At 71.6% G+C, this 55,108-nt stretch carries 57 protein-coding genes and 2 pseudogenes (1 of these 59 cut by a window edge); 35 read left to right on the top strand and 24 right to left on the bottom strand.

The genetic code is table 11. From position 1 onward, the window contains the following. The 4 genes from J2X60_RS16565 to J2X60_RS16550 all read left to right on the top strand — a co-directional run. A protein-coding gene (locus J2X60_RS16565; RefSeq protein WP_309889042.1) for a sensor histidine kinase crosses the window boundary here: on the top strand, positions 1–999 show its 3' portion. 267 nt of this gene lie to the left of the window's left edge; the window shows 999 of its 1,266 coding nt (coding positions 268–1,266); its start codon lies off the left edge, out of view; it ends in the stop codon at positions 997–999. Continuing rightward, positions 981–1,661, top strand: coding sequence for a response regulator transcription factor (locus J2X60_RS16560; protein WP_309776784.1), 681 nt, complete (start codon positions 981–983; stop codon positions 1,659–1,661). Before J2X60_RS16565 ends, J2X60_RS16560 begins: the two co-directional genes overlap by 19 nt. A gap of 137 nt (positions 1,662–1,798) precedes the next feature. Then, a complete protein-coding gene (locus J2X60_RS16555; RefSeq protein ID WP_309889040.1) occupies positions 1,799–2,680 on the top strand; it encodes an ATP-binding cassette domain-containing protein in 882 nt (293 codons plus the stop codon). Further along, positions 2,677–3,753 (top strand): ABC transporter permease, encoded by a 1,077-nt coding sequence (locus tag J2X60_RS16550; RefSeq protein WP_309776788.1) that lies wholly within the window; start codon positions 2,677–2,679, stop codon positions 3,751–3,753. The genes J2X60_RS16555 and J2X60_RS16550 overlap by 4 nt, the downstream gene beginning before the upstream one ends. Before the next feature lie 75 nt (positions 3,754–3,828). On the opposite strand, the gene J2X60_RS16545 is transcribed toward J2X60_RS16550, so the two are convergent. Beyond that, the gene (locus tag J2X60_RS16545) at positions 3,829–4,419 is read right to left on the bottom strand and encodes a TetR/AcrR family transcriptional regulator (protein WP_309889037.1); all 591 of its coding nucleotides are present in this window, start codon (positions 4,417–4,419) and stop codon (positions 3,829–3,831) included. Between the two features lie 160 nt (positions 4,420–4,579). Here J2X60_RS16545 and J2X60_RS16540 point away from each other — a divergent pair, with 160 nt between their 5' ends. Next, positions 4,580–5,329, top strand: coding sequence for an SDR family oxidoreductase (locus J2X60_RS16540; RefSeq protein WP_309889035.1), 750 nt, complete (start codon positions 4,580–4,582; stop codon positions 5,327–5,329). Positions 5,330–5,369: 40 nt separating this feature from the next. On the opposite strand, the gene J2X60_RS16535 is transcribed toward J2X60_RS16540, so the two are convergent. Next, a complete protein-coding gene (locus tag J2X60_RS16535) occupies positions 5,370–5,873 on the bottom strand; it encodes a flavin reductase family protein (protein ID WP_070418022.1) in 504 nt (167 codons plus the stop codon). Further along, positions 5,870–6,385 carry an NADPH-dependent FMN reductase gene (locus J2X60_RS16530; protein WP_070418021.1) on the bottom strand — a complete coding sequence of 172 codons (516 nt, stop codon included), beginning with the start codon at positions 6,383–6,385 and terminating at the stop codon, positions 5,870–5,872. The genes J2X60_RS16535 and J2X60_RS16530 overlap by 4 nt, the downstream gene beginning before the upstream one ends. Before the next feature lie 641 nt (positions 6,386–7,026). Between J2X60_RS16530 and J2X60_RS16525 the strand changes: the two genes are divergently transcribed. From J2X60_RS16525 to J2X60_RS16480, 10 genes are all read left to right on the top strand, one after another. Then, positions 7,027–8,208 (top strand): sugar ABC transporter substrate-binding protein, encoded by a 1,182-nt coding sequence (locus tag J2X60_RS16525; RefSeq protein WP_070418020.1) that lies wholly within the window; start codon positions 7,027–7,029, stop codon positions 8,206–8,208. Then, positions 8,205–9,836 carry a sugar ABC transporter ATP-binding protein gene (locus J2X60_RS16520; RefSeq protein ID WP_071295728.1) on the top strand — a complete coding sequence of 544 codons (1,632 nt, stop codon included), beginning with the start codon at positions 8,205–8,207 and terminating at the stop codon, positions 9,834–9,836. Before J2X60_RS16525 ends, J2X60_RS16520 begins: the two co-directional genes overlap by 4 nt. After that, positions 9,836–10,873, top strand: coding sequence for an ABC transporter permease (locus J2X60_RS16515; RefSeq protein WP_070418018.1), 1,038 nt, complete (start codon positions 9,836–9,838; stop codon positions 10,871–10,873). Before J2X60_RS16520 ends, J2X60_RS16515 begins: the two co-directional genes overlap by 1 nt. 31 nt (positions 10,874–10,904) lie before the next feature. Continuing rightward, on the top strand, positions 10,905–12,017 hold the full coding sequence (gene rutA, locus J2X60_RS16510) for a pyrimidine utilization protein A (protein ID WP_071295727.1): 1,113 nt from the start codon (positions 10,905–10,907) through the stop codon (positions 12,015–12,017). Beyond that, positions 12,014–12,922, top strand: a complete 909-nt coding sequence (locus J2X60_RS16505; protein WP_309889029.1) for a carbon-nitrogen hydrolase family protein — start codon at positions 12,014–12,016, stop codon at positions 12,920–12,922. The genes rutA and J2X60_RS16505 overlap by 4 nt, the downstream gene beginning before the upstream one ends. Further along, positions 12,919–14,571: an amidase gene (locus tag J2X60_RS16500; protein WP_309889027.1), complete on the top strand. Its 1,653-nt coding sequence runs from the start codon at positions 12,919–12,921 to the stop codon at positions 14,569–14,571. Before J2X60_RS16505 ends, J2X60_RS16500 begins: the two co-directional genes overlap by 4 nt. A 43-nt stretch (positions 14,572–14,614) precedes the next feature. Then, positions 14,615–16,072: an MFS transporter gene (locus J2X60_RS16495; RefSeq protein ID WP_309889025.1), complete on the top strand. Its 1,458-nt coding sequence runs from the start codon at positions 14,615–14,617 to the stop codon at positions 16,070–16,072. A gap of 112 nt (positions 16,073–16,184) precedes the next feature. Then, the gene (locus J2X60_RS16490) at positions 16,185–16,808 is read left to right on the top strand and encodes an isochorismatase family protein (protein WP_309889023.1); all 624 of its coding nucleotides are present in this window, start codon (positions 16,185–16,187) and stop codon (positions 16,806–16,808) included. Then, positions 16,805–17,425 (top strand): TetR-like C-terminal domain-containing protein, encoded by a 621-nt coding sequence (locus J2X60_RS16485; RefSeq protein WP_070418012.1) that lies wholly within the window; start codon positions 16,805–16,807, stop codon positions 17,423–17,425. The genes J2X60_RS16490 and J2X60_RS16485 overlap by 4 nt, the downstream gene beginning before the upstream one ends. A gap of 68 nt (positions 17,426–17,493) precedes the next feature. Beyond that, the gene (locus tag J2X60_RS16480; protein WP_309889019.1) at positions 17,494–18,255 is read left to right on the top strand and encodes a GntR family transcriptional regulator; all 762 of its coding nucleotides are present in this window, start codon (positions 17,494–17,496) and stop codon (positions 18,253–18,255) included. Between the two features lie 12 nt (positions 18,256–18,267). Here J2X60_RS16480 and J2X60_RS16475 read toward each other — a convergent pair whose 3' ends face one another. Both J2X60_RS16475 and J2X60_RS16470 read right to left on the bottom strand, forming a co-directional pair. Then, positions 18,268–19,341 (bottom strand): putative sulfate exporter family transporter, encoded by a 1,074-nt coding sequence (locus J2X60_RS16475; RefSeq protein ID WP_309889015.1) that lies wholly within the window; start codon positions 19,339–19,341, stop codon positions 18,268–18,270. A gap of 49 nt (positions 19,342–19,390) precedes the next feature. Further along, entirely contained in the window at positions 19,391–19,975 is a 585-nt protein-coding gene (locus tag J2X60_RS16470; RefSeq protein ID WP_309889013.1) for an LppP/LprE family lipoprotein, read from the bottom strand. A gap of 143 nt (positions 19,976–20,118) precedes the next feature. Between J2X60_RS16470 and J2X60_RS16465 the strand changes: the two genes are divergently transcribed. Both J2X60_RS16465 and J2X60_RS16460 read left to right on the top strand, forming a co-directional pair. Further along, on the top strand, positions 20,119–20,469 hold the full coding sequence (locus J2X60_RS16465) for a hypothetical protein (RefSeq protein WP_309889011.1): 351 nt from the start codon (positions 20,119–20,121) through the stop codon (positions 20,467–20,469). A 33-nt stretch (positions 20,470–20,502) separates the two neighbouring features. Next, the gene (locus J2X60_RS16460; RefSeq protein ID WP_309889008.1) at positions 20,503–21,147 is read left to right on the top strand and encodes a hypothetical protein; all 645 of its coding nucleotides are present in this window, start codon (positions 20,503–20,505) and stop codon (positions 21,145–21,147) included. Positions 21,148–21,207: 60 nt separating this feature from the next. Here the strand turns inward: J2X60_RS16460 and J2X60_RS16455 are convergent, their stop codons facing one another. Further along, positions 21,208–22,923, bottom strand: coding sequence for an APC family permease (locus J2X60_RS16455; RefSeq protein WP_309889006.1), 1,716 nt, complete (start codon positions 22,921–22,923; stop codon positions 21,208–21,210). 147 nt (positions 22,924–23,070) lie between these two features. Between J2X60_RS16455 and J2X60_RS16450 the strand changes: the two genes are divergently transcribed. From J2X60_RS16450 to J2X60_RS16440, 3 genes and pseudogenes are all read left to right on the top strand, one after another. Beyond that, on the top strand, positions 23,071–24,408 hold the full coding sequence (locus J2X60_RS16450; protein ID WP_309889004.1) for an NAD(P)/FAD-dependent oxidoreductase: 1,338 nt from the start codon (positions 23,071–23,073) through the stop codon (positions 24,406–24,408). Positions 24,409–24,465: 57 nt separating this feature from the next. Further along, positions 24,466–24,561, top strand: a pseudogene (locus J2X60_RS16445) (DivIVA domain-containing protein); the annotation flags it as partial. 45 nt (positions 24,562–24,606) lie between these two features. Then, a pseudogene (locus J2X60_RS16440) lies at positions 24,607–24,718 on the top strand (DivIVA domain-containing protein); the annotation flags it as partial. Positions 24,719–24,747: 29 nt separating this feature from the next. Here the strand turns inward: J2X60_RS16440 and J2X60_RS16435 are convergent. Next, entirely contained in the window at positions 24,748–25,614 is an 867-nt protein-coding gene (locus J2X60_RS16435) for a LysR family transcriptional regulator (protein WP_070418005.1), read from the bottom strand. Between the two features lie 94 nt (positions 25,615–25,708). Here J2X60_RS16435 and J2X60_RS16430 point away from each other — a divergent pair, with 94 nt between their 5' ends. Continuing rightward, positions 25,709–26,434, top strand: coding sequence for an SDR family NAD(P)-dependent oxidoreductase (locus tag J2X60_RS16430; protein WP_309889002.1), 726 nt, complete (start codon positions 25,709–25,711; stop codon positions 26,432–26,434). Positions 26,435–26,514: 80 nt separating this feature from the next. On the opposite strand, the gene J2X60_RS16425 is transcribed toward J2X60_RS16430, so the two are convergent. From J2X60_RS16425 to J2X60_RS16415, 3 genes are all read right to left on the bottom strand, one after another. Beyond that, the gene (locus J2X60_RS16425) at positions 26,515–27,672 is read right to left on the bottom strand and encodes a Gfo/Idh/MocA family oxidoreductase (RefSeq protein WP_309776820.1); all 1,158 of its coding nucleotides are present in this window, start codon (positions 27,670–27,672) and stop codon (positions 26,515–26,517) included. Then, positions 27,669–28,490 carry a sugar phosphate isomerase/epimerase gene (locus tag J2X60_RS16420; protein ID WP_229085459.1) on the bottom strand — a complete coding sequence of 274 codons (822 nt, stop codon included), beginning with the start codon at positions 28,488–28,490 and terminating at the stop codon, positions 27,669–27,671. Before J2X60_RS16420 ends, J2X60_RS16425 begins: the two co-directional genes overlap by 4 nt. A 107-nt stretch (positions 28,491–28,597) precedes the next feature. After that, complete coding sequence (locus J2X60_RS16415) at positions 28,598–29,962, bottom strand: MFS transporter (RefSeq protein WP_309888999.1); 1,365 nt, start codon at positions 29,960–29,962, stop codon at positions 28,598–28,600. Positions 29,963–30,121: 159 nt separating this feature from the next. On the opposite strand from J2X60_RS16415, the gene J2X60_RS16410 reads away from it, so the two are divergent. Further along, positions 30,122–30,706: a TetR/AcrR family transcriptional regulator gene (locus J2X60_RS16410; protein ID WP_309888997.1), complete on the top strand. Its 585-nt coding sequence runs from the start codon at positions 30,122–30,124 to the stop codon at positions 30,704–30,706. A gap of 41 nt (positions 30,707–30,747) precedes the next feature. Here J2X60_RS16410 and J2X60_RS16405 read toward each other — a convergent pair whose 3' ends face one another. Continuing rightward, positions 30,748–31,134, bottom strand: coding sequence for a hypothetical protein (locus J2X60_RS16405; protein WP_309888995.1), 387 nt, complete (start codon positions 31,132–31,134; stop codon positions 30,748–30,750). Positions 31,135–31,136: 2 nt separating this feature from the next. Then, on the bottom strand, positions 31,137–31,304 hold the full coding sequence (locus J2X60_RS16400) for a hypothetical protein (protein ID WP_309888993.1): 168 nt from the start codon (positions 31,302–31,304) through the stop codon (positions 31,137–31,139). A 209-nt stretch (positions 31,305–31,513) separates the two neighbouring features. Here J2X60_RS16400 and J2X60_RS16395 point away from each other — a divergent pair, with 209 nt between their 5' ends. The 3 genes from J2X60_RS16395 to J2X60_RS16385 all read left to right on the top strand — a co-directional run bounded on the left by J2X60_RS16395 (position 31,514) and on the right by J2X60_RS16385 (position 34,322). Continuing rightward, complete coding sequence (locus tag J2X60_RS16395) at positions 31,514–32,152, top strand: CoA pyrophosphatase (protein WP_309889061.1); 639 nt, start codon at positions 31,514–31,516, stop codon at positions 32,150–32,152. Between the two features lie 26 nt (positions 32,153–32,178). Next, the gene (locus J2X60_RS16390; RefSeq protein ID WP_309888991.1) at positions 32,179–33,807 is read left to right on the top strand and encodes a phospholipase D-like domain-containing protein; all 1,629 of its coding nucleotides are present in this window, start codon (positions 32,179–32,181) and stop codon (positions 33,805–33,807) included. An 80-nt stretch (positions 33,808–33,887) separates the two neighbouring features. After that, positions 33,888–34,322 (top strand): hypothetical protein, encoded by a 435-nt coding sequence (locus J2X60_RS16385; protein ID WP_309888989.1) that lies wholly within the window; start codon positions 33,888–33,890, stop codon positions 34,320–34,322. A gap of 81 nt (positions 34,323–34,403) precedes the next feature. Here the strand turns inward: J2X60_RS16385 and J2X60_RS16380 are convergent, their stop codons facing one another. Beyond that, entirely contained in the window at positions 34,404–36,182 is a 1,779-nt protein-coding gene (locus J2X60_RS16380; protein ID WP_309888987.1) for a hypothetical protein, read from the bottom strand. A gap of 123 nt (positions 36,183–36,305) precedes the next feature. After that, positions 36,306–37,406, bottom strand: a complete 1,101-nt coding sequence (locus tag J2X60_RS16375; protein ID WP_309888985.1) for a Gfo/Idh/MocA family oxidoreductase — start codon at positions 37,404–37,406, stop codon at positions 36,306–36,308. An 82-nt stretch (positions 37,407–37,488) separates the two neighbouring features. Between J2X60_RS16375 and J2X60_RS16370 the strand changes: the two genes are divergently transcribed. The 3 genes from J2X60_RS16370 to J2X60_RS16360 all read left to right on the top strand — a co-directional run bounded on the left by J2X60_RS16370 (position 37,489) and on the right by J2X60_RS16360 (position 38,867). Then, a complete protein-coding gene (locus J2X60_RS16370) occupies positions 37,489–38,076 on the top strand; it encodes a TetR/AcrR family transcriptional regulator (protein WP_309888983.1) in 588 nt (195 codons plus the stop codon). A gap of 98 nt (positions 38,077–38,174) precedes the next feature. Then, positions 38,175–38,408, top strand: coding sequence for a PLDc N-terminal domain-containing protein (locus J2X60_RS16365; protein ID WP_022907408.1), 234 nt, complete (start codon positions 38,175–38,177; stop codon positions 38,406–38,408). A 42-nt stretch (positions 38,409–38,450) separates the two neighbouring features. After that, entirely contained in the window at positions 38,451–38,867 is a 417-nt protein-coding gene (locus tag J2X60_RS16360) for a hypothetical protein (RefSeq protein WP_309776839.1), read from the top strand. Positions 38,868–38,975: 108 nt separating this feature from the next. Here J2X60_RS16360 and J2X60_RS16355 read toward each other — a convergent pair whose 3' ends face one another. Further along, positions 38,976–39,485: a GNAT family N-acetyltransferase gene (locus tag J2X60_RS16355; RefSeq protein WP_309888981.1), complete on the bottom strand. Its 510-nt coding sequence runs from the start codon at positions 39,483–39,485 to the stop codon at positions 38,976–38,978. A 218-nt stretch (positions 39,486–39,703) separates the two neighbouring features. Between J2X60_RS16355 and J2X60_RS16350 the strand changes: the two genes are divergently transcribed. The 3 genes from J2X60_RS16350 to J2X60_RS16340 are packed head-to-tail and all read left to right on the top strand — an operon-like array spanning position 39,704 to position 42,910. Continuing rightward, positions 39,704–41,152, top strand: coding sequence for a DUF6421 family protein (locus J2X60_RS16350; protein WP_309889059.1), 1,449 nt, complete (start codon positions 39,704–39,706; stop codon positions 41,150–41,152). Beyond that, positions 41,149–41,832, top strand: a complete 684-nt coding sequence (locus tag J2X60_RS16345) for an SDR family NAD(P)-dependent oxidoreductase (protein WP_309888979.1) — start codon at positions 41,149–41,151, stop codon at positions 41,830–41,832. Before J2X60_RS16350 ends, J2X60_RS16345 begins: the two co-directional genes overlap by 4 nt. Before the next feature lie 4 nt (positions 41,833–41,836). Continuing rightward, the gene (locus tag J2X60_RS16340; RefSeq protein WP_309888977.1) at positions 41,837–42,910 is read left to right on the top strand and encodes a low specificity L-threonine aldolase; all 1,074 of its coding nucleotides are present in this window, start codon (positions 41,837–41,839) and stop codon (positions 42,908–42,910) included. Positions 42,911–42,973: 63 nt separating this feature from the next. Here the strand turns inward: J2X60_RS16340 and J2X60_RS16335 are convergent, their stop codons facing one another. Further along, on the bottom strand, positions 42,974–43,504 hold the full coding sequence (locus J2X60_RS16335; RefSeq protein WP_309776845.1) for a GNAT family N-acetyltransferase: 531 nt from the start codon (positions 43,502–43,504) through the stop codon (positions 42,974–42,976). A 27-nt stretch (positions 43,505–43,531) separates the two neighbouring features. Beyond that, positions 43,532–44,518, bottom strand: a complete 987-nt coding sequence (locus J2X60_RS16330; protein ID WP_309888975.1) for an amidohydrolase family protein — start codon at positions 44,516–44,518, stop codon at positions 43,532–43,534. 103 nt (positions 44,519–44,621) lie between these two features. Here J2X60_RS16330 and J2X60_RS16325 point away from each other — a divergent pair, with 103 nt between their 5' ends. After that, positions 44,622–45,296 (top strand): hypothetical protein, encoded by a 675-nt coding sequence (locus tag J2X60_RS16325; protein ID WP_309888973.1) that lies wholly within the window; start codon positions 44,622–44,624, stop codon positions 45,294–45,296. A 129-nt stretch (positions 45,297–45,425) separates the two neighbouring features. After that, positions 45,426–45,896 (top strand): sigma-70 family RNA polymerase sigma factor, encoded by a 471-nt coding sequence (locus J2X60_RS16320; RefSeq protein WP_309888971.1) that lies wholly within the window; start codon positions 45,426–45,428, stop codon positions 45,894–45,896. 82 nt (positions 45,897–45,978) lie between these two features. Here J2X60_RS16320 and J2X60_RS16315 read toward each other — a convergent pair whose 3' ends face one another. The 7 genes from J2X60_RS16315 to J2X60_RS16285 form a co-directional block, all read right to left on the bottom strand. Next, positions 45,979–46,281, bottom strand: a complete 303-nt coding sequence (locus J2X60_RS16315; protein WP_309888969.1) for a Sec-independent protein translocase TatB — start codon at positions 46,279–46,281, stop codon at positions 45,979–45,981. 31 nt (positions 46,282–46,312) lie between these two features. Then, positions 46,313–46,525 carry a twin-arginine translocase TatA/TatE family subunit gene (locus J2X60_RS16310; RefSeq protein WP_309888967.1) on the bottom strand — a complete coding sequence of 71 codons (213 nt, stop codon included), beginning with the start codon at positions 46,523–46,525 and terminating at the stop codon, positions 46,313–46,315. 63 nt (positions 46,526–46,588) lie between these two features. After that, entirely contained in the window at positions 46,589–47,518 is a 930-nt protein-coding gene (locus J2X60_RS16305) for a carbohydrate kinase (protein ID WP_309888965.1), read from the bottom strand. A gap of 52 nt (positions 47,519–47,570) precedes the next feature. Next, positions 47,571–49,046, bottom strand: a complete 1,476-nt coding sequence (locus J2X60_RS16300; RefSeq protein ID WP_309888963.1) for a glycoside hydrolase family 32 protein — start codon at positions 49,044–49,046, stop codon at positions 47,571–47,573. Beyond that, positions 49,043–49,951 (bottom strand): carbohydrate ABC transporter permease, encoded by a 909-nt coding sequence (locus tag J2X60_RS16295; RefSeq protein ID WP_083295207.1) that lies wholly within the window; start codon positions 49,949–49,951, stop codon positions 49,043–49,045. The genes J2X60_RS16300 and J2X60_RS16295 overlap by 4 nt, the downstream gene beginning before the upstream one ends. Next, the gene (locus J2X60_RS16290; protein ID WP_070417979.1) at positions 49,948–50,895 is read right to left on the bottom strand and encodes a carbohydrate ABC transporter permease; all 948 of its coding nucleotides are present in this window, start codon (positions 50,893–50,895) and stop codon (positions 49,948–49,950) included. Before J2X60_RS16290 ends, J2X60_RS16295 begins: the two co-directional genes overlap by 4 nt. After that, positions 50,895–52,301 (bottom strand): sugar ABC transporter substrate-binding protein, encoded by a 1,407-nt coding sequence (locus J2X60_RS16285; RefSeq protein WP_070417978.1) that lies wholly within the window; start codon positions 52,299–52,301, stop codon positions 50,895–50,897. The genes J2X60_RS16290 and J2X60_RS16285 overlap by 1 nt, the downstream gene beginning before the upstream one ends. A gap of 137 nt (positions 52,302–52,438) precedes the next feature. Here J2X60_RS16285 and J2X60_RS16280 point away from each other — a divergent pair, with 137 nt between their 5' ends. Both J2X60_RS16280 and J2X60_RS16275 read left to right on the top strand, forming a co-directional pair. Further along, positions 52,439–53,521, top strand: a complete 1,083-nt coding sequence (locus J2X60_RS16280; RefSeq protein ID WP_309888959.1) for a LacI family DNA-binding transcriptional regulator — start codon at positions 52,439–52,441, stop codon at positions 53,519–53,521. Further along, positions 53,518–54,990 carry a glycoside hydrolase family 32 protein gene (locus J2X60_RS16275; RefSeq protein ID WP_309888957.1) on the top strand — a complete coding sequence of 491 codons (1,473 nt, stop codon included), beginning with the start codon at positions 53,518–53,520 and terminating at the stop codon, positions 54,988–54,990. Before J2X60_RS16280 ends, J2X60_RS16275 begins: the two co-directional genes overlap by 4 nt. Positions 54,991–55,108: the final 118 nt, after the last annotated feature.

The raw sequence follows: 55,108 nt of genomic DNA, 5'->3' as shown, positions 1-55,108 counted from the left end.
CACGTGCCCGAGGTCTTCCTCGTGAACTTCACGCTGTTCATCGCCCTGTACACGGTCGGTGCGTGGTGCTCGGACCGTGTGCGCGCCGAGGTCGTGCGCTGGGTGGTCATCGGCGGCATGTTCGCCTGGCTGTTCGTCGCGATCGCCTTCGGCTGGGCGGTGCCGAACGCGCTGCCGAACGACGACGGCGGCCTCATCCCGCCGTACATCGCGCTCTCGCTGCTCAACATCGTGATCAACGTCATCTACTTCGGCGCCGCCTGGTACGCCGGCAACCGGGCCTGGGCGTCGGCGGTGGCGAAACACGAGCTCGACCTCCGCACCGCCGAGCTCGCCGCCGAACGCGAGCGGAGCGCTGCCCAGGCGGTGACGATCGAGCGCGTGCGCATCGCCCGCGAACTCCACGACGTCGTGGCGCACCACGTGTCGCTCATGGGGGTGCAGGCCGGCGCGGCTCGACGCGTGATCGGCCACGACCCCGAGCAGGCGACGGCGTCGCTCGGCGTGGTCGAGCAGAGCGCCCGGACCGCCGTCGAGGAGCTCCGCCGGATGCTCGGCACCCTGCGCGCCGACGAGGACGGCGGCGACGACGTCCGCGCCGCTCCGAGCACCGAGGGGCTCGGCCGGATCGGCGAGCTCGCCGACTCGGCCCGGACCGCTGGGCACCCGACCGAGTACGTCGTGGTGGGCAGCGTCCGCGACGTCCCACCCACGGTCTCGGCGGTCGCGTACCGGATCGCGCAAGAGGCCGTGACGAACGTCCTCAAGCACGCCGGCCCGACGGCCCGGGCGGACGTCCGGGTGCGGTACCTCGACGACGGCCTCGAGGTCGAGGTCACCGACGACGGACACGGCGACCGGGCACCGCGGAACACCGCGGGCAGCGGACTCGGCCACGTGGGGATGCGCGAACGCGTCGCCGCGGTGGGCGGACGGATCGAGATCGGGCCGCGCGCCCGGGGAGGCTGGCTGGTGCGGGCATGGCTGCCGACGACCTGACCATCGTGCTCGCGGACGACCAGGACCTCGTCCGGGCCGGCTTCCGCGTCATCCTCGAGTCCGAGCCGGGGTTCCGGGTCGTCGGCGAGGCCGCTGACGGCGCCGAGGCGGTCGAGGCCGTGCGGGCGCTCCGACCGGACGTGGTGTGCCTCGACGTCCAGATGCCGAACGTCGACGGGCTCGAGGCGGCGCGCCGGATCGCCGCGCTCCCGGAGCCCCCGGCCGTGCTCGTCCTGACGACCTTCGACCACGACGACGCCCTCTTCCAGGCGCTCGAGGCCGGGGCGAGCGGGTTCCTGCTGAAGAACGCCTCCCCCGAGCGGCTGATCGACGCCGTCCGCACCGTGGCGGCCGGCGACGCGCTGCTCGCCCCGGACGTGACCCGCCGGGTGATCAGCCGCGCGACCGCCGGGTCCGGGGCGCCCGCGGCACCGGACGGCCACGACGCGGTCGTCACGGCGGGGCTGACCGAGCGTGAGACCGAAGTCCTCCGGCTGCTCGCCCGCGGGCTGAGCAACGCCGAGATCGCGACGGAGCTGTGGGTCGGTGAGGCCACCGTGAAGACCCACGTGTCGAACGTCCTCCAGAAGCTCGGTCTACGCGACCGCATCCAGGCGGTCGTCTGGGCCTTCGAGCACGGCGTGGCCGGAACCCCCGCCTAGACCGCCGTCCGACCTGCGCTCCCCCACGCGGCGGAGCCCGCGGCGCCCCGATCCCCGTCGCCAGCCGGAGGCGCCCGTCGCACCCCGCGCAATAGCGTCGACGCAGGCGGAGCGAACCGCCGCGAGAGGGGAACGACATGCTCACCATCGACGGGGTGACCAAGCAGTACGGCGACCGCCGCGTGCTCGACGACGTGACGTTCACGGTCGGCGACGGACGCCTGACCGGGTTCGTCGGCGGCAACGGCGCCGGCAAGACCACCACGATGCGGATCCTGCTCGGCGTGCTCCAGGCCGACGCCGGCACCGTGTCCATCGACGGCACCACGATCGGCCCGGCCGACCGTGGTCGCTTCGGTTACATGCCGGAGGAGCGCGGGCTCTACCCGAAGATGCCGGTCGCCGAGCAGATCACGTACTTCGCCCGGCTGCACGGCGTCGACAAGCGCACCGCGGCGAGCCGCACCACCGACCTGCTCGACCGGCTCGGCCTGGCGCCGCACGCCACCGACGCCGTCGAGAAGCTGTCCCTCGGCAACCAGCAGCGCGTGCAGGTCGCCGCCGCGCTCGCCCACGACCCCGAGGTCCTCGTGCTCGACGAGCCGTTCTCCGGCCTCGACCCGATGGCCGTCGACGTCGTGCTCGCCGTCCTGCGCGAGGCAGCGGCGGGTGGCGTGCCCGTGCTGTTCTCGAGCCACCAGCTGGACGTCGTCGAGCGGCTCTGCGACGACGTCGTGGTGATCGCCGGGGGCACGATCCGCGCCGCCGGCCCGCAGGACGAACTGCGGAAGCAGGCCGGCCCCGCCGCGTGGGAGCTCCTCGTCGACGGGGACGTCGCCTGGCTCCGCGACGAACCGGGCGTCACCGTCCGCGAGTTCGACGGCGGGTACGCCGTGTTCGAGGCCGACGACGCCACCGCGCAGCGCGTCCTGCAGCGGGCCGTCCAGCACGGCACCGTCGGGTCGTTCTCGCCGCGTGTCCCGCGGCTCAGCGAGGTCTTCCGGGAGGTCGTCCGATGAACGGCTCGTTCGTCCAGTCCGTGCGGCTCGTCGCCGCGCGCGAGATCCAGGCCCGCGTCCGCAGCAAGGCGTTCGTCGTGTCCGCCGGCATCCTCATCCTCATGGTCGTCGCGTCGATCGTCGTCGGCGGCATCGTCGGCAAGGCCACGGCGGGCGACACCACCCCGGTCGCGGTCGTCGACGGGGTCAGCCTGCCGACCAGCAAGGGGCTCGACGTCACCGAGGCGCCGACCGCTGCAGCCGCCGAACGACTCGTCGAGAACGGTGACGTCGACGCGGCGGTCCTGCCGTCCGACGACCCGCTCGGCTACAAGGTCGTGGGGCTCGACGACGCCCCGACCGACGTCGTCCAGGCGCTGAGCGTCTCCCCCCGCATCGAGCTGCTCGACCCGAACGCGATCCCCGGTGGCCTGATCTACATCGTGGCGCTGGCCTTCGGCGTCGTGTACTTCGCGTCCGCCGTGACCTTCGGTCAGTCGATCGCGCAGAGCGTCGTCGAGGAGAAGTCCACCCGCGTCGTCGAGATCCTGATGGCGGCGATCCCGGCCCGGGCACTCCTGGCCGGCAAGGTCCTCGGCAACAGCGTGATGGCCTTCGCGCAGATCGTCGCGGTGGCGATCGCGGCGGCGGTGACGCTCGCGGTCACCGGGCAGGACAACATGTTCACGGTGCTCGGCCCGAGCATGCTCTGGTTCGTCGGGTTCTTCGCGATCGGCTTCGTGCTCATCGCCTCGCTGTTCGCGGCGGCCGCGGTGCTCGTCTCCCGTCAGGAGGACGTCGGCAGCGTCACCACCCCCGTGATGATGCTCGTGATGATCCCGTACATCCTCATCATCGTCGCGTACAACAACCCGACGATCCTCGGCGTGATGTCCTACGTGCCGTTCAGCGCGCCGATCGGGATGCCGATGCGGATCTTCCTCGGGACCGCCGAGTGGTGGGAGCCGATCCTGTCCCTCGTCATCGTGGCGGTCTCGGTCGTGCTCGTCGTGGTCGTCGGCGCCCGGATCTACGAGAACGCGCTGCTGCGCACCGGCAGCCGGGTGAAGCTGACGGAGGCACTGCGCGGCTGACGCCGCAGGACCGGACGGGAGGCGCGGTGCGGGTGAGCGGATCTGCTCACCCGCTCCGCGCCTGGCGTCCCTGCGTCACGCCGGGAACGCGCGCAGCGCACGTTCCACGACGGCCGCGAGCTCGCGTCGGCTCGCGCCGCCGCTCGCCTGCACGGCGAGCCCGGCCGACACCGTGACGACGTACTTCGCGAGTTCGTCCGGGTCCTCGTCGACTGCCAGGTCCCCGGCGTCCCGTGCGGCGCGGAACCGGTCGGCGATCCGCCGCTCACCGCCGGCGCGGCTCTCCTCGAGGAACTCGACGATCCGGCGGTCCTCGTCACCGGATGCGAGCCCACCCTGGATGGACAGGCACCCGGCCGGCCGCCCCGGAGCCGTGACCGCGGCGACGTTGCTGCGGAGGTAGTGCTCGGCGACCGCGCGCGCCGTCGGTTCGGCGAGCGCGTCCCCGACGTACGCCATCTCGACCTCGGCGTAGCGTCCCAGAGCCTTGCGGAACGTGGCCTCCTTGTTGCCGAACGCTGCGTAGAGACTCGGCCGGTTGATGCCCATGGCGGTGGTGAGGTCCTCGAGGCTCGTGCCGGCGTACCCCTGCCGCCAGAACACCTCGACAGCGCGCTCGAGCGCCTCGTCGATGTCGAACGCACGTGGTCGTCCTCGTGTCGCCATGCCGAACCCCTCGATCTGTACCGCTGGGACCAGAATACCGCCATGGCCGGTTCTGTACCAGTCGGTACAGATTTGACAACTGGTGAGATCGGGTCTAGGTTCCATATCTGTACCGACCGGTACGCAAATGCTCCCGCGGGAGCTGGAGAGAGGAACGACCATGGGTGAGTTCACCGGGACCACAGCACTCGTCACGGGCGGGACGTCGGGCATCGGCCTGGCCGTCGTCCGTCGACTCGTCGCCGAGGGCGCGCACGTCGTCGTGACGGGACGTCGTCAGCACGCGCTCGACGCGGTGTCCGACGAACTCGGCGACGCGGTCACGACCGTGCAGGGCGACGTGGCGGTCGCCGCCGACGTCGAGCGGGTGTCCGCGGCGATCGCCGCCCGCGGGGAACAGCTCGGCCTCGTCTTCGCGAACGCCGGCGGCGGCGAGTTCGCGCCGCTCGGCCAGATCAGCTGGGACCACTACACGACGACGTTCAACGCGAACGTCGGTGGCGTCGTCAACACCGTGCAGGGAGCGCTGCCGCACCTGGCACGGGGCTCGGCCATCGTGCTGACCGGCTCGAACATCGACGTCAAGGGCAACCCGGCGTTCAGCATCTACGCCGCGACGAAGGCGGCGGTCCGATCACTCGCGCGGAGCTGGGCCGCCGAGCTCGTCGAGGGTGGCGTGCGGGTCAACGTCGTCGCTCCCGGGCCGATCGGCACGCCCGGCCTGTCCGGTCTGGCCGGCAGCCCCGAGGACGCCGAGGCGCTGCTCGGCGGGCTCGCGTCCGGGGTGCCGATGCAGCGACTGGGCACCGAGGACGAGGTCGCGGACGCCGTGCTCTTCCTCGGTTCACCGCGCAGCAGCTACGTCACGGGTGCGGAGCTGTACGTCGACGGGGGCGCGAGCCAGATCTGACCCGCCGCGGGCGCGCGCAGGCGCTCAGGCGCTCAGGCGCTCAGGCGCTGAGCGTCGCGAAGGCGGACCGGTGCCAGACCAGCGGGCTGTGCGCGAAGTCCGACATGAGTCCGAGGACCCGCAGCACGACGATGTCGTGGTCACCCGCGGGGTAGGTGTGCTCGACGGCGCACTCGAGCCAGATCGGAGCCCCCTCGAGGAAGACCGACCCCGACTCGGACACCGTCGTGTCGACGCCGACGAACCGGACCGACTTGTCCTTCGACGCGAGCTGCCGGGTGACCTGCGCGTGCCCCTCGCCGAGGATCGAGACCCCGATCGTGCCGGCCGCACGCAGCACCGGCCACGTCGACGACGTGTGCTGCACCGCGAACATCACGAGCGGCGGGTCCTGCGACACCCCCACGGTGAAGGACGAGGCGACGAGCACCGTGGGCTCGTCGTCGACGACGGCGGCGAGCGCCGCGACCCCGCAGGGGAAGCCGGAGAACGCCTGACGGAGGGCACCGAGGTCGGGGGCCTCGGGCGAGTAGGGGCTGATCATGAGCGGGTTCCTTCCTGGAGGCTCGCGGTCGCGCCGAGGACGACGTCGCGCCACCGGGCGAGCCAGACCTCGGTCGATGCGGGCTCGGAGTACTGCTTGTCGTTGAGGTACAGGGCCGGAGCCGGGACGGTCGCACCGAGCTCGACGAGCACGGGCTTGAGGAAGACCTCGGGGGCGAGGGCGTGCGCGGGGCCGGCGCCGAGCATCAGCGGGACGGCGACGACACCGGCGAGGCCGTCCCCGGTGGCGAACTGGTCGAGGAAGAGCTTGAGGACGCCGGTGTAGGTCGCCTTGAACGTGGGCGAGGCGACGACGACGAGGTCGGACGCGGCGACGGTGCGCACCGCTTCCGACACCGCGTCGTCGCCCCAGCCGAGCAGGCCCGGGCCGAGGTCGATCACGTCGACGACGTGGTCGGGTGCCCGACCGGTGAGGCGTTCGAGCACGACCGTGGCCGCGTCGAGCGTCCGCGATGCCGGCTTGGGGTTGCCGGCGACGACGGTGGTGATCATCGATCTGCTCCTGCGGTCGGGGACGGTGTGCGACTGCAGTCCATCCGCCGTTCGTTTCGCCTCCGTGGCGCGCCCGTATCGGGTGGGTTACGCCAGGGGGCGCCGGATGCCACGGCGGGGAATGCCCTGGTCAGCGGGTGCCGCTCCGGGCGGGTCCGTCGCATTCCGCCAGCGGGGTCCGCTCGGCCGACCGCCGACTTGTGAGAGACGCGTTACCGGAAGTCGGCGCGATTGCTTCCGGGGTGTTTCGCCCGGGCGGCGCCGCCGCACGGACGCGCGGATCCGCACCGCTCCGGGGTGGGGCGGCGGGATCGCCCGCCCCGGAACGGCGCGGCACGGCGGCTCGTCGACGCTGTGGCGCCGGTGGCCTAACACCGGCGAAACAAACGCCTAACAGGACCGTTACCGCCGGGCACCCGCTGGCGGCCCGCAGCCCGTTACATTCGCATCAGCCCCACCGGAGCGGCCCCGTCATCCCCGACGCATCGCCCCCGGCGGAGCGCTCTCCCACACCCCGAAGTGACCGACGCCCCTCGTCGTCACGCCCACCCCGCGCCGCGGGGTGTTCGGCGTACCCGCAGCACCGGCAGCACCCGCACCCGTCACCCGTCCCCGCACCACGTCCTGGAGGTCCTCGACCGATGTCGTCCCCCGCACCCACCCGAACGCGGCTCGCACGTCCCGCGCTCCTGGCCGCCGCACTCAGCGGTGTGCTGTTCCTGTCCGCCTGCTCCGCCACCTCGACGGCCTCGACCGACTCGTCCGACGACTCCGCCGGGGTCGAGCACGCCACCAGCCAGATCACGGCGGCGAGCGTCGACCCGGAGTTCACCTTCGAGGGCAAGCCGTTCGACATGTCGAAGATCGCGGGCAAGACGATCTTCAACATCCCGAACTCGTCCGCCGTGCCGTTCATCGTGTCCGTCGACGAGGCGGGGCAGCAGCTCGCCGAGGAGTACGGCGCGAAGTGGATCGAGTACACGAACCAGGGCACGCCGACCGAGCAGTCCGCCGGCATCGACCAGGCGATCAGCCGGAAGGCCGACATCATCGTCCTCGCGCAGGGCGTCAACGGCGAGCTCATCGTCCCGGCGCTCAAGCGTGCGAAGGCCGCCGGCATCCCGGTGCTCATCAGCCACACGTACCAGACGGGTGAGGCGCTCCCCGACCAGCTGCAGGACCTCGTCGCCGCCCAGGTGACCGCGCCCTTCCACGAGGCCGCGAAGCTCAACGCCGACTGGGCCATCAAGGAGACGAAGGGCGCGGGCGACGTGCTCATCATCACCTCGTCGGAGGTCCCGCCGTCGGACGGCATCGTCAAGGCCATGCAGGAGGAGTTCGACGAGTACTGCTCGGGCTGCAAGGTGAAGGTCACGAACGTGCCGGTCGCCGACTGGGCGACGAAGATCTCGTCGACCGTCCAGTCCGCGATCCAGTCCGACCCGAACCTCGACTACGTCCTGCCCGTGTACGACTCGATGGCCCTCTTCGTCGAGGCCGGGGTGACGGCGGCCGGCAAGACCGGCCAGGTCTTCACGTCCTCGTACAACGGCACGCCCGCAGTGATGAAGATCCTGCAGGAGGGCAACGTCATGACGATGGACATCGGCGAGAACATGGAGTGGCTCGCCTACGCCACGCTCGACCAGGCCGGTCGCGTCCTGACCGACACCCCGATCATCGAGGACGGCGACGAGCAGACCCCGCTCAAGGTGTTCACGAAGGACAACGTCGACGAGGCCGGCACGCCGCCCGCGCCGAGCAAGGGCTACGGCGACGCGTACAAGACCGGGTACGAGGAGATCTGGGGTCCGGCGAAGTGAGCGCCACCCGGGAGGCACGGCGCAGCCCCGCAGCGTCCGCTGCGGTCGTCGAGGCCGGTGCGACCACCGCGCCGGTCCTGCGGATCAGCGGGCTCACCAAACGGTTCGGCGGACTGACCGCGCTCGACGACGTCGAACTCGAGGTCCGTCCGGGCCAGGTGCACGCGCTGCTCGGCGAGAACGGTTCCGGCAAGTCGACCCTCATCAAGATCCTGTCCGGCACCTACGCGCCGGACCCGGGAGCGACGATCGAGGTCCGCGGCTCCCGGCTCCCGCTGCCGGTGCCTCCCGGGTACTTCCGCCGCGTCGGCATCAGCTTCGTGCACCAGGACCTGGCCCTCGTGCCGTCGCTCGGGGTGACCGAGAACCTCCGGCTCGCCACCGTCGTCGCCGGCCGCGGTCCGTTCGTCCGCTGGGGCGCCGAGCACCGGGCGGCTGCCGAGCTCTTCGCCCGCTACGGCGTGGACATCGACCCGCGGGCCCGGATCGAGGAACTGACCGACACGCAGAAGGCGCTCGTCGCGATCCTGCGGGCCGTCGCCGAACTGGGTGACGACCGGGCGCTCATCGTCCTCGACGAACCGACGGTGTTCCTGCCGAAGGAGGACGCGGACCTGCTCTTCCGCGTCGTCAAGGACCTCGTGTCCGACGGCCGCACGTCGGCCCTCCTCGTGTCGCACGACATGTCCGAGGTCCTCGAGCACGCCGACCGCGTCACGGTCCTCCGGGCCGGTCGGGTCCAGGCGCACCGGGACACCGCGACCACGACCGCGGACGAGCTCGTCTCGCTCATCGTCGGACGCGGGCTCGACGGCGCGGCCGCACGCAGTGCCCGCCCCGCCACCACGGGCGACGCGGTCGTGACGGTCCGGGACCTCCGGGCCGGTGTCGTCGACGGGCTCTCGTTCGACGTCGCGGACGGCGAGGTCGTCGGCATCACCGGGCTCGCCGGCTCGGGCGTCGAGGACGTGCTTCCAGGCCTGTACGGCGCCCGGGCGGCGACCGGGACCCTCACGGTCCGGGACGCCACGGTCGACCTCGGCGCCACCAGCCCGGCGACCTCGATCGCCCGCGGGGTCGTCTACGTCCCCGCCGACCGCAAGCGCGAGGGCGGTGCCCTGACCCTGTCCGTCGAGCAGAACGTGACCCTGCCCGTCCTCGGGAAGCTCCGCGGACTGCTCGGGCTCTCGCCGGCACGGGAGCGGTCGCACGTCGAGGGCCTCGTCCGCGACTGGGACGTCCGTCCCGCCGACCCCTCCGCGCTCTTCGGCACGCTCTCCGGCGGCAACCAGCAGAAGGCCGTCCTCGCGAAGTGGATGCAGGACGACCCGCGGCTCGTGCTGCTCCAGGAGCCGACGCAGGGCATCGACGTCGGCGCCCGTGCGGCGATCTTCTCGATGCTCCGCCGGACCGCCGACCAGGGCGTCTCGATCGTCTGCGCCTCGACCGACTACGACCAGCTCGCCCAGATGTGCGACCGGGTCGTGGTCCTCGCCCACGGCCGCGTCCACGACGTGCTCACCGGCGACCGGATCGACCGCGACGTCATCGCGGCGGCCGTCGTCGCCAGCCTCGTCGATCCCGCTCCCTCCTCCCCCGACTCCTCCCCCGTCAAGGAGACCGCCTGATGTCCACCACCGCCGAACCCGCCCTCGAGACGTCGATCGTCCGCCCCACCCGCCCGCGCTTCTCGTGGGGGCACACCGAGCGCTACGCCCTGCTCGGCGCCTGGCTCGTCATCGTGATCGCGTTCAGCATCGCGCTCCCCGACACCTACCCGACCCTCGGGAACCTGCAGAACATCCTCGGGTCCCAGTCGGTGCTGCTCATCCTGGCGCTCGGCTTCCTGTTCCCCCTGACCGCGGGTGAGTTCGACCTGTCCGGCGCCTCGACGATGTCGCTCTCCGCCATGACGATCGCCGTCCTCAACGCCAAGATGGACATCCCGCTGCTGCCGGCGATCCTGGTCGGCCTGGCGATCGGCGTGGTCGTCGGCCTGGTGAACGGCCTGCTCACGGTCGCGTTCCGGATCGATTCGTTCATCGTGACGCTCGGCACCTCGACGTTCATGATCGGGATCATCCAGTGGATGAGCGCGTCCTCGTCGGTGACCGGCATCGACCCGGCGCTCGTCCAGGCGACCGTCGGGTGGCGCGGGCTCGCCGGGCTGCCCCTGGCGTTCGTCTACGGCCTGATCGCCACCGTGGTCGTCCTCATCGTCCTGAGTGCCACGCCGGTCGGTCGACGGCTGCTGTTCGTGGGCACCGGTCGCACGGTCGCCGAGCTCTCCGGCCTGAACGTCCGCCGGCTCCGCGTCGGCGCGTTCGTCGGCGCGGGCCTCACCGCGGCGGTGGCCGGGGTCGTCTACGCCGGCACGCTCGGCGGGGCGGACCCCTCGAGCGGGCAGTCGTTCCTGCTCCCCGCGTTCGCCGCCTGCTACCTCGGGGCCACCGCGATCATCCCCGGGCGCTTCAACGCCATCGGCACCTTCATCGCCGTCTACTTCCTGTTCTCCGGCGTCGTCGGGCTCCAGATGCTCGGCGCCGACAACTTCGTCCAGCAGCTCTTCTACGGCGGTGCGCTCATCGTCGCCGTCGCGGTCTCCCAGACGATCCGACGGCACTCCGTCGCGAGCGCCGCCAAGGCCGCCGCCAAGCAGTCCTGACCCTCCTCCACACACAGAAAGCGAGTCCCCCATGGACATCGGAGTCTTCATCCCGATCGGCAGCAACGGCTGGCTCATCTCCACCACCTCGCCGCAGTACAAGCCCTCGTTCGACCTCAACCTCGAGATCGTGCAGAAGGCCGAGTCGTACGGCTTCGACTTCGCCCTGTCGATGATCAAGCTGCGCGGCTTCGGCGGCCCGAGCGGGTTCTGGGACGAGAACCTCGAGTCCTTCACCCTGATGGCCGGCCTCGCTGCCCGGACGGAGCGCATCCGCCTGTTCGCCACCACGGCCGTCCTCACGATCCCGCCGGCGATCGCCGCACGGATGGCCGCCACGATCGACTCGATCTCGCACGGGCGCTTCGGGCTGAACCTCGTCGCCGGGTGGCAGAAGGCGGAGTACGACCAGATGGGGCTCTGGCCGGGCGACGAGGTGCACTTCAAGCGTCGGTACGCCTACCAGACCGAGTACATGCAGGTCATGAAGGAGCTGTGGGAGGACGGCGTCAGCAACTTCCAGGGCGAGTACTTCCAGATGGACGACTGCCGGATGCTGCCGAAGCCGACGTCGCACATCCCGATCGTGTCGGCCGGGCAGTCCTCGCAGGGCATGGCGTTCGCGGCGGAGTACTCGGACTACAACTTCTCGATGGGCGTCGGCGTGAACACCCCGACCGCGTACGCCGAGCAGAACGAGGCGCTCCTCGCCGCGCGGGAGAAGACCGGACGGGACGTCGGCTCCTACGTGCTGTTCATGGTCATCGCCGACGAGACCGACGAGGCCGCGCAGGAGAAGTGGCAGCGGTACAGCGACGGCGTGGACGTCGAGGCCATCGCCTGGATGACCGGGCAGGCGCTCACCGACACGAACGGCGAGGACGGCAACACCGCGAAGCGGATCTCGCTGCCGGAGGGTGCCGTGAACATGAACATGGGCACGCTCGTCGGCTCCTACGAGCACGTCGCGGCGATGCTCGACGAGGCCGCCGACGTCGCGGGCACCAAGGGCATCATGCTCGTGTTCGACGACTTCCTGCAGGGCATGGACGACTTCGGCACCCGCATCCAGCCGCTCATGCGCACCCGCGAGGGCGTCGTGTCGTCGGCGCCCGCCGTCACCCCGAGCGCGGTCACCGCATGACGGCCGGCAGCACGGCGCCGACCCTCGAGGTCGCGGTCGTCCAGGCCGGGCAGATCCCCGCCGACGGCGACGCCGCGCTCGACGGCCTCATCGCGCTGTTCGAGCAGGCCGCCGAGGGCGCCGACCTCGTCGTCTTCCCCGAGCTCACCACCACGCCCTACTTCTGCGGCGTCCGGAACGACAGCCGCAAGGCCTGGGCGCAGCCCGTGCCCGGTCCGGCGACGGCACGGTTCGCCGCGGCCGCGCGGCGACTCGGCACGGCGGTCGTCTTCGGCCTCTACGAAGACGCCGGCGACGCGCAGTACAACAGTGCGGTGCTCATCGACGCCGACGGCACCCTCGTCCACGGCACCGACGTGCACGGCGACCGCGTGCCGGCGTACCGGAAGACGTCGATCCCGACGAACGCGATCTCCGACGTCGACGAGAAGCACTACTTCGCGCCGGGGTCGGGGCCGGTCGTGTTCGACGCGCTCGGCACCCGCTTCGGCATGCTCATCTGCTACGACCGGAGCTTCCCCGAGTACTGGCTCGCGTCACGGGCCGCGGGTGCCGAGGTGATGCTCGTGCTCGTCTCATCGATGGGGTTCCGCGAGACGCTCTTCACGCAGGAGCTGCAGGTGCGCGCCCTCGAGACGCAGACCTGGGTCGTCGCCCCGAACCGCGGCGGCGAGGAGACCGTGGACGGCAAGACCGTGAGCTACTTCGGCCGCTCGTCGGTCGTGTCGCCCCGCGGCGAGCTCGTGGTCTCCGCCCCGGCGCACGAGGCCGGACCCATCGTCCGGGCGACGCTCGACGTCGCCGAGGTGGCCGCGGCGCGAGAGGACTTCCCGCTCGGCCGGGACCGGCAGCCCGGGGTGTTCCGGTACCTCGCGGACGCCCACGCCACGGCGGTGCCGGCGTGACGGACGTGTTCGCGGTCGTGCGCGGGACGATCGCGCCCCAGCTGGAGCAGGCGCTGCACGTCAGCCGAGCGAACCCGCTCCCGGCCGCCCCGTCGTCCCTGCCGGCGGAGCCCGGGCACAGCCAGGCGCTGTTCACCCGGCTCCTCGCGGCGTCGATCGACGCGGCACCGGCCCCCGCGGCACCGGCGGTCGCCCTCACTCCGGGGGCGGCCTCCACGGCCGCGACGGCGTCCGACCCCGCCGCGGCGAGCGTCACCGAGCTGCTCGCGGCCTACCGCGACGGCTCCACCACCCCCAGCGCCGTCGTCGGAGCCCTCGCCCCGCACTGGACGAGCGACGACGTGTGGTCCGACGCCGTCCTCCGCCTGGTCGACGGCGCCGAGCGGGCAGCGGTCGAGTCGACCCGGCGCTGGGCCGCGGGCGAGGCCCGTGCGCTCGAGGGCGTGCCGTTCGCGGTGAAGGACATCATCGACGTCGCGGGGACCGTCGTCACGAGCGGCTCGCTGCAGACCGGTGACCGCGTGGCTCCCGCCGATGCCACCGTGGTCGCCCGGCTCCGTGCGGCCGGGGCGATCCCGGTGTTCACGGCAGCGACGACCGAGTTCGCCTGCGGCGGCCCGCACAACGCCCGGTACGGCGCCGTGCGGAACCCGTGGGACCCCGAGCGCTGGACGGGCGGGTCGTCGACGGGCTCCGGTTCCGCCCTCGCAGCACGCATCGTCCCGCTCGCGCTCGGGTCGGACACCGGCGGATCGATCCGGGTGCCGTCGGCGCTGTGCGGGACGACCGGCATCAAGCCGACGTACGGCCTCGTCCCGCGCACGGGCGTCGCGAGCCTGTCGTGGACGCTCGACCACGTCGGACCGATGGCCCGCACCGCCGAGGACCTCGCGCTCGTGCTCGCCGTGATCGCCGGTGGCGACGGGCAGGACCCCACGACGCACACCGCGGTCCCGCTCGTCGAGGCGGCACCGGGACGGATCGCGGGGATGCGCATCGGCGTGCCCCGGGTCTGGTTCACCGAGCGGGTGGACGGTGCGGTGCTCGACGCGCACGCGGCCGCGGTCGACCGGTTCGCGGCACTCGGGGCCCGGATCGTGCCGATCGAGTTCGACGACCTCGAGGCGATCGACGCCGAGTGCTGGACCGTCTTCTACGGCGAACTCGCGGCCAACCAGGAGGCCAACGCCGCCACCGCCGACCTGTTCGACGCCGGCACCCGTGCGCGGTTCGACGTCGCGTTCACGCCGACGGCCGCGGACTACCTCCGGTCCCTCCGACGCCGTCCGCTCGTGCAGGCCGCGATGGTCGCACGGATGGACGAGGCCGGGGTCGACGTCGTCCTCACGCCGGGGATCGGTGCCACGGCGCCCCGACTCGACGACCTCACCATGACGGTCGACGGCGTGCCGTACAACCTGCACGACGTGATCCCCCGGAACACCCGGGTCTTCGACTACGTCGGCTTCCCGGCGCTCATGATGCCCGCCGGGACCGCGCCGGACGGTCTGCCGGTCGGCGTGCAGCTCGTCGCACGCCCGTGGGACGACCGACTCGTCCTGTCCGCCGCCGCCGCGTTCCAGGAGGTCACCGACCACCACCACCGGGTGCCGCCGGCATCCGCCACGAGAGGGTCGACCGATCAGTAACCGCACCACGGACGAGGACGGCGCCCGCCGACGCGCGTGGCAGGTGCTCTGCGCGTCGAGTCTGAGCGTCGTCCTCGTCTTCATCTCCTCGAGCGCCCTGCTCGTCGCGCTCCCCGACGTCAGCCGTGACCTCGACGCCTCCGCCCTGCAGTCCAGCTGGGTCCTGCTCAGCTACATGCTCACCACGACGACGCTCATCCTCGTCTTCGGGCGGATCGCGGACCTCGTCGGGCGTCGCCGTCTGTACATCGCCGGCATCCTCGTCTTCCTCCTCGCCTCACTCGCGTGCGGTGCAGCACCGGACGCCGCCGTCCTGCTCGCCGCCCGACTCGTGCAGGGCGTCGGTGCCGCGGCCATCGTCACGAACACCACGGCGCTCCTCACCGACGTGTTCCCGGAGTCGATCCTGTCGCTCGGCCTCGGGCTGAACGCCACCGTCGCCGCCGTCGGACAGGTCATCGGTCCGGTCGTCGGCGGCCTCGTCGCGGAGTCGTTCGGCTGGCGGTGGATCTTCCTCGCCGGGGTCCCGATCTCGCTCGCGGGGCTCGTCTGGTCGCTGCGACTCATCCCCCGCACCGCCCGGCCACGCTCCGGCGAACGCCTCGACGTCCCGGGCTCGGTGCTCTCCGTGGCCGCGGTCGGGTTGCTGGTCGGCGCCGTCTCGGTCGGCGGTTCCGCCGGCTGGGCCGCCGTCCCGGTCGTCGCGATGGCCTCCGGCGCGGTGCTGCTCGGAGCGGTGTTCGTGTGGACCCAGCGCCGGGTGCCGCACCCGCTCGTCGACCCGGCGATCTTCCGCGACCGGGCGACCATCACGCTCTTCTCGGCCGCCGGCCTCTGCGCGCTGTCGAGCTACGCCCTCGTGCTCCTGGCGTCGCTGTCGTTCCAGGCCGTCTCGGGCAAGGACGCCGTCGAGGCCGCGCTCTGGGTGCTCCCCACCCCGCTCGGCACGACCGTGGCCGCGGCGAGCGCCGGGGTCCTCGCCCGCCGGGTGCCCGCGCGCACGCTCTCCACCATCGGCATGCTGCTCATCGCGGTCGGGGCAGCGGTGCTCGCGGGGTCGCTCGCCGACGACGGCGCATACGCCGTGACGGCCGTCGGACTCGGTGCCGTCGGCGTCGGCACCGGGGTGTTCATGACGCCGAGCACCTCGGCCCTGATGACCCGTGTCCCGGAGCACCGCCGGGGCATCGCGAACGCCATCCGGTCGGCGCTGCAGAACGCGGGCTTCCTGTTCTCCACGGCGCTCGGTCTGGCGATCGCCACGAGCGGGCTCTCCGCCGCGCAGCAGGCCGCGGCGTACGACGGCAGCCTGCTCGGTCTGCCGGCGACCGACGTCCAGGCCTTCGTCGACGGCGTGCGCACCGCCGCGCTCACGTTCGCCGGGTGCGCGGTCGTCGGCGCCCTCATCGTCGCGTTCGGCCCGTTCGGTCCCCCGGACCGACAGGCACCGCTCCGACCGGACACGTCCGGCCCGGTGCCCGAGCCGGGGACGAGCGCATGACCGCCACGACGGGCACCGACCGCGCGCACGGGCCGACCGCCGGCCGACGTGCCGGGGTCGCGCCGCGCCTCCAGGCCCCCACCAGCCAGCCCCACGACGGAAGCAGGACCGCATGACCGACGACCACGACGACTACGCCTCGGCCGGCTACACCGGTGCGCTCGAACCGGGCCGACGGGCGGCGCTCGTCGTCGTCGACCCGGTGAACGCCTACGTCGACCCGACGTGCGGGCTGTACGCCGGCGTCGAGGAACCCGTCGAGCGGATGCGCGAGCTCACGGCCGCGGCCCGGGCGGCCGGCGTGCACGTCGCCGTGACGACCATGGCGCTGTCGGCCGACGGCTCCAACGCGGGGGTGTTCTTCCGGAAGGTGCCGGCCCTCGCGGCGTACCTGCCCGGCACGTCCACCGGCGCGTTCATCGAGGGGCTCGCGCCGGTTGACGGGGACACCCTCGTGCCGAAGCAGTACCCGAGCGCGTTCTTCGGGACCTCGCTGGCCGCCGACCTCGTCGCACGAGGGGTCGACACGCTCTTCATCGCCGGACTCTCGACGAGCGGGTGCATCCGGGCCACCGCGACGGACGCGATGCAGCACGGCTTCGTGCCGATCGTCGTGCGCGAGGCCGTCGGCGACCGGCTGCCGAGCGTGCACGAGGCGAACCTGTTCGACATCCAGGCGAAGATCGGCGAGGTGTGGGGCATCGACCGGGTACTCGCGCTCTGGAGCGCCGCGTGAGCACCGAGGCCCCGGTCCGCGGACGGCCCCGCAACGCCGCGGTCGACGAGGCCGTGTACACGGCGTGCATCGCGATCCTCGCCGAGGGCGACCCCCGCGCGTTCACGATCAGGGCGGTCGCCGACGCCGCCGGGGTGGGCGCGGCGACGATCTACCGGCGCTGGTCCAGTCGCGACGTGCTCCTCACCGAGACCGTCATCCGCCTGATGGAGGAGTCGATCCCGACGATCCTCGACGCCCCGATCGACGAGGGCGTCCTCGGGCTCACCCGCGGCTGGGTGCACGCGCTCGTCGCGACCCCGGTCGGCCGGGCGCTGCCGCTCATCGTGGAGCTCGCCTCGCACGAGCCCCGGGTGGCCGAGGCGGTCGCCGCGTGGCACCTCGACCGACGGGTCCGGGTGAACGCGATGCTCCAGCGGGCGATGGACGCCGGCGACCTGCGGCCCGACGTCGACCTCGGGATCGCCGTCGACCTGCTCGGCGGTCCGACCTTCTACCGCCGGGTGTTCGTGTCCATCGACATCCAGGCACCCGACTACCCGGTGCGCCTCGCCCGGGAGTTCCTCCGGTGGGCCGGGTGGACCGGCGACACCACGACCGTGGGGGTGGTCTCGTGACCGACGTCGCACCAGACGACCGACTGGACGGCACCGCGGGACGTCGTCCGGTCCCACCGTGGACGGACATGGCCATCGGCGATGTCACGCCCGGGCACTGGATCGGCTTCAACCGTCGCTCGGACGCCGCCCGGCAGGTGTCCGACCTCATCCGCGCGGACATCGTCGCCGGTCGGTTCACCGGACCGCTGCCGTACGAGTGGGAGCTCCTCGACCTGTACGGCACGACGCGGAACGTCCTGCGGGCGGCGCTGACGCTCCTCAAGGAACAGCGGCTGCTCACCCGGGCACCGCGGTCGGGCACGTTCGGCGTGCGTCCGGTGGCCTCGGTGAGCCTCGCCCGGACCACCGAGGAGGTCACGATCTACGGCGAGAACACCGGCGGCAGCGTGTTCGACTCCCCGCGGCTGAGCATCGTGCACCTGTGCGTCCAGCTCGTGCCGGCGCCCGAGACCGTCCGGCGGAACCTCGAGATGGAGGGCAGCGCCGCGTACTTCGTCGAGAGCCTCATCTCGTTCGACGGGGAGCCGAGCCGGGTGCGGACGAGCTGGGTGCCGCAGGAGCGGTTCCCGGACCTCGTGTCGGAGCCGCTCACCGAGTACGTGCCGGACGTGCTCGTGCGGCGGGTCGGGCAGCGGCCGGTCGCTCGTCGACTGCTGCTCAGCACGGTGAACGCCGACCAGTGGAGCGCGGACCTGCTCGACATCGATCCGGGGCAGGCGATCTTCCACATCGAGCGGCTGATGTGCCTGGCCGACGGGACCCCGGTGGAGTACGGGTTCTCGCGGTACCGGGGCGACCGGGCGGTGATCGACTCGCGCATCGTGTGAGCCCCGACGCCGTCAGAGGAGCCCGAACACCGCCTGCGCGCCGAGGCTCGTCCCCGCCACGAGCACCCACAGCGCGATCCCGAGCAGCATCGGCCGGAACCCCGCCCGCCGGAGCGCGCCGAAGTCCGTCGAGACCCCGATCGCGGCGAGCGCAACCGTGATGAGGAACGTCGCGGCGGTGGAGAACCCCGGGGCCGCTGCGGCCGGCAGGACCCCGAGGGTGCGGAGGAGCACGACCACGAGGAACCCGATCAGGAACCACGGGACCAACCGGAACACGCGGAACCCGCGGACGCCCCCGGCGCGGCCCGTGTCCACGCCGGACGCGACCTGCTCGCGGGAGGTGCGCCGCGCCTCCAGGCCGGCCAGCCCCACGACGATCGGGATGATCATGAGCGTCCGGACCAGCTTCACGACCACCGCCGTGTCGGTCGCCTGGCGACCGTAGACGGTTGCCGTGGCAACCACCGACGAGGTGTCGTTCACCGCGGTGCCGGCGAAGACGCCGAACGCGTGTTGCGAGAGCCCCAGCGCGTGACCGACCAGGGGGAAGACGAAGACGGCGGCGATGTTGCACAGGAAGATCGTCGACATCGCGTAGGCGACGTCCGCACTGACCGCGCCGATCACGGGCGTGACGGCCGCGATCGCCGAGGCGCCGCAGATCCCCGTCCCGACGCCGATGAGCGTGCGGAGGGCACTCGAGACCCGGAGCAGCCGACCGATCCCCCACGCTGCGACGAGGCACACGACGAGGGTCGTCAGCATCACGGGCAGCGTCTCGCCGCCGATGCGGAGCACCTCGGCGATCGAAAGCTGGGCGCCGAGCAGCACGACGGCGAACTGCAGGACCCGGCTCGAGGTGAACTTCACGCCGGGCTGGAGCAGGCCGAGATCGCCGCCCGAGCCCGCGCCGGTACCGTCGCGCTGTCGTCGTCGGCGGACGAGCCACCCGACCAGGGCGCCGAGCACGACCGCGGGGACCGGGCCGCCGACGACCGGGACCTCGCGGCCGACGACGGTGGCGGCGAGCCCGATGACGAGGGCGAGCGCGACACCCGGCCAGGCGGTGCGGAGGAACGGCATGGCGTCCAGCATGGCAGGACACCCGGCGTCCGGCGTCCGGCGTCGCGCCTCAGCCGGCCGGCGGCGTCTCCCCCGTCATCACCACGCGCCCGGCAGCGTCGTCCCACCGGAACGTCGCGTCCGTCCGACCGCTCGCGTCCGCAGTCGACTCGTCCGGCTTCGCGTAGCGGTAGGCCACCGCGATCGTCGACGGGTCGGTCCGGCTGATGTCCGGGACGAAGCCGTACTGCTCCTTCGTGGCCGTGCCGAGGTACCGGCCGTCGTGGAAGAGGAGGATCGCGACGGGCGAGCTGCCGGTCGCGAGGTCCAGGCTCACCGTGACCCAGGACAGCGGGGCGCACGCCTCGTACCCGGACGTGTCGGCCCGTGCGGCGTCCCACTTCGCGTCCTCGAGCCCGGCGGGCAGCGGCAGGTCGGCGATCGGCTGGGCGGCGGCCTCGGCACCGCTCGACGGGCCGCACGTCGGCGTGGGGGTCGGAGTCGACGTCGGGGTCGGGCTCTCGGCGACCGCAGTCGGCGTGGCGGTCACGGTGCGGGTGGCGGTGGCGGTGGGGCCGGCGGTCGTCCCGCCGCTGCACCCGGTCAGGGCAACGGCCAGGACGGCGGCGAACAGGATCCCCCCGGTGGTGTTCACGGTGCGCATCCGGACAGGTTCCTCCTCGCCCTGCACAGAGTTCTCGGCGTATTCTTGGTTTCGGAAGCAACGACGATTCCGGCCATGCCTCGTCGTGTCGCGTTCCCCGACCTCGACGGGCCCCGACCCGACCAAGAGCCCTCGTGTCTGAACACCTCATCGAGTACGTCGCCCGTGACCGCACGGGCATCACTGCCGTCGTGACGACCACCAGCGTCATCGACGTCGACACCGTGATCAAGCACATCCACGCCGGGCACGCCGGGTACTACGTCGCGGCCGACTCGTGGAAGCGCACGCCGGTGCGGAGCCTGTCGTTCCTCGGGGGCGCGTACCTGTTCGCGAACTGGGACGGCTCGAAGCGGAACATGCTGCACGATCTCGCGTTCCGCGCTCCGACCCGGTCGATCGAGACGAAGCCGGTGGCGCGGCGTCCGCGGTTCTCGCGGGTGCTCGACGCGATCCTCGGCCGGCGGCGGTCCCACCGGCGCTGACCGCACCGACCGACGTCCGAGCAGGATGGGACCGTGCAGGACGTGACGGACGGGTGGGTGCGACGGCTCCGTGACGGGACCGCGCCGCGGCAGTGGCCGATCCACCTGGCTGCGGCGGTCCTGGTGCTGGGTGCAGCGGCACTCATCGTCGCGGAGTTCGGCTCGCCGGCCTTCGTCGAGCAGATGGAGCGCAGCAGTCGCGTCGGCAGCATCGTCCTGGTCGAGCTGTTCCTGATCGTCGTCGGCATCGTGATGTCGGTCGGCACCTGGTGGAGCGGACGTCGCGACCGACGGACACTCGCCCGCATCCGCGCGAGCGGTCGCGAACCCGCGTTCTTCCTGCCGGTGCTGACGAAGGGCATCCGGACCTCCGAGGACCTCCCGCGTCCCCGTCCCGAGGTGTGGACGCTCGATCGCGCCGGCATGCACGGATGGACGCCGGACCGGGAGGCGCCGGTGATCGATCTGCCCTGGTCGCGGATCCGGACGATCGACCTCGCGACGAAGGACGCACGCGGCTCCCGCGTCGACTACGCGCTCTGGTTCGACCTCGTCGGTGGAGGCGAGCTGGTGCTGCCGCCGCGGACGGCCCTCGGCCGCCCGTTCGAGGTGGGTCCCGGCGGTCTGGAGACGCTCCTGCCGGTGCTGCGGTCGCTGCGGCGCGAGCTGGTGGGCTGACGGACGGGAGGCACGGTGCGCGCCCGCCCCGCGCCTCCCGTCCGCCGCCGGTGCGGGAGATCAGTCGTCGTCGCGGCGACGCGACCGCGTCCGCCGGAACCGCTTGCCGGTCTCCTCGTCGACCGCGATGCTGCCCGTCGGCAGGTTCGAGAAGTCGGGCGCGATGACGGTCGGCTCCGGGACTCCACCCGGGCCGTCGAGGACGAGGATGTTGCTCGTGCTCGTGAGCGTCCGTCCGCGGAAGAAGTCCGGGGACCGCAGCCACCAGACGACCATCAGCACGACACCGATGAGGATCGCGCCGACACCCACCACGGCGACCGCTCCGATGCCGAGGATCGTGACGTCCTTGCCGTCGTCGCCCTGCAGCCAGTCGGGCTGGGCGAACTGCACGAGTCCGTAGACGAACGTCACCGCGAGCGTCAGGCCGCCGAGCAACGGGACGAGCCCCCGCATGACGAAGTTCCGCACGGTGTTGAAGAGCGTCCGTCGGTAGACCCAGACGCACGCGAAGCCGGTCAGCCCGTAGTAGAAGGCGATCATCAGGCCGACGGAACCGATCAGGGCGGTGAGCAGGTTCGTCGAGATGACGGTGAACAGCACGTAGAAGCCGATCGACGCGATGCCCATCCCGATGGTCGACCAGGTCGGCGTGAGGAAGCGCCGGTGGATCCGGGCGAAGTGCGACGGCAGGGCCTTGTAGACCGCCATCGAGAGCGATGTCCGTGCGGTCGGCATGATCGTGGTCTGCGTCGAGGCGGACGCCGAGGTGAGGATCGAGAACGACAGCAGGGCCATCGCCGCGTGCCCGAGGAACGAGTTGCCGAAGAGCGCCGGGCCGATCGCCGAGAACACGTCGTCCGCGTTGCCCTGCGCCCCGAGGCCGATGCCCTTCGTCCCGACGCCGGCGAACGCGATCGCCGCGATCGACACGAGGGCGTAGATGACGAGGAGCAGGACCGTGCTGATGACGGCTGCGCGACCGGGGGTCTTCTCGGGGTCCTTCGTCTCCTCGTTGAGCGAGACGGCGGTGTCCCAGCCCCAGTAGATGAAGATCGCCGTGAGCATGGCGGGGGCGATGACCGACCCGAAGTCCATGCCGCTCGGCCACAGCCACGACAGCGAGGGCGTGATCGAGCCCTCGACGCCGTTGCCGGTGCCGACCCGCACGAGCGCGACGACCGCGAACATCACGAGCACGAGCACCTCGATGCCCAGCAGGACGTACTGCAGCCGGGCCGACACCTCGACGCCGACGTAGCAGATGAAGGTCATCACGGCGATCCAGGCCACCCCGGCGACGGTCGACCAGAGCGTGCTGTTCCCGAGGGCGCTGATCGCCGGGTCGTTCGTCAGGACGCCGACGAAGGAGTACCCGTACGAGCCGGCGATCTGGGCGAGGTTCGCCATCACGATGACGTCCGCGGCGATGATCCCCCACCCGCCGAGCCATCCCGTCACGGCACCGAAGGCCCGGGTCGCCCAGGTGAACGTCGTGCCGCAGTCGGGGTCCTCGCGGTTGAGCTCCTGGTAGGCCACGGCGATCATCCACATCGGGATGAAGGCGAGCAGCATGATCGCCGGGGCCTTCACCCCGGCGAGGAGCGCTCCCCCACTCGCCACGACCAACCCGAGGCTCGCGGCCAGGCTGTAGGCGGGCGCGGTGGACGAGATGCCCATCACGACGCTGCCGACCAGGCCGATGGCCCCCGGTCGCAGTCCCTTCTCCTTGCCGACGGTCTCGGTCGACACCGTCACGACCCGTTCGTCTCGCATGACCACCACGCTCTCCCGATGGCGAGCGACGGAAACCGTCGCCGTCGCTCCACGACTCTGTGGATACGAGCACTGAAACTAGACCTCAGCAACGATTTCCGCACCTGGCTGTGTCAATCTTGATCCAGTCCCGAGAGGAGCACCAGCATGGAGGACGCCGACGTCGTCGTGATCGGTGCGGGCGTGGCGGGGCTCGCGGCCGCACGGGTGCTCGCCGGGGCCGGGCGCCGGGTCGTCGTGCTCGAGGCCCGGGACCGGATCGGCGGTCGGGTCCACACCGACCGGACCGACGGGCACGTGACGGACCTCGGCGCCTCGTGGATCCACGGCGTCGAGGACAACGCCGTGGCCGACGCCGTCGCCGCGTTCGGCATCCGCACGGTCGAGTTCACCGTCGGCGGGTACCAGGTCGACAGCCGGCCGATCGCGTACCACGGGCCCGACGGTCGTCGGCTCGACGCCGGTGCAGCCGCCCGGTTCGCCGACGACGTGCGCACGGTCGACCGCGCCCTGGCCGACGAGGTCGAGCGATCGGCGCCGCTCGACAGCTACCGCGACGTGGTCGCCCGGGCCGTCGCGGCGCAGGGCTGGGACGCCGAGCGGGCGGAACGGGTCAGCGAGCACCTCGAGCACCGGAGCGAGGAGCAGTACGGGGTCGCGGGCGACGAGCTCGCCGCGCACGGGCTCGACGACGACACGATCGCGGGCGACGAGGTGGTGTTCCCGGACGGCTACGACGCCCTGCCCGCACACCTCGCCGCGGGGCTCGACGTCCGGCTCGGACACGTCGTCGAGCGCATCGACCACGGGGACGGCGGGGTGGTGGTCACGAGCAGCCGCGGCCCGTTCCACGCCGAGGCCGTCGTCGTCACGGTGCCCGTCGGGGTGCTGCAGGCCGGCGACCTCGTGATCGAGCCACCGCTGCCCGCACGGCACCGGCAGGCACTCGGACGGCTGCGGATGAACGCGTTCGAGAAGGTCGTCCTGCGGTTCCCGGAGCGGTTCTGGGACGCCGACGTCTACGCGGTCCGGCAGCTCGGTCCGGCCGGCCGGTGGTGGCACTCCTGGTACGACCTGACGCGGCTCGACGGGGTGCCGACGCTGCTCACCTTCGCGGCCGGTCCGGCAGCGCGGGCGATCCGGGGCTGGAGCAGGGAGCGGGTCGCGGACTCGGTGCTCGAGCAGCTCCGGCGACTGTACGGCGACGCCGTGGGGACGCCGACGTCGGTGCTCGTGACGGCATGGCAGGACGACCCGTTCGCCCGGGGCTCGTACGCGCACATGCTGCCGGGGTCGACGACGAGCGACCACGACGACCTCGCGGTGCCGATCGCGGGACGCGTGCACCTGGCGGGCGAGGCGACGTGGACCGACGACCCCGCGACGGTGGCCGGCGCGCTGTACTCGGGGCACCGTGCGGCGGTCGCGGTGCTCGGCCACGAGGTGCCGATCGACCGGGTCTGGACGGACACACCCGCCGGGTGACCTGTGCGAGGATCGTCGAACACGCCGGCACGCGGGGTCCGGCACGAGGGGGAGAGCATGCTCGCGAGTGATGTGGCGAACGCGAAGTTCGCACCGACGAAGTGGCGCGAAGGGTACGACCAGCGCGAGGTCGACGACTTCCTCGACCGGGTCCGGGCGACCCTGGCCGGGTACGAGGCCGGACGTCCGGTCGACCCGCTGACGCCCGAGGACGTCACCCTGGCGCGCTTCCAACCGACCAAGTTCCGCGAGGGCTACCGCCAGGACGAGGTCGACGACTTCCTCGACCGCGTGGTGGTCGCGCTGCGGCAGCACGCCACCCGCCGCTGACCGGCCCCGTCAGGCGCTGACCGCGCCCGCGGCCTCCCCGATCCGCAGCCCGGTCGCCACGAGCCGCGCGACCGCTGGCGTCTCCCGCCCGACCGGCCACCCGAGCACCGTCGTCGCGAGGGGCGCGTCGAGCACCGGCACCGCGACGTGCTCGGGCCACTGCCAGGCCCGGCTCGAGCGCGGGATCACGAGCAGCGTCCGACCGAGCGCGACGAGCTGCGCCAGCTGCGACTGCGAGTGCACCTCCGGCCCCGGTCCCGGCGGGTAGGTCCAGTCGGCGAGGGGCCACCGCGCCATCGGCAGGTCGGGGACCGACGACACCTCGGCCATCGTGAGGGACCGGCGGTCGGCGAGCGGGTGCGAGGCGGGGACGATCGCGACCTGCGGCTCGGAGTACAGGTCGACCGACTCGATCCCGGCGAAGTCGTCGAACGGCCGGTGCATGACCGCCACGTCCGCTGTGCCGTCGAGGAGGAGTCCCGCCTGCTCACCGATCTCGCAGAGCACCACGTCGACCGGCACGTCCTCGGGGGCGGCGTCGAGCAGCGCCTGCAGGAACTCGTGCGACGACCCGGCCTTCGTCGCGAGGACGAGCCGCTGCTCCGGCGCCCCCGCGCGTCGGGTCCGCCGGACGGCCGCGCGCACGGCGTCGAGGGCGGCCGGGGCTTCGCGGAGGAGCGCCGACCCCGCGTCGGTGAGGGTCACGCCGCGACGGTCACGGTCGAAGAGCCGGACGCCGATCCGCTCCTCGAGCTGCCGGATCGCCCGCGACAACGGCGGCTGCGCCATCCCGAGTCGGAGCGCCGCGCGGCCGAAGTGCAGTTCCTCGGCGACGGCGACGAAGTACCGGAGCTCGCGCGTCTCGACATCGTCCACGCACGGAGCCTACGCCCACCGATACCCGGGGAGTATCACCACCCACCCGATCGGTGTTGGACGCGGGAACCACCCCGGACCGACGATCGAGCACATGGAGAACGACAAGACGACCGCGCTGGTGACCGGCGCGAACAAGGGCATCGGGTACGCGATCGCCGAGCAGCTGGGTGCGACGGGGATGCGCGTGCTCGTCGGGGCACGGAGCGACACCGGTCGCGAGGAAGCGGTGGAACGACTGCGGGCGAGCGGGGTCGACGCCCACGGGGTCCGGCTCGACGTGACGAGCGACGAGAGCGTGGCGGACGCTGCGGCGGAGGTCGAGGAGCGCTTCGGCCGACTCGACGTCCTCGTGAACAACGCCGGGATCTCGGGCCCGTTCGACCCGGTGACATGGACGCAGGACCCGACGACGCTCGACCTCGACGTCGTCCGGCAGGTCGTCGACGTCAACGTCTACGGCGTCGTCCGCGTGACGAACGCGATGCTGCCGCTGCTGCGCCGCTCCCCCGCGCCGCGCATCGTGAACGCGTCGAGCAGCATGGGCTCCCTCGGCCGCCAGCCGGGTCCGGTGATGGCCGCGTACGCCCCGTCGAAGACGTTCCTCAACGGGATCACGACCCAGTACGCGAGGACGTTCGCGGACACCCCGGTCATCGTCAACGCTGCATGCCCGGGGCTCGTCGCGACGGACTTCAACGGCTTCAGCGGCGACCGCACGGCCGCGCAGGGCGCGGCGACCGCGGTGCGGCTCGCGACGCTGCCGGACGACGGCCCGCGCGGTGGCTTCTTCGAGGACGCGGGCGTCGTTCCCTGGTGACCACGGACACGACGGGAGGCCCTGCGCACGTTCCGCACGCGGCGGACGTGAGCAGGGCCTCCTGTCTGGTGCCCCGGTCGTCAGACCGCAGCCGGCGCCGTCTCCAGCGTGGCAGCGAACGGGTCGAAGTCCTCAGGCAGGGACGCGATCGCCCCGACGGTGGACTCGACCTCGACGAACGACCGCCGCTCGATGGACTCCTCCACCGAGACCATCGCGTCGAGCACGTGGTAGCCGACCGCACCGGTCGCGATGTGCGAACCGCCGCCGCGGATGGCCCGCGCCATGTCGAGCACGCCGAGGCCCCGGCCGACCGTCGGCTCCTCGTCGAGGAGCGTCTCCCACTCCTGTTCGAACGGCCACGAGGCACCGACGGGGATCGGTCGGGCGATCCGGATCGGGTGCCCGCCGCCGAAGGTGTTCGGGTCGGGCAGGAGGATCGTGCCCTCGGTGCCGTTGACCTCGAAGACGCCGTGCCGGAACAGCGGGGTGTCGAACGACAGCAGCGACTGCGCGTTGCCACCCTGCTCGAACGACGACAGGACGGACACGTGGGTGGGCACCTCGACGGGGAACGACTGGCCCGCGTTCGGCCCGACGACGAGCTCCCGGGTCTCGCGGGACCGCGACCCGGTCGCGACGACGGAGTCGATCGGCCCGAGCAGGTGCACGAGCGCCGTGAAGTAGTACGGGCCGATGTCGAACAGCGGGCCGGCACCCTTGGCGTAGAGGAACGACGCGTTCGGGTGGAACACGTCCGGCCCCTGCCACTGCATGCTCGTGACCGCGGTGAGCGGCGTGCCGATCGCGCCGGCCTCGATCGCCCGCTTGGCGGTCTGCCACCCCGGGCCGAGCACGGTGTCGGGCGCGATGCCGAGCCCGAGCCCGAGCTCGTCGGCGAGGGCGACCAGGCCCGCAGCGGACTCGCGGTCGACCCCGATCGGCTTCTCGCTCCACACGTGCTTGCCCGCGCGGAGGGCGTCCGTGGACACCGCCACGTGCGTGGCCGGGAGCGTGAGGTTGATGACGATCTCGACGTCGGGGTCGGCGAGGACCGACGCTCCGTCGCCGGAGGCCGCGACGCCCCACTTCGCCGCCGACGCCGCCGCCCGCTCCGTGTCGATGTCGCCGATCCGGACGACCTCGACGTCGGGGAAGGTCGTGAGGTTCGCCAGGTACTGCTCGCTGATCATGCCGGCGCCGATGAAGCCGATGCCGACCTTGCCCGTGCGGGTCATGCGGACACCGCCGATCCGCTCGGTGCGAGCTGCGCGGCGAGCCACTCGTACGACTGGGCGACCCCGTCGAAGACGTCCCCCGCGAACCCGTCGAACTCGATCACGGCGTACTCGAGGGCCGTCGCGGCACGCAGCGCCTCGGCGAGCCGGACGTCGCCCTGGCCGGCCGGGGTCTGGTCGGTGGGGATCGTCGCGGTGGAGATGTCGTCGCGCATCGGGCCGTCCTTGACGTGCACGGCGACGATGCGGTCACCGAGCTCCTCGATGAACGGCACGAGGTCGATGCCCGCGGCGGAGGCCCAGTACAGGTCGAGCTCGAGCACCACGCCCGGGTCGAGCAGCGAGGCGAGCACCTGCAGTGCGGGCCGGCCGTCGATCTGCGGTCGGAGCTCGTGGTCGTGGTTGTGGTAGCCGACGCGGAGGCCGTGCTCGGCCGCCTCGGCAGCGGCGGCGTTGAGTCGGGCCGCGACGCGCTCGACGCCCTCGCGGGTGGTCCAGTGGTCGGGGCCGACGAACGGGTCGATGACGATCTCGAGGCCGAGCTCCTTCGCCGCGGCGAAGGTGTCGGCGTGCGACGGAGCGGTCATCACGGTGCCGTCGGGCAGCGGGATGGTCTCCTCGACGAGGAAGGCGTGGCCGGTCTTCGCGGTGATGCCGTGGGCGTCGAACGCTTCCTTGAGCTGCGCTGCTCGGTCGACGAACGCGAACGCCTCGACGGTGTCGAAGCCGATGTCGGCGAGGCGGCGGACGCCGCCGTCGAGGTCGGGCTCCAGCGCGGCGTTCACCGTGTAGAGCTGCAGGGAGATGGCGGGTGCCATGACTGGTCCTTTCAGGGAGGCTTGCGGTGTGTGCGGTGACCGCCTGGAGGCGCGACTCGCCTTCGTGAGTCGGGTCGCGCCTCCAGGACCGTGCGCTGGTGCGCCGTCTACCGGACCGACTTGATGGGGAAGATCACGAGTGCGCCGAGGATCACCGCGACGCCCGCGCCCCAGAGCATGAGCGTGTAGTTCTGACCGCCCCCGACGCCGAGGAGGAAGAGGCCGACGGCCGGGGCGAGCGACTGCGGCAGCGCGTTCGCGATGTTGATCACGCCGAGGTCCTTGCCGGGGCGCTCCGGGTCGGGCAGCACGTCGACGATGAGGGCGGTGTCGATGGCGGAGTAGATGCCGAAGGCGAAGCCCATCACGATCTCGGCGAAGTAGAACCCGCCGACCGTGTCGACGTGCGCCAGGATCACCAGGCCGACGGCGGTGAGGGCCGTGGAGCTCCACACGAAGACCTTGCGGCGGCCGACGCGGTCGGACACCCACCCGGAGAGCGCGGCGCTGACCAGCAGGGCGACGGTGTAGAGGAGCACACCGAACGCGACGATGCCGACGGCCTCCTTCTGCGGGAGGCCGATCCGGTCCTCCATGTACAGCAGGCGGTAGGTCGTGAACATGAACGTGCCGAAGGTGATGAGGAAGCGCCCCCACCAGGCGAGCCCGAAGTCGCGGTGCTTGATCGGGTTGGTCCAGAAGGACGAGATGAGGTTGACCCAGCTGAACGGCTTGATCGGCGGCGGGGGCAGCTCGTCGCGGGCCACGAACGAGTAGACGAGGATCGCGATGATCGCGATGATGCCCGGGACGATGAAGAGCATCGGCAGGTTGCCGACCAGGTAGACGGCCAGGTACAGACCGGCGAGGATCGCGGTGTTCTGCGCGAGCGCGATGACGCTCGAGGCCTTGCCGCGCTGGAACTCCGGCACGTTGTCGGCGAAGCTCGCGGTCAGGGTGGCGAGGACCGCGTTGGCGGTGACCTGCGCGAGGACCCACGCCAGGGTGAGCTGCAGGACGTTCGGCGAGAACGCGAGCCAGGCGAGCGCACCGACGAAGACGATGACGCCGCCGACCATCCACGGCCGACGACGACCCCAGCGGGTGCGGGTGCGGTCCGAGATCGCGCCGAAGAGCGGGTTCGCGAGCAGGGCACCGATCGCGCCGAACGGCAGGACCGAACCGACGATCGTCTCGGGGTTCGACGGGTTGAGCTCGGTCGCCTTGATCGACATGCTCACGAAGACCGGCGTGAGCAGGGCGACGAAGAGGCCGAACTGGGCGAAGCTGAGGCCCCAGAGGTAGCCGCGGCCGACCCGCATGGTGCTGACGGACTGCGTGATGCCCTCGACCGAGAAGGCTCGGGACGCCGCTGCGTCCGTGGCGGTGGCGCCGGCGGCTGCGGTGACCGCGGGGGTCGCGGTTCCGGCGATGCCGCGTGTGGGTTCTTCCTTCGACGTCGGTGTCGACATGACTCCTCCTCGAGTCATAGGGGGCTTCGGGGCCCGCTGAATCCCTAGTGCTACTAGGTGATCGGGACAGTAGCACCCAAAACCTCCGACCGGAAGTTTTTGTTTCGGTACTTTGCGCCAGCACTTCCGCGACTCATGGCTGCCGGTAGGTTGGTCCGAGTGACCTCCAACGATGGAACCGGCAGCCGCGGGCCCTACGCCAAGGGCGTGCAGCGCCGGCAGGAGATCCTCGACCAGACGCTCGAGGTCGTCGCCTCCCGTGGCATCGACGGGACCTCGCTCCGGGCCATCGGCGAGGCGATCGGCATCTCGCACGCCGCACTCCGGCACTACTTCTCATCGCGCGAGGCTCTGCTCGTCGAGGTGCTGCGGGAGCGTGACGACGCGTCGAACCGGGCGTTGGGCGACACCGGCGGCGTGTTCCCCCGGCTCGAGTTCGTCGCCCACCGGAACGTCAGCGAGCCGGCCCTGGTGACGCTCTACACGACGCTGCTCGGTGCCTCGGTGGAGGCGGGGAACGAGACCGCGCGGTCGTACTTCGCGGCACGGTTCGCCACGGCGCGCGCTGATCTGGCGCAGCAACTGCGCGACGAGCTCGCCGCCACCGGTCGGCACAGCGATGCGGACCTCGACCAGGTCGCGTCGCTCATCATCGCGGCGTTCGACGGGTTGCAGGTGCAGTGGTTGCTCGACCGCGACGTGGACATCGCGGGGACGCTGCGGTTGTTGGAGCGGGTGCTCTAGCCTCCGAGCTCACCGTCCGGTGCGGCCTGCGCTTCGGGCCGTCAGTCGAGCCAGACCTCGGCGACACCGCTCCCCCGGCACTGCAGGGGTGCGCCGAAGCCGTAGTCCGTCCAGGCCAGTTCGACGCCGCGCTCGTCGAGCCGCGCACCGTCGGCGTCGAAGAGCGCCACGCGGCCGCGTTCGTCCTGCGTCTGCTCGACCGGGACCGTCCAGGTCGCGCCGTCGACCTCGGACGTCGCCGACTCCTGCTCGGGCGTGCAGTCGGCACCGACGCACACGGCGACCGACTCGACGGTGGTCGCGAGGTGGTCGGGCACGACGACGTTCACCGTGTTGCCCTGCCCGTAGTCGGCGCAGACGGACCCGGGCGACGAACACCCGGCGAGCGCCAGGGCCAGCCCGACCCCGATCGTGGCGGTGACGAGCATCCTCATTCCGTGCCGTCGTCCTCCTCCGGGTTGAAGTGCGAGTCGTCGCCCACGTGTCCGGCGGCGAGGCCGTCGGGCTCGTTGGGGATCGTGCCGTCCTCGCCGAGGCCGTCCGGCTTCGGGGTGCCCTCGGCGTCGTTCTTCGGTGCGGTGCCGTCGGTGTCGGTCATGGTCTGCTCCCGTGCAGTGTCGGTGCGGGACCGCCGTGGTCCCGGTGGTGCTGACTCGGAACGTACGGGTCGTGCCTCGGAGATCCCCCGGGGGCGCACCTTCCGGATGTCCCGCCTCGGAGCGCAGCACCTAGGCTGACGACGTGAACCCGGCGCGTCAGCAGCTCTCCGCGCTCGTCGGTCCCGGTGCCGCCCCGCTCGTCACGGGCATGCCGGTGGCCAGCGCCTCCCGCAACGCGGCCGTCCTCATCCTGTTCGGCGAACTCGACGACGTGCCGAGCGACCGCCCCGCCGCCGGAGCCGTCGGAGCCGCCGGCACCGAGGTCTCGCGGGACCTCGACGTCCTGCTGCTCGCACGGGCCACCACGCTCCGCGCCCACCCCGGCGAGATCGCGTTCCCCGGCGGCCGGGTCGACCCCGGTGACACGGACGCGACCGCCGCGGCACTCCGGGAAGCCCGCGAGGAGACCGGCATCGACACCGCGGGCGTGGACGTCCTCGGCACGATCGCCCCGGTGCCGCTCGCGTTCTCGCGGCACCTCGTCACGCCGGTGATCGGGTGGTGGCGCGAGTCCTCGCCCGTCCGGGTCGTCGACGAGGCCGAGTCCGCCGCGGTGTTCCGGGCGCCGGTGGCCGACCTGCTCGACCCCGCCCACCGCGGCGTGACGGTGATCCGCCGCGGCGGCCAGGAGTGGCGCGGCCCGGCGTTCACGATCGACTCCGGCCCCGAGCAGCACGTCGTCTGGGGCTTCACCGCGATGCTCCTCGACGCCCTGTTCGACCGCCTCGGCTGGGCCGAGCCGTGGGACGACCGCCACGAGATCCCCCTGCCGGGCTCGCGCCCCTGAACGTCGCCGTCCCGTACTGTTCGACTGTGCGTACCGGTCCAGCTGATTGGTTCCTCTCCCGCGACGAGCGAGGCAACCTCGCCACCGGCGTGCACGCGGGACACCCCGACGACGACACGGACCGGAACCGGCCCGACGCCGAGGGGGACACCGGCGCCGATGCGGCACCGTGGTCGGAGGGCAACCACGTCCGGCCGCTCGTGCACGGCGCCGCCTACTTCGACCGCATCCACGCGGAACTGACCGCCCTCCGCCCCGGCGACCGCGTGTGGTTCACCGACTGGCGCGGCGACGCCGACGAACGGTTGCTGCCGGACGGCCCGACGATCGGGGACCTGCTGGCCGACCGTGCACGAGCGGGTATCGAGGTGCGCGGGCTCATCTGGCGGTCCCACGGCGAGCGCGTCTCGGCGTCGATCAGCGCCCGGTCGAACGAGCTGCTCGGCCGGAAGATCAACGACGCCGGCGGCCAGGTGCTGCTCGACCAGCGCGTCCGGGTGTTCGGCTCGCACCACCAGAAGTTCTTCGTCATCCAGCACCGCGACGACCCCTCCCGCGACGTCGCGTTCGTCGGCGGGATCGACCTCTGCCACAGCCGTCGCGACGACGCCGCGCACGAGGGCGACCCGCAGCCCGTCTCGATCGACGCCCGCTACGGCGAGCGCCCGGCCTGGCACGACGCGTCGATGGAGCTCCGCGGGCCGGTCGTCGCGGACGTGCTCGCCGTGTTCGCCGAGCGCTGGGACGACCCGCTCCCCCTCGACCGCAGCCTGCCGTACCGGATGCTGCTGCAACGCCTCGTCCACATGCCGCGGCACACCGAGCCCCTGCCCGAACGGACGGCGCCACCACCACCGGCCGGGCACCACGCCGTGCAGCTCCTCCGGACGTACGGGGTGAAGCGCCCGCCGTTCCCGTTCGCGCCCCTGGGTGAGCGCAGCATCGCCCGTGCGTACGGCAAGGCCTTCGCCCGAGCGCGATCGCTGCTCTACATCGAGGACCAGTACCTCTGGTCCCGCGAGGTCGCGACCGGCATCGCCGAGGCCCTCGAACGCAACCGGGAGCTCCGTGTCGTCGTCCTCGTGCCGCGGTACCCGAACTCGGACGGGCCGCTCGGCGGTCCCCCGAGCCGGTTCGGCCAGATCGAGGCGCTCCGGACGCTCCGCCGCACCGCACCCGACCGTGTCGGCGCCTTCGACCTCGAGCACGAGGACGGCCGCCCGATCTACATCCACGCCAAGGTCTGCATCGTCGACGACGAGTGGTTCACGATCGGCTCGGACAACTTCAATCGCCGCTCGTGGACGTCCGACAGCGAACTCACGTGCGCCGTCGTGGACACCTCGGACGACGGCCGGTCCCTCGCCCGGGACCTCCGCCACGAGCTCTGGGCGGAGCACCTCGCGACGACGCCCGACGACGAGCGGTTCACCGGGTCCGGCGCGGACATGCTCGCCCTCTGGCGGTCCACGGCACGTGCGCTCGACCACTGGCACGAGGACGGGCAGCCCGGCCCGCGACCCCCTGGGCGCATCCGGCAGCACGAGCCGGAACCGGTCTCGGCACTGCAGCGTCTGTGGGCGCGTCCCGCCGCGCGCCTCGCCGTGGACCCCGACGGCCGTCCCCGCCGGTTGCGCGGCTCGACCCGCTTCTGACGGGAGGCGCGGTGCGGGCCCGACCCACGCCTCCCGTCCGCCGTCCGCTCGCGTCCACCGCCCCCGCCTACGCTGGGTGCATGGGGGCACGCGAGGACTGGTGGGACGATCCCGGCGACGACCTGGTGCTGCACCCGCCGCGAGCCGTGCGCGCTCAGCCGCGCCGCGACCCGGGACCGGCCGACCTGGTCGTCACCGGCCTGCTCCTCGGCGTGGCCGTCCTCGTGGGCGTGGGAGCGTGGTTCGCCGTCCTCGTGGGCCAGCTCGCGTTCACCGCGTGCGCGGAACCGTCGCCAGGCTGCGGCCCCGTCGACGACCCCGGTGCGGTCGTGCGCAACTGGCACCTCGCCCTCACGCTCGTCGTCCTCGTCGCGGGGATCGTCGGGTCGATCGCACGACGTGCCCGGCGACGGACCGGGTGGCCCGTCGCACTGTCGACCCTGGTCGGCGTGCTGGTGGTCTTCGCCGGAGCCGTCACCGCGATGCAGGTCGCCAGCGGGGGCAACCTGCTCTAGCGACCCTCGTCGGAGCTCCGTTCGCCGGGGTCGAACGGTGTCCCCGGCGCGAGGGCGACTCGGCCGGGGACCCGCTCGGGATCAGTTGTAGGACGCCAGCCGGTTGGGGGCGGTGTTCCCCGCCGGCGTCGGCACCGCTCCCCCGACCCCGTTGATCACACTCGAGATCGTGCCCGTGTCACCGAGGGACACCGTGACGAGCCCGTACGCACGGACGCCGGCGGTCTGCGGGACCTCGAACGCCCGGTCGGCGTGCACCGCGGGGTTCGTGTTGAAGAAGCAGTAGACACCGCCGCCCCAGATCTCGTGGCTCGTGACGTTCGCGGCGACCTTGTAGGCGGCGTAGCCGGCACCGGTCGGGCTCTGCCACGACGCGTTGTCCGGCACGTCGTACGGCATCTCGTTCTGGAAGAAGATCGTCCGTCCGTCGTTGCCGTTCCACTGCACTTCGTACTTCTGGTAGTGCTCGACGAACAGACCGGTCGCGAGGACGTCGTTGCCGTTCACCTCGACGCCGGTCGCACCGGTGTTGACGGTCCACCCGGTGGCGGCTCCGCCGTGGTCAGCGCGCCAGGCCCAGATGTGGTCGACCAGGGTGTCGTCCGCGTTGACCTGGAGGGTCGTCGTTGCCTTGCCCTGGATGCTCGAACCGACGCGGAAGAACACGTCCTGGATGCTCTGCGGGTCGGCGGCGTGGTCGACGTGCGAGCCGCTCGTGCCGAGTCGGACCAGCTGGGCGCTGTTCTGCGAACCCGCGTCGACGACGAGGTTCGACACGTTCACGCCGGCGACGTCGGTCGAGGTGAGCACCGCGTTGCCCTGCGTCGGCACGAGCGTCGGGAAGCCGATCCCGGTGACGACCGTGTCGGGACGGGTGACCGCGATGGGAGCGTTCAGCTGGTAGGTGCCCGGCGTGAAGAACAGGTTGAGGCCCTGCGACAGCGCACTGTTGATCGTCGCCGCCGAGTCACCCGGGTGGGCGACGTAGAAGTTGCGCATCGGGATGTCCGTGCCGGCGGTGTTCGGCCAGGTCACGCCCGACGAGTTCTGCCGGAGCGAGGGGACGAACACGTGGTACTTGTCCGACGAGTCGACGTACAGGTACGGCTTCTCGCGGGTCGTCGGCGTGGTGGACAGGGTCGTGTAGCTCTTCGAGAAGTCGTTCGCGGGAGCGCCCTGCACGCCCGAGAACGTCATGTTCCAGTTGCCGCCCTGCCAGGACCCGATCGACGAGTTGCGGGTGTACCACTGCTGCTGCGAGCCGGAGGTCACCGTCCCGTCGACCTTCGTGTCCGCGATGTACCCGCCGGAGGAGTACCCCTGGCCGCCGTCCTGGTTCGAGGGTCCCATCGTGAGGTTCCCCTTGATGTGGACCCGCCGCATCGGGGCGGCCTGGGACACCGCCCAGCGGTCGGTTCCGCCCTCGGGGACGATCGCCACGTTCTCGACCGACCGCCAGAAGTTCTGCGTCGCGTTCTTCTCGTCACCGGCGTTCCACCCGGAGTCGACGTTCACGGCGCCGTTGATGGTCACGTCGTCGGGGTTCTTCCCCAGGCCGGCGACCGTCGTGTAGAAGCCGAGGTTGGCCCACACCCGTCCGTAGCTCCCGGGCTTGAACAGGAAAGCGGAGCGCTGCGTCCCGAACTGCGCGGTCGTGCTCCGGAGCTGCGAGTTGAACGCCGCGTCGACGTCGGCCTGGATCGTCGAGGTCGGCGTCGAGGGGCTGTAGATCTTGACGTTGCTCCCGAAGTCCGGGGTGTCGCTCGTCGTGACCGCCTGGGCGGCGACCGCGGGCAGCAGTGCCCCCACGACACCGGCGCTCAGCGCGATCGCGACGAGGTGCTTCATCCGTCGTTGCATGATGCTCGATTCGTCATCGTGCGGCGTCGTTGCCGCACGCAACAGACGGTAGGCCTGTGCCTCCAAGAAGACCGTCACATCTTCGGCGGACCTCCGCTGTCCCCCGCACCGGAGCACCCGCGCCTACGGAGTGACGAGGTCGCTGCTTTTCGGCCAGGGGGCGGTCGGGGTGACGGTCGAGCCCGTCGCGGCGCTCCGACGGACGTCGTCCAGCAGATGCGCCAGGCGGACACCGTCGGCGAAGGACGGCGCGGTGACCGTGCCGTCGCGGACGTCGTCACGGAGCGCACGGTAGACGCCGGCGACGTTGACGACCGAGGCAGGCAGCATCCCGGTCTCGACCGGGATGGTCGCGCCGTCGACCGTCAGCTCGAGGGTGCCGGACTGGAACCCGCGGGGTGCGCCGCCCTCGAGTCGGACGGTCCCGTCGCTGCCCTCGAGTTCGAGTCGGAACGGGGTGTCGCCTGCGTCACGGCCGCCCTCGATCTCGGCGGTGAACGCTCCCCCGTCGGGCAGCGTGCCCTGCGCGAGGACGTGGTCCGGAAGGACTCTCCGCACACCGTCACCGTCCGCCCGACGCAGCTCGGGGAAGCGGGTCGTGGTCGTCGCAGCGAGTTGCACGGGCGTGCCGGCGATGACCGCCAGCAGGTCGAGCGTGTGTGCCGCCTGGATCGTCAACAGGTGCATCCCGGCAGCGGGGTCCTCGAGCGGAAGGGTCTCGTCGTCCACCGCTGCACCGAACGCCATGGTGCTCGAGAACACCCGCGCGACCAACAGCCGACCGATCTCGCCCTGTGCGATGACCGCTTGCGCGCGGAGGACTGCGGGGTTCCGACGTGCCTGTAGCCCGAGGGCGGTGTGCACGCCCGCGGTGCGCGCTTGGTCGGCAAGTGCCGCCATCGCTCCCGTGCCGACCGCGAGCGGCCATTCGGTGAGGACGTGCTTCCCGGCCCGGACGGCCCGACTGATGAGACGGTGGTGCGTCGCGACGGAACTGGCCACCGCGACGACGTCCACCTCGGGGTCGTCGATGAGCGCGTCCGGATCGCCGTACGCCTTCGGCACGCCGAACGCGGCTGCGGCGGCGTCGGCACTCGCCTGCTTCCGCGTCGCCACGGCCGTCAGCTCCAGACCGGGGACAGCGCGGATGGCGGGAACGTGCGCTTCGGCTGCCCAACCGCGGGTCGCGTTCACACCGATGAGTCCGACTCGCAGATCAACCATGACGGAGCTCCTCACTCGAGACTTCATTTCTGAACGGTCCGTTCCACCATATGCTGAACGAATCGTTCTGTAAACTCGCCGTATGGCAGTTCGCGGAAGGCCGGTCAGTCAGGAGTCCCGAGCAGCGGCGGTGACCGGTGCTGCGACCGTGCTCCGCGAGGTCGGATGGCAGAAGTTCTCCATCGACGAGGTGGCTCGGCGATCGGGGGTGGGCAAGGCGACGATCTACCGGCACTGGCCGAGCGGTTTCGCGCTCGCCGTCGAGGCGTGGGGCTCCGTCGTGACGGACGCGGTCCCGACGCGCTCGACCGGCGATGCGATCGCTGATCTCCACGACCAGTTCGTCCGCCTCGCAGCGTTCTACGGCACGGCCGAAGGCGCCGTGGCCGTCCAGTTGCTCGGAGCGGCACCAGGTCGACCCGACGGCACCGCCCTCGTGGACGCAGTGTTCTTCCGCCGGCGACGCGACGCCACGCGTGCTCTCATCGAGGCGGGTGTCGCTGCGGGGCAGATCCGATCCGGACTCGACACGGACCTCATGATCGACCTGCTCTTCGGGCCGGTGGTGTTCCGGCTCTTCAACGGCCGTGGCCCCCTGACACCGGACGAGGCGAGCGCGGTCGCGCGTGCGACGCTCGGTGGCGTGTTCGCCCACTCGCCCGCTCACTGATGTCAACCGCTGGACTGACGAACCACCCGCCGCGCCCTCCTATCGTTGGACCGCCGCGCAGCGCATCCCTGCGCCGCGGCGGACGAGGGGAGAGCGACGTGCTCGAGAACCTGGGCGGCGCGCACGTGCTGGTCCTGCTGGTCGTGCTGGCGCTGGACGTGCTGGCGCTGGTGCAGGTGTGGCGGGACCGACGTCGGAGCGACCTCGTGAAGATCGTCTGGACCGTCGTGATCGTCGCGGTGCCGGTCATCGGCGTGGTCGGGTGGGCCGTGAACTGGCTCCTCGGGCGTGCGGCCGACCGGTTGAACCGGACGAGCGGCCCGAGCGCCTGACGCGCAGGTGGCCAAGACGACGGGACCCGGCGGTGTGTCCGGGTGCTGAGCGAGCGACATGCCGAACTGATCGCCGAACTCGAAGCGGCGGCGTCGGACGAGTGGGGTCCGCGGGCACTCCTCGCCTGCCTGCGGAAGCTCCGCGACGGCGGCCCGACCGAAGCGGAGTCCGTGGTCGTCCACGATGCCTGGGCGACCGAGGACGGCTTCCGCGTGGTCTACGACGCTCCGTGGGGCGGCCCGCGCGTCGGCATCGTCCGCGAGCGCTCGACGACGATCGACTGGCTGGACGCCTACACCACCGGCGACGAAGCCACACCCGAGGAGTTCGGCTGGGAAGTCGCCGATTTCAACATCGGCGAGCCGCTCGGCCGGTGGCTCGACCACCTCGACGTGGACGCCGACGGCCTCGGCTGGTGGGGCCACGTCCCGATGCGCCGCGCGCGGCGGCGGCGCTGACCCAACCGTGTCCGGTAGCCGGCCCGGCAGCCGTGGACGCGACCACGGCCCGACCAGGAGGCGCGGTGCGGCGCCGACCCGCGCCTCCCGACCCACGGTCGCTGCGGTTCAGAGCCGCTTCGCGTACCACCGGTCCGAGTAGGGGTCGTCGGTGAAGGCGGGCACGCGCTCGAACCCGAGCCGCTCGTAGAGCGCACAGGCCTCGGCGAGTTCAGCACGGGTGTCCAGCCGGAGCACGCCGATCCCGCGGCGACGGCACGCCGCCTCGAGCTCGCGCACGAGCCGGGCCGCGGTGCCCCGTCCACGAGCCTCGGGCAGGGTGAAGACCTTCGTGAGTTCGGCGACACCGAGACCGGCACCGGCACCGAACCGCCCTCCGGCGCACGCGATCGCCCGCCCCTGCTCGACGGCGACGAGGAACACGCCGGACGCACCCTGCAGGTCGTCGTACGGCTCGTCGCGCAGCGCCTGGTCGACCTCGTCCTCGGTCGCCGGGCGTCCGTACCAGCGCGACGCGACCTCGGCGAGGTACGTCCGCACGATCCCGTCGGCCACCGGGTCACCGGGGTGGACGACCTCGACGTCGACGCTCGACCCGTCGCTGATCCGTTCGTCCACGGTCCTCCCTGAAGCTCACTGCGACCGTACCGGTGGAGCGATGTCGAGCGCAGTCCAGCCCCGCAACGGAGGAACCTTGCGCGGCGCGATCGGTTCGGAGCGCGGGGCCGTCGGACGCGCACGTTTCCGCCGCAGATGGGCAACTTTGCGTCCCCCGATCTTCCCTAGGCTCGATGCACCAGCGCACCCGCAGCCAGCCCAACGACGGGAGGTACGACATGTCGCAGTTCGTCCAGGAGTTCTCGAAGGACGCCATCGTCGGAGAACCCGAGGTCGTCGAGGACCGCCTGTCCGTGCGCGAGGTCGCCGCCCACCCGGCCTGGCTCCGGCTGAAGGACGCCGTCACCGCGCTGCAGACCGTCCAGGCGCAGGACGGCTCCGTGCCCGAGCCGGCCGACCACGCTGCAGCGACCGAGCACGTCGCGACGATCGTCCCCGCCATCGCCGAGCTGGCACCGCAATTCCCGCACGACGCGGCCTTCCTCGAGGCCGTGCAGCACGACTTCGCCCGGTGGCGCGACGAGGGGTTCGGCGTCCCCGACTTCCTCGACTCCCTGAACGCGTTCCAGCCGCAGCAGCACCGCGTCGACGGGCTCGGTCACCTCGTCGTGTTCCCGATGGTGACGCAGAACGGCAGCTCCTCGCGGTTCGTCGAAGCCGTCCTGGTCGAGGTCATCTGGCCCGAGTTCATCGCCGAGCTCGAGGCCGGGGACTACGGCAACGCGCTCTTCGTCGCGCTGCGGTTCGTCGACTTCACCCCCGGGTACGACACGAACTCCGCCGTGCTCTTCCCCGAGACCGTCGCGATGCGCGAGCTGCCGACGTTCACGTGGGGCGCGATCTTCCAGGACCGCGAGGCCGCCCGCTACCGCCGGGTCGTCCGCGCAGCCGCCGAGATCACCAAGCTCGACCTTCCTGACGACGCACGCGCGATGCTCGACGACCAGGAGCTCACCGAGCAGGTCTTCGTGATGTGGGACATCATCCACGACCGGTCGCACATGCGCGGAGACCTGCCGTTCGACCCGTTCATGATCAAGCAGCGGATGCCGTTCTTCCTCTACTCGCTCGAGGAGCTGCGCTGCGACCTCACCGCGTTCCGCGAGTCCGTGCGTCTGGAACGCACCCTCTCGGCGCTGCCGGATGCGAGCCTCCAGGACGCGCAGCGCGCCATCCGTGACCACGCGCGCCTCGTGCAGTACGCCGTCGTGTTCGACCGCATCTTCCGCTTCGCGATCACCGGCAGCCGTGTCCGCAACTACGACGGCCTCGGCGGCCAGCTGCTCTTCGCGTGGATGCACCAGCACGACGTCCTGCACTGGACGGACACGCAGCTCACCATCGACTGGGAGGCCGTCCCGGACGTCATCATCGCCCTCAGCGACGAGATCAACGAGCTGTACCGGCGCTCGATCGACCGGCCGAAGGCGGCGCACTGGCTCGCCGCGTACGAGATGCTCACCCGGACGCTCACGCCGCACCCGGCCTCGGCCTGGGCGCGCGGACTCCCCACCGAGACGCTCGCCGGACCGCCGAAGGGCTACACCGACGCGGTCATGGACGACGAGTTCCCGCTGTCGATGTTCTACGAGGCGCTCAACAAGAAGATGGCGCCGGTCATCGCGTCGACGGCCGGGATCACCGGGACGACGGAGGTCGCCGCGTGAGCGATGGGTCGCTCACCGGTCGCGTGGTGCTGGTCGCGGGCGCGACCAGCACCAGCGGCGAGGCCGTCGCGCGGTCGCTGGTCACCGCCGGTGCGACGGTGGTCGCGGTCGGCACGAGGGCGGCGGGTCTGGAGGCGCTCAGCACCGCCGTCCCGGGCGTCACCACCCACACGTGCGACCTCTCGTCGCGTGCGGACGTCGCCGCGCTGGCGTCACGGATCCACGCGGACCTCGGGCCGATCGACGGGCTCGTCCACCTGGTCGGTGGCTGGCGTGGCGGTGGCAGCCTCGCCGGCCAGTCGGACGACGACTGGGACTTCTTCGACCGGGCCTTCCGGACGCTCCGGAACACGACGCGGGAGTTCTTCGCCGACCTCGTCGCCTCGCCCGCCGGACGACTGGCCTTCGTCTCCTCCACCACCGTCGACTCGCCCACCGCCGGCGCCGCGAACTACGCCGCCGCGAAGGCCGCTTCGGACGCCTGGGTCCGCGCCGTCGCCCAGGGCTTCGGCACGGACGCGCCCGACACCGCTGCCGCGGTCGTGTTCGTCGTGCGCGCACTCGCCGGCCTCGAGGCGCGACTCGGCGACGAGGTCGTGCGGCTGTGGTCGGCCGACCCCGCAGCCGTGAACGGCACCCGCATCCCGCTCTCGGCGGGCGACGCCCCGAACCTAGGATGAACGCGTGACCCTTCGACTCCACGACCTGGACCTGCGGGGCTTCGCCTCGGACAACTACGCCGGCATCCACCCCGAGATCCTCGCGGCGATCTCCGCGGCCAACGACGGCCACCAGATCGCGTACGGCGAAGACGTGTACACCGCACGGCTCAACGAGGTCGTCGGGGAGCACTTCGGGTCGCAGGCGCAGGCGTTCCCCGTCTTCAACGGCACCGGCGCGAACGTCGTCGGACTGCAGTCGATGCTCCCCCGCTGGGGTGCCGTCGTGTGCACCTCGACCGCGCACATCCACACCGACGAGGCCGGCGCCCCCGAGCGCGTGGGCGGGGTCAAGCTCCTGCCCGTCGAGACGCCGGACGGCAAGCTCACCCCCGAGCTCATCGACAAGGAGGCCTGGGGCTGGGGCGACGAGCACCGCGCCCAGCCGCTCGTCGTCTCGATCACCCAGACCACCGAGCTCGGCACGGCCTACTCGGTGGACGAGGTGCGCGCGATCGCGGACCACATCCACCCGCTCGGCATGACGCTGCACATGGACGGCGCCCGCATCTCGAACGCGGCCGCGAGCCTCGGGCTCCCCCTGCGCGACTTCACCACCGACGCCGGCGTCGACGTGCTGAGCTTCGGCGGGACGAAGAACGGGATGCTCTACGGCGAGGCGATCGTCGTCCTGAACCCCGAGGCATCGGAGGGCCTGCACTACCTCCGCAAGCTCAACATGCAGCTCTCGTCGAAGATGCGCTTCGTCTCGGCACAGCTCATCGCCCTGCTCAGCGACGACCTCTACGTCCGGTCGGCCGGGCACGCCAACGCCATGGCGCAGCGACTCCGCGGCGCCCTCGAGGCGGGGATCGCCGACGGCAGCATCCGCGGCGTCGGGTTCAGCCAGGAGACCCAGGCGAACGGGGTCTTCGCGACGCTGCCGGCCGGCGTGGCCGATCGGCTGCGCGAGCACTTCCGGTTCTACGACTGGGACGCCAGCCGGAACGAGGTGCGGTGGATGTGCTCGTTCGACACCTCGGAGCAGGACATCGACGCGTTCGTGGCGGCACTGACGCGGGAGCTCGCCGCGGTCTGACGACCGCACAGCGGACGGGAGGCGCGGGGCGGGGCCGCACCGCGCCTCCCGTCCGTCAGCGGGTCACGTGACGGTCCGCACCAACTCGACCAGGCGCAGCGACGGGGCGTCCCGCCCCTGCCCCAGCAGTCGGAAGTCGCGGGAGCGACCGCTCGCCCGGAACCCGCGACGTTCGTAGAAGCGACCAGCTGGCACCGCCTGGTCGTACACCTCGAGGCGGAGCCGCTCGCCGTGCCCCGCTGCCCACCCGACCACGTGGTCGAGCAGCGCATCCGCGACGCCGTTCGCCCGACCGCGGGACGACGGCGTGACGTACACGCCGGTGAGCACGGGATCGTTGCCGTACGCGTCACCGACCTGGCCGCTCATCATCCCGATCCAGCGACCCGTCCGGTCGACCGCCACCACGCTCGTCGTCTCGGTCCCCTCGCCACGCCTCGCGCGGAGCCGCCAGTCGTCCTCGGTCATCGCGAGCGTGTACTCGAGCGTCGCCCCGTAGGAGATCGGGTCGTCCGTGGCGTTCTCGATGCGGAGAGCGCGCACCTGCTCCCAGTCGCGCTCGGTCGTGGTTCGGATCGTGAAGTCCCCCGGCATGTCCGCAGCGTACCGGCGGCGGGGTGCTCAGCCCGTGAGACCGAACAGCCGACGGGCGTTCCCCGACGCGAAGGCATCGCGGGCCTGCTGATCGGGCAGTGCCGTGAGGAAGGCCGTGATCTCCTCGCGGGTGGGCTGCTGGAACGGGTGGTCGGTCGAGAACAGGAGCCGGTCCGGCGTCGTGATGCTCAGGGCGTGCTGCAGCATCGCCGGGTCGAGCATGCCGGAGGCCGTGATCCAGACGTTCTCGCGCAGGTACTCCGTGATCGACCGTTCGAGGCCGGCCGCACGTGCGAGTCCGTCGGCGCGGTCGTGCCAGAACAGCAGGAGCTCGCCCCAGTGCCCGAGCACGAGCTGCAGCGACGGGTGGCGATCCAGCACGCCGCGCGCCATGAGCCGGAGCGCGGCCGTTCCCGCTTCGAGGTGCCAGCCCCACGAGAAGGTCGCCAGCGCGAGGTCGGGCAGGCCGCCGAGCCCGGTGTAGGAGGCGTCCCGGACGGCCCGCGGGGGGATCTGCGGGTGGATGAACACCGGCTGCCGGAGTTGCTCCGCGACGGTCCAGAGTTCCTCGAAGCGCGGGTCGTCGATCAGGACGTCCCCGGTGCGGCCGTGCAGCATGACGCCGACGAGGCCGAGTGCTGCGGCGCGCTCCAGTTCGACGGCGGCGGCGTGCGGGTCGGCGAGCGGCAGGGTCGCGAAGGCCCGGAAGCGATCCGGGTGTGCGGCGACCGCGGCCGCGACCTCGTCGTTCGCATCGCGGCTCAGGGCGATCGCGTCGACCGCGTCGAGCCCCTGCGTGCCCGGCGGGGCGAGGGACAGGACCTGCATGTCGACGCCCTGTGCGTCCATCGCGGCGAGGCGCTCGCTCTCGATGTCGCCGAGGCGCCGCGCGGCATCGCCGTGGTCGTTGAGGACGAGGCTGTCGTCGCGCCGATCAGCCGGCAATGCACGCTGCGCATGGTCGATCCCCTCGTGCACCCAGTGCTCCTCGATCCCGATCAGCAGATCCGCCATGGTGTCGTCCTCTCGCTCACCCCCTGTCGAGTGAACCGTACGGCCGACGTCGGCGACCATCTGCGGACGGTCCTCTGGGCACGCTGCGGAGCATGATCGACCCGTGCACTCGTGGACACGCTCGCTGCGATCACCGCTCGGCACGGACATCGTGCTGTCGGTCCCTGCCGTCGCGCGTCCGACCGGCACGACGTGGGTGCTGCTCCACGGGTCCGACGGTCACGAGACCGACCTCCTCCCCCTCGCGGATCGGCTGGCACCCGACGATGCCAAGATCGCGCTGCGCGGCACCGAACCGACGCCGCAGGGGTACGCGCACTTCCGCCGTCGCCCCGACCGGAGCCTCGACGAGGACGACCTGCGGGCGCGCATCGCGCTGCTCGCCGACGCCGTCGACCACGGGAGTGCGCAGCTCGCTCCGACCGCACACCGGTTCGTGCTCGGCTTCTCGAACGGGGCGATCGCGGCTGCCGCCCTCCTCGAGCTGTGTCCGGACCTGTTCACCGCCGGAGTCCTCATCCGGCCGCAACCGCCCTTCCAGTCCGGACCGGTCGGCACCGGCTCCGGCGTCCCGGTGCTGGTGCTCGACGCCCGGTTCGACGCCCGCCGCAGGGCGAGCGACGGCCTCCGGACCGCCGAGCGCCTGCGTGCCACGGGAGCCGTCGTCGACCACGTCACCCTCCCGGTGCGCCACGGGATCACCGCGCTCGACGAGGACGCCATCCGGCGCTGGTCGGGCGGCTCGGCACCAGGCCAGGTCCCCCGCGATCTGGGGTAAGCACTCCAACCCTCTCGACGTGACCCGATTCCGAATCCCCTGGATGCATCCGCCCGAGGATCGGAGCCCACCGTGCTCATGCGCGCCCCCACCGCAGCACCACCGCAAACCGCCGACTTCGCATCGATCGTGCGACGGCACACGCCGCTCGTGCACGCCACCGCCATGCGCGTCCTGCACTCCCATGCCGACGCCGACGACGTCGTGCAGGAGACGTTCCTCGCGGCGTGGACGCACCTGGGGACGATCGTCGATGCAGCGGCGATCGGCGGTTGGCTCGTGACCACCGCTCGGCGGCGGAGCTACGACCGGTTCAGCGGGGCCGCGGCGCGGGTCACCGGCCGGCTCGACGAGTCGACGCCCGCAGCGGACGACCACGCCCCGACCGGTGTCACCGAGCGTGCGTCGCTCGCGCAGGCTGCGACGGCGGTGCTCACGACCTTGCCCGCGACGCAGCGCCGGTGCTGGGAGCTGCGGCACGTCGAGCAGCTGTCCTACCGGGAGGTCGCCGATGCGCTCGGGCTGCCGGTCTCGACGGTGCGCGGGATGCTGGTCCGGGCGCGGGCGACGCTCTCGCGTGAGCTGGCGGCGTGGCGGTGACCTGACGGCGGACGGGAGGCGCGGTGCCAGCTGGCACCGCGCCTCCCGCCCCGCACTCACCGCGAGCCGCATCACAGGATCCTCACGCCTGCGGTTCGCCAGCGCTGGATGTCGCCGCTGACGCCCGCTCCCTCGACTCGCTCGCTGACGACGGCTGCGTCAGCGCATTACGGATGATCCGGCGCGGGTCGTACCGACGCGGGTCGAGCTCGGACCAGTCGATCTCGACGCCGATCTCCTCCTCGACCTGGGCCTTCGTGGATTCCGCCCAGTGACGGAGCTGTCGGACGAACCCAGCGAGCTGCTGCGCGAGACCGACGAGGCGGTGCGGTCCGACGAAGACCGCGGCGACGATCCCGATGACGATCAGCTTCTCGGCGTCCACGGTTCGCTCCGCTCAGCTCGAAGCGGTGTCGTCACTCGACGGGCGTCGTCGGGGTCGACGTCGCGGCGGGAGTGGAAACGCCGGTCGCGGTGCCGTGCGGCTCAGTGTCGCGGACCTCGCGGCGGAAGATCGTGAGCGACTGCCCGAGACCCTTCGCCAGGGCGGGGAGCTTGGTGGCGCCGACGAGCAGGATGACGATGCCGAGGATGACGAGCAGGTGGACGCCGGTGAGGTTGCCGAGCATGGTGTTCTCCTTCGAGGGTTCGGGTGGTAAACGAGGGTCGGTGGGTCCGCACGGTCGACGCGGTCACCGGACGGCCTTCGGGACGGAGGCCAGACGGACGTCGTCGATGGTCGGCAGGTCGGCCCCGCGCCGTCCGACCGTGATCGCCGCGGCGATGGAGCACGTACGACCCAGCTCCCGCAACGCGGTGCCGTCGAGGTGTCCCAGCGACGAGCCGCTGCCCGTCGACGACGAGTCCGCCGGCCACGGCCGCGAGCAGGTCAACTGCCAGAGGAGCGCCGCGGTGTAGGTGTCCCCCGCGCCCACCGTGTCGATGACGGCCGCACGCTCCCCCGGCACCGTCACCCGCTCCGAGGCCGTGGACAGGACGGATCCCGATGCCCCGGCGGTGACGACGGCGAGCTCCGCCCCGAGCCCGATGACCGCGTCGAGCACCGCGTCGGTGTCACGCCCGGGCCAGAGCCATGCCGCGTCCTCGTCGGAGAGCTTCACCACGGTCGACAGGGCCGCCAGCTCCTCGAACCGGGCGCGTGCTCCGGACCGGGTGCCGAGCAGGGCGGGGCGCACGTTCGGGTCGAACGAGACGATCCCACCGGTGGCCGTGGTCCGTTCGGCCGCAGCGAGCACCTTCTCTGCCCCCGGCTGGAGGAACGCGGCGATCGATCCGATGTGCAACCACTCCGGTGTCCGCTGGAGGCGCGGGAGGTCCCACTCGATGTCGAACGCGTAGCTGGGCTGCCCGTCCGCACCGAGCAGCACCGTCGCGGATGACGTCCGTGCAGCGCCGAAGCCGCCGGCGACGAGCTGCACGCCCGAGGCCTCGAGGTGCCGCGCGACGCGCTGTCCCCGCTCGTCGGCACCGAGCCAGGTCGCGAACTCGACCTCGGCGCCGAGCCGCCCCAGGCCGAGCGCAACGTTCGCGGGCCCGCCGCCGGGGACCTCGCGGCCCTGACCGACGACGTCGACCAGCGCTTCGCCGGCGACGGTGATCATCGACACATCCGTGTCCTTCCCGGACCGGCGACGGGGCCGTACCGCGACGACATCAGGCAGTCCCGGCCCCGGCGACGACCGCTCGCGGAGCGGACGCCACCGAGGTGACCGCGCACTCGAGCGGCCACCACGACGCGCCCTCCGGGGCCTCGACGGTCCACGGCGGTGCCTGCACCGGGTAGACCCGCGTCGTGACGGAGCGTCCGGCGCTGGTGAAGACCTCGACCACGGAACCGTCGAGCAGCACGCGCACCGCGGGGCGGTCCGCCGCGGCGTCGAACGGATGACGGATCTCGGCTGGGCGCCGGTCCGCGCGCTGGTCGGTGCTGGCGCAGGACCGGTCGACGGTGAGCGTGTCCGCCTCGGTGTCGACGACGATGTCGAGGAACTCGGCGTCGGAGAACCGGACCCGGATGCGGCCGGTCACCGGGTCCTGGAGCACGATCTCTGCCTGGGCGCCGATCGTCTCCGCGCGGCCGTCCGTCGCCGAACCGACGCGCAGCGCATCGAGGGCCGGGTGGGGCTCGGTCAGGAGCCGTCCGTCCGCGACCCAGGCGCGGCGCGGCAGGGAGATCGCACCCGACCAGCCGACCTGCTCGGTCCACTCCCGGTTCCGGCCCTCGGTGATCCACCCGAACAGCACCGGGCCCCACGACCCCGTCCGCATCACCGAAGCCGCGTAGAAGTGCTGCCCGTCGTCGATCCGGGAGGGCCGCAGGGCACCGGTCAGGGGCACCGCGAGCACGTCGCCGGGCCCCTCCGCGTGGGACCACGACGCGACGATCGCCACGTCGGCGCCGTCGATCGTGATGATCTGCGGGCACTCCCAGCCCTCGCCGGTGTCGATGCCGTGCACCGTCGCGCGCGGCATGGCGACGAGGTCGCCGACGAACGTCCAGTCGACACCGTCGGTCGAGCGGTAGTGCCGGACGGACGCCACCTGGTCGGCGTCCGCGGCGCCGACGGCCATCGACCACCCGTCTCCGTCGGACCACACGAACGGATCGCGGAACATCGTGATCGATTCCTCGGCTCCGGGGTCCGCGACGACCTGCACGGGGGCTCCGAAGGTGGCTCCGCCGTCGGTGGACTCGGCGAGCAGCACCGACTGGAAGGGGCTGTGGTCGACCTTGCCGGAGTAGTAGGCGCGGACGACCCCGCCGTGCAGGACGGTGTTGCCCGACCAGGCACCACCGGAGTCGGCACCGCCCGGGACCGGCACGATCGCCGGACGGTGGAGCGTCCAGTGCACGAGGTCGTGGCTCGTCACGTGCCCCCACTCCACCGGGACGTCGAGGTCGACGCGCGGCCGGGACTGGAAGTACAGGTGGGCCTGACCGCCGATGTCGATCGGGCCGTTCGGGTCGTTGACGTAGCCGCGAGGCAGGCGGACGTGGAACTGCGGGAGGTGGTGGTCGGCTGGTGCGATCACGGTCGGTGCTGCTTCCTGGGACGGGGTGGGGACGGCGCGGGCGTCGGCCGGCGGGGCCACTGCCGAAGGCGCCTCGGTCACGGGGGTGTCGGTCATCGTGACGACCCCGCCGTGACGCCCTCGATGAAGTACCGCTGGGCGACGATGAACAGCAGCACGCTCGGGATCATCGTCAGGACCACGCCGGCGAGCACGACCGAGATCGAGCCGGTGCCGAGGTTGCCCTGCAGGCCGACCAGGCCGAGCGGGAGCGTGAACGTGTCCTGCTGGTTCAGGAAGATCAGCGGCCGGTAGTACTCGGCCCAGAACCCGGAGAAGTTCAGGATCGCGAGCGTCGCGATCGCCGGGCTGGCCATCCGCGAGTACACGTGCCAGAAGACGCCGAACTGCGTCGCTCCGTCGATGCGCGCCGCCTCACCGAGCTCCTTCGGCATCTGCATGAAGTACTGCCGCATCAGGAAGGTGCCGAACGCGCTGCCGAGGGCCGGGACGATGAGCGAGGCGATGGAGCCGGTCAGTCCCATGTCCTTCAGGATGACGAACACCGGGATGATGATCGTCTGGATCGGCACCATCATGGTGGCGAGGAAGATCCCGAAGATCGTGTTCTTCCCCGGGAAGCTGATCATCGCGAACGCGTAGCCCGAGAGCGTGCAGGTGATGGTCTGGCCGACCACGATGAGCAGTGTGACGAGCACGCTGTTCACGAAGAACTGGCCGATCGGGATCTGGTTGAACACGGCCGCGTAGTTGCTGAAGTCCCACGAGAGCGGGATCCACTGCGGCGGGTTGTCGAACGACTCGGCCGGGGTGCGGAGCGAGGTGGTCAGGGTCCAGAGCAGCGGCCCGAGCGCGAACACCGCGGCGATGATCAGGATGACCAGCCCGATGACGCTGCCGACCTTCGCCACCGGCCGGCGGCGACGGACGATGTGGGCGACGCTCGGCTGTGCGACGGTCTCCGGCGCGTGGAGCGGGTTGATGACGTCGGTGGTCGTCATTGGTAGAACACCAGCTTTCGTGCGGCGATGAACTGGATCCCGGTGATGATGCCGATGATGACGAGCAACAGGATCGCGATGGCGGAGGCGAACCCGAACTGCAGGTTCTGGAAGCCGGCCTGGTAGAGGGAGATGGTCGCGGTCGTCGTCGCGGTGCCCGGCCCGCCCTTCGTCATGATGAACGGCTGGTCGAACAGTTGCATCGCGTTGATCATCGCGATCACGGTGGCGAAGAGGATCGTCGGGCTGATCAACGGGATCTTGATCCGGAAGAGGGTGCGCCACGGCCCGGCTCCGTCGATCGCTGCGGCCTCCTGGACGTCGACCGGCACGGACATCAGGGCGGCCACGAACAGGACGAACGTGAAGCCCACCTGCTGCCAGACCACCACGAGCACGACCGTGACCTTCGCCCAGAACGGGTCGTTGAGCCAGTGCGCGCCCGGGAGCCCGATCTCGTTCAGGTAGTAGTTGATGAGCCCGAACTTGGTGTCGAAGATGTAGCCCATGAAGATCGACACCGCCGCGGACGACGCGAGCAGCGGCAGGTAGAACGACGTCCGGAAGAAGACGCGCGTGGCGTTGCGCTTCCGGTTGTTCGCCAGCACCGCCAACAGCATGCCGAGCGAGATCTGCAACGCGACGATGCAGACCGCCAGCACGACGGTCACCCCGAACGAGGCCAGGACCGGACCGTCGGTGAACAGCCGCACGTAGTTGTCCAGGCCGACGAACTTCGGACTGCTGATCACGTCCCACGACGTGAAGGAGAGCCCGAGCGACGCGAGGATCGGGATGAATGTGAAGACGGCGACGAAGACCACCGCCAGTCCGATCATCGCGTAGCCGAACGAGGCTTCACGGCGCCGGACGCGCTTGGCCGCCGGCCGGCGGGCTGCGACCTCGGCAGCCCGCCGGGAGCGGAATCCTGTCGTCGCGGTCATCACGACGCCTGCGCGGCGGCCTTCTCGATGTCGGCCTGCAGGCCGTCGAGCGCCTTCTTCGCGTTGCCGGACGAGATCGCCTGGGTGGTGCGCTGGTTGAGGGCCGTCGCGAGCGCGTTGTAGTAGGGCGGTGCGGAGATCGGCACCGAGTTGTCGAGCTGGTCGTAGAACACCGACCAGTGCTCCGGGCCCGTGGTCTTGTACCGATCGGCCGTCAGCAGCGACTTCTGCGCCGGTGTCGTGACGTTGCCGGGCCAGAGCGCGTCGAAGCTCTCCGGCTGCACCATCAGCTTGATGACCTCGAACGCCAGGTCCTTCTGCTTCGACGAGTCGAAGATCCCGTACCCGCCGGCACCGAAGAGCGACTTGTTGCTCTTCCACGTCGGGAACTCCACGACGTCGAAGCTGCCGTCCTTCATGCCCGCGTTGTGGAGACCACCCGCCCAGAACCCGCCACCGATCGTCATGCCGATGCGCCCGGACGCGAAGAGGCCCTGCAGCGTGCCGCCACCGCCGACGTCGGGCGACGGGGACGCCCCCGACTTCTGCAGGTCGATCACGTACTGCAGCGCCTCGACCGCAGCGTCGGAGTTCGCCGTCGGGTCGCCCCACTTCCAGCCGCCCTTGCGGCCGCTCACGCCCACGGCGTTGCCGTCGAACGCCTTGCTGCCCCAGAGCCAGTCGCCGCCGGAGTAGCGCCCCTCCTCGAGGAGGTTGCCGTCGTTCGCGTAGAGGAACGAGGTCCAGCTGCCCCAGAGCCGCACGACCCAGTCGAACGCGTAGGTGCTGCCGCCGACCTTGGCCAGGCTCTCCGCCGAAGAGTGGAAATCGTCCATCGACCAGTTCGCGGCCGGACGCGAGAGCCCCGCCTTGTCGAACAGCGATGTCGAGTAGAACATGCTGCCGGCGTTGAAGCTGTCGGGCAGCGTGTAGAGGTGCCCCTGGTACATCGTCGACTCGACCAGCGAGGGGTGGATGCCCCTGAAGTACGTCGACAGCCCGGACAGGTTCTTGGTGACGAGGTCGTCGAGCGGCGTCAGCAGGTTCTTCGAGGCGAGCAGCTGCTGCCCCTCGGTCGCGACACTGACGATGTCGGGCACGTCCCCGGAAGCGATCTGCGTGAGCACCTTCGCCAGGAAGTCGTTCCAGTCGGTGCCGTTGATGGCCGTGACCTGCAGCTTCGCCGTCTTGTCGAGCTGCCGGATCTTCGGCTCGATGGCCTTCTGGAGTGCGGTCGCCGCGCTCTGCTCCCCGAAGTAGAGCATCTTGATCGTGCCCGTCGCGCCACCGCCACTGCCGGAGGTGGAGCACGCCGCGAGCGATCCGATGCCGGCCAGTGCGAGTCCGGCACCACCGAACTTGAACAGCGTGCGTCGGTCGATCGGAGTGCTGAATCCGTTCGCCATGGGTCGCTCCTCTCTGAGCGATCGTGGCCCCGTCGAGTCGGAGCCAATACGTATTTGCTCGCTGACTGTACACACGTCGTCCAGAGGAGGCAATACGTATTTGCTTCTGCCATGATGAGCATGTCGAAGGAGGACAGATGGCGAGCCGAAAGCAGACGGAACCGTCGCACCGCGTCACGATGAAGGACGTCGCGCGGCATGCCGGCGTCTCGCAGCCGACGGTCTCGTTCGTGCTGAACGACCGGCGCGACGTCTCGATCGCCGCGGACACCCGGGCCCGCGTGCTCGAGTCGGCGAAGGCGCTCAACTTCCAGCCGAACCGTGCCGCGCAGTCCCTCCGGTCGAACCGGTCCTACACGGTCGGGGTCATCGCGGACCGGCTCGTCTCCCAGCCCTACGCCGGTCACATCGTGCTCGGTGTGCAGCAGGCCGTGCAGGAAGCCGGGTACGTCTGCTTCGTCGTCGAGACCGCGCAGACGTCCGACGGCGGCACGGCGGCCGTCGCGAACCTCGTGCAGCAGGGCGTCGCCGGCCTGATCTACGCCGCCCCCGGCCCCGAGGACGTCACGCCGGTGTCGGGCGTCGAGGGCGTGCCGACCGTCTTCGTGAACTGCTTCCCGCCGGACGGCGCCCCGGCCGTCACCGTGCTGGCCGACGAGTTCCAGGGTGGCCACGACGTCGCCGCTGCCGTGTTCGCCGCCGGGCACACCGACGTCGCGTTCCTCGGCGGTCCGCAGGACGACTACGCCTGCGGCGAGCGCAAGCGCGGGTTCGACGAGGCCGCGGCCGAAGCCGGGCTCCGAGCAGACGCCGTCCCCGTCCGGTACGGCACCTATCAGGTGGGCTCCGGCTACGACCTCGCGATGGAGTTCCTCGCCGACGACCCGCCGACCGCCCTCGTCTGCGGGAACGACCGCATGGCCGTCGGCGCACTGATGGCGGCGCAGTCCCTCGGGCTCCGCTGCCCGGAAGACGTCAGCATCGTCGGCTTCGACGACCAGCCCGACCTCGCCGACCAGATGCACCCGCCGCTGACCACGGTCGCGCTCCCCCACCAGCAGATGGGCTTCGACGCCGGCACGCTCCTGCTCGCCGAGACGCACGATCCCGGGCGCCACCTCGTGCCCTGCGAGTACGTCCCGCGAAGCTCCCTCGCAACGCCACGGGACGCCCCAGCCCCCGCACCCGCACCCGCAACCGATCCGCAGGAGCCCCAGTGACAGCCGAACCGAGCACCCACTTCCGCCCGCCGAACGGCTTCGTGGGCGACGTCATCCCGTTCGCGGCCGACGACCGGGCGTGGCTGTACTACCTGCTCGACGAACGGCCGGACGCGGCACCCGTCGACCGTGCGACGGGCATGCCCTGGGGCGCGGTCTCGACGACGGACTTCGTGACCTTCGAGGACCACGGCGTCGTGCTCCCCTCGGGCGGACCCGACGCCAGCGACTTCGACTGCTACACGGGCAGCGTCGTCCGCGACGACTCCGGGCTCCTGCACCTGTTCTCCACCGGCCACAACCCGCGCATCACCACCGACACCGACCTCGGCCGGAAGGACGTCCAGGTCGTCTGCCACGCGACCTCCGACGGGGACCTCACGCGCTGGACGAAGCACCCCGAGTGGGACCTGCCAGCACTCCCCGGCTACGCGCCCGAGGACTGGCGCGACCCGTTCGTCTTCCGCCCGTCGCCCGAGCGCCCCTGGCAGATGCTCCTCGCGACCCGCCGCCCGGACGAGCCCCACCGCCGCTCCGGTCTCGTCGCCCGCCTCGAGTCGGACGACCTCGTCACCTGGCGCGACGCCGACCCGATCTGGGCGCCGCACCGGTTCATCGCCCACGAGTGCCCGGACGTCTTCCGGTGGGGCGACTGGTGGTACCTCGTGTACTCCGAGTTCTCCGACGCGTTCTGCACGCGCTACCGCGTCGCGACGTCGCCCGACGGACCGTGGCTCGCGCCCGCCGACGACACCGTCGACGGGCGCGCGTTCTACGCCGCGAAGACCGTCGCCCTCGGCGAGGACCGCTTCTTCGTCGGGTGGATCGCCACGAAGGAGGGTGAGCGCGACGCCGGGGCATGGCAGTGGGCCGGCACCATGGCGACCCTCCAGGCGCACCAGCGAGCTGACGGTTCGTTGCGCTTCGACCTCCCCCGGACGCTCCGAGCGGCGTACGCGCACGAGGTCGACGTCACCGATGTCTTCACACCCGTGAACGGCGCAGCACCGGTCGTCGGAGACGGCGCATCGAGCCGCTTCGCATCCTGGACCGGGCCGGAACTCCCCGTCGAGGCACTCGTCACGATCGAGCTCGACGTCGCCCCGGACACCCGGTCGTTCGGTGTGCTCCTGCGCACGAGCGACGACGCGGAAGCCGGCTACGCGCTCCGCCTCGAACCGGACCGCTCCCGACTCGTCCTCGATCGGTGGCCGCGCGGTACGACCGGCGGTGAGCAGTGGCAGATCCTCGGTGACGTCCCGCACGCGGTCGAGCTCGAGCGCCCGGTCCCGCTCGCTCCCGGCCCGCACCGCATCGACGTGCACCTCGACGGCGACCTCTGCGTCGCCGTCGTCGACGGTTCCGTCGCGTTGAGCACGCGCCTCTACGACCGCCCGTCCGGGCGCCTCGCGCTCTTCGCGCAGGACGGTGCGTTCGCGCTGACCCGGGTCACCGTCAGCACACGCTGACGGGCTCCGCACTGACGGACTAGAGGCGCGGGGGCCGCTGGCACCGCGCCACCCGTCCGTCAGTCGGCCGCGTGCGCAGCCCGGGTGGGGTGCCCGAGCGTAGCGATCCCCCGGTTAC

Origin of the sequence: Curtobacterium sp. 320 (assembly GCF_031455235.1) — a bacterium.
In the GTDB taxonomy this organism is placed as follows: domain Bacteria; phylum Actinomycetota; class Actinomycetes; order Actinomycetales; family Microbacteriaceae; genus Curtobacterium.
This window is presented reverse-complemented; position numbering and strand designations above follow the sequence as displayed.

Bases quoted from the DNA above. Each gene is read 5' to 3' on its own strand.
- J2X60_RS16290 (WP_070417979.1), bottom strand. From the start codon at position 50,895: ATGACCGCGACGACAGGATTCCGCTCCCGGCGGGCTGCCGAGGTCGCA.
- J2X60_RS16530 (WP_070418021.1), bottom strand. From the start codon at position 6,385: ATGATCACCACCGTCGTCGCCGGCAACCCCAAGCCGGCATCGCGGACG.
- J2X60_RS16550 (WP_309776788.1), top strand. From the start codon at position 2,677: ATGAACGGCTCGTTCGTCCAGTCCGTGCGGCTCGTCGCCGCGCGCGAG.
- J2X60_RS16295 (WP_083295207.1), bottom strand. From the start codon at position 49,951: ATGACGACCACCGACGTCATCAACCCGCTCCACGCGCCGGAGACCGTC.
- J2X60_RS16505 (WP_309889029.1), top strand. From the start codon at position 12,014: ATGACGGCCGGCAGCACGGCGCCGACCCTCGAGGTCGCGGTCGTCCAG.
- J2X60_RS16475 (WP_309889015.1), bottom strand. From the start codon at position 19,341: ATGCCGTTCCTCCGCACCGCCTGGCCGGGTGTCGCGCTCGCCCTCGTC.
- J2X60_RS16480 (WP_309889019.1), top strand. From the start codon at position 17,494: ATGGCCATCGGCGATGTCACGCCCGGGCACTGGATCGGCTTCAACCGT.
- J2X60_RS16395 (WP_309889061.1), top strand. From the start codon at position 31,514: ATGCCGGTGGCCAGCGCCTCCCGCAACGCGGCCGTCCTCATCCTGTTC.
- J2X60_RS16560 (WP_309776784.1), top strand. From the start codon at position 981: ATGGCTGCCGACGACCTGACCATCGTGCTCGCGGACGACCAGGACCTC.
- J2X60_RS16525 (WP_070418020.1), top strand. From the start codon at position 7,027: ATGTCGTCCCCCGCACCCACCCGAACGCGGCTCGCACGTCCCGCGCTC.
- J2X60_RS16310 (WP_309888967.1), bottom strand. From the start codon at position 46,525: ATGCTCGGCAACCTCACCGGCGTCCACCTGCTCGTCATCCTCGGCATC.
- J2X60_RS16305 (WP_309888965.1), bottom strand. From the start codon at position 47,518: ATGATCACCGTCGCCGGCGAAGCGCTGGTCGACGTCGTCGGTCAGGGC.
- J2X60_RS16350 (WP_309889059.1), top strand. From the start codon at position 39,704: ATGTCGCAGTTCGTCCAGGAGTTCTCGAAGGACGCCATCGTCGGAGAA.
- J2X60_RS16375 (WP_309888985.1), bottom strand. From the start codon at position 37,406: ATGGTTGATCTGCGAGTCGGACTCATCGGTGTGAACGCGACCCGCGGT.
- J2X60_RS16370 (WP_309888983.1), top strand. From the start codon at position 37,489: ATGGCAGTTCGCGGAAGGCCGGTCAGTCAGGAGTCCCGAGCAGCGGCG.
- J2X60_RS16280 (WP_309888959.1), top strand. From the start codon at position 52,439: ATGGCGAGCCGAAAGCAGACGGAACCGTCGCACCGCGTCACGATGAAG.
- rutA (WP_071295727.1), top strand. From the start codon at position 10,905: ATGGACATCGGAGTCTTCATCCCGATCGGCAGCAACGGCTGGCTCATC.
- J2X60_RS16535 (WP_070418022.1), bottom strand. From the start codon at position 5,873: ATGATCAGCCCCTACTCGCCCGAGGCCCCCGACCTCGGTGCCCTCCGT.
- J2X60_RS16415 (WP_309888999.1), bottom strand. From the start codon at position 29,962: ATGTCGACACCGACGTCGAAGGAAGAACCCACACGCGGCATCGCCGGA.
- J2X60_RS16425 (WP_309776820.1), bottom strand. From the start codon at position 27,672: ATGACCCGCACGGGCAAGGTCGGCATCGGCTTCATCGGCGCCGGCATG.
- J2X60_RS16300 (WP_309888963.1), bottom strand. From the start codon at position 49,046: ATGACCGACACCCCCGTGACCGAGGCGCCTTCGGCAGTGGCCCCGCCG.
- J2X60_RS16450 (WP_309889004.1), top strand. From the start codon at position 23,071: ATGGAGGACGCCGACGTCGTCGTGATCGGTGCGGGCGTGGCGGGGCTC.
- J2X60_RS16385 (WP_309888989.1), top strand. From the start codon at position 33,888: ATGGGGGCACGCGAGGACTGGTGGGACGATCCCGGCGACGACCTGGTG.
- J2X60_RS16555 (WP_309889040.1), top strand. From the start codon at position 1,799: ATGCTCACCATCGACGGGGTGACCAAGCAGTACGGCGACCGCCGCGTG.
- J2X60_RS16400 (WP_309888993.1), bottom strand. From the start codon at position 31,304: ATGACCGACACCGACGGCACCGCACCGAAGAACGACGCCGAGGGCACC.
- J2X60_RS16540 (WP_309889035.1), top strand. From the start codon at position 4,580: ATGGGTGAGTTCACCGGGACCACAGCACTCGTCACGGGCGGGACGTCG.
- J2X60_RS16330 (WP_309888975.1), bottom strand. From the start codon at position 44,518: ATGGCGGATCTGCTGATCGGGATCGAGGAGCACTGGGTGCACGAGGGG.
- J2X60_RS16455 (WP_309889006.1), bottom strand. From the start codon at position 22,923: ATGCGAGACGAACGGGTCGTGACGGTGTCGACCGAGACCGTCGGCAAG.
- J2X60_RS16335 (WP_309776845.1), bottom strand. From the start codon at position 43,504: ATGCCGGGGGACTTCACGATCCGAACCACGACCGAGCGCGACTGGGAG.
- J2X60_RS16430 (WP_309889002.1), top strand. From the start codon at position 25,709: ATGGAGAACGACAAGACGACCGCGCTGGTGACCGGCGCGAACAAGGGC.
- J2X60_RS16420 (WP_229085459.1), bottom strand. From the start codon at position 28,490: ATGGCACCCGCCATCTCCCTGCAGCTCTACACGGTGAACGCCGCGCTG.
- J2X60_RS16285 (WP_070417978.1), bottom strand. From the start codon at position 52,301: ATGGCGAACGGATTCAGCACTCCGATCGACCGACGCACGCTGTTCAAG.
- J2X60_RS16380 (WP_309888987.1), bottom strand. From the start codon at position 36,182: ATGCAACGACGGATGAAGCACCTCGTCGCGATCGCGCTGAGCGCCGGT.
- J2X60_RS16515 (WP_070418018.1), top strand. From the start codon at position 9,836: ATGTCCACCACCGCCGAACCCGCCCTCGAGACGTCGATCGTCCGCCCC.
- J2X60_RS16405 (WP_309888995.1), bottom strand. From the start codon at position 31,134: ATGCTCGTCACCGCCACGATCGGGGTCGGGCTGGCCCTGGCGCTCGCC.
- J2X60_RS16545 (WP_309889037.1), bottom strand. From the start codon at position 4,419: ATGGCGACACGAGGACGACCACGTGCGTTCGACATCGACGAGGCGCTC.
- J2X60_RS16490 (WP_309889023.1), top strand. From the start codon at position 16,185: ATGACCGACGACCACGACGACTACGCCTCGGCCGGCTACACCGGTGCG.